Source organism: Candidatus Cloacimonadota bacterium, from assembly GCA_012516855.1.
In the GTDB taxonomy this organism is placed as follows: domain Bacteria; phylum Cloacimonadota; class Cloacimonadia; order Cloacimonadales; family Cloacimonadaceae; genus Syntrophosphaera.
The window spans coordinates 1-46,997 of sequence record JAAYWB010000046.1; the positions used below are offsets into that span (position 1 = coordinate 1).

The window sequence follows — 46,997 nt, forward strand, 5'->3', positions numbered from 1 at the left end:
AAGGTGATGGTCTCTTTTTCCATGTTTGGCTCCTGTGTTATATGGAACCAAAATGAATTGCATAGTTATTTTGTCAAGAAGTTATTACACCTACTTTATGTCCACTTTTGCGTGCAACGGTCTTATATATTATGGATGCGACATCCTGGTGCCTTGAACAAGCGAAAAGACATAGTATGGCCGTTAACGCCCTATCTTTGGTCACGGATATGCCTCCCGCCTGATGTCCGCATTTGATGCGAGTATCCTACGGGAGGCATGAAAGAGAGATGGACACGAGCGCTCAGGGCGTGACTGGCAGGATTCCGCGGTGGCTAAGCAGTTATGACGTTCAAATGAAGTGGTTGAGGAATTCTGGCTCTCTTTCTTACCTGCTGGAGAGACGGTCTATCGATTTGATGGAATACATGTCCAGGCTCGCCAGTGACCGTGATGGTCGAGGTGAGAAGCGGAACGGCCTGGCTCCGGAGCCAAAACAGCTGGAGGCTGCGCAGGAACACTAATTGGCCTGGCGAAGAGGCGAGGGGAAGGCCGGCAATCAAAAAAGGCCGGGGTGAACCGGCCTTGCAAGACTTTATGGTTGAATGGATTATTTGATGCCTTGGGTCATCGCTTCGCCGAGGCTGAAGATGGGCAGGTAAACCACCACGATGATGCCGCCAACCACAGCGGCCATGATAATGATAAGGAAGGGCTCGATGAGCGAAGTGAGGCGCTCGATCACGGCATCGACCAGTTTTTCGTAGAACTGGGCGGCTTTGCCCAGCAGCTTGTCCATGTCGCCAGTTTCTTCTCCGGTGCCGATCATCTGCAGGAGGGTGGGTGGAAACAATCCGGTGCGGCGAAAGGCGTTGGCCACGCCATAGCCTTCTTTCACCATCACCCGCGCGCGGCGGATGCCGCCTTCGATCACGGCGTTCTGCACCACATTCTCGGTTAGCTCCATGGTATCCATGATGGGCACGCCCGCCGCCATGAGGATTGAGAAGGTGCGGGAGAATTTGCTCATGATGGAATTGACGGTAACTCCGCCGAAGACAGGCAGTTTCAGCTTGATGCTATCCCAAACGTAACGCCCCTTGTTGGTGAGATTAACCACCCAGAGGGCGACAATCACGCCGATAACTGCCAGGATGGCCAGGAACACGTTATTGGTGATGAAGTTGCTGATGCCAATGGCGATCTGGGTTGGCACGGGCAGTTCGGCGTCGAAGCCTTCATAGACTTCGGCGAACATGGGTACCACATAGTAGAAGAGAAACCAGACCACCACGGCCAGGAAAATGAGGATGAAGATAGGATAAGCCATAGCGGAGCTCACCTTGCGGCGGGTGTCCTCGATCTTTTCCAGATAGTCGGAAAGCTCATCCAGGATGGTGTGCAGGGTTCCGGAGACCTCACCGGCCTTCACCAGGGCGATATAGAGTGGATTGAAGACACCGGGATGCTGTTCCATGGCTTCTGAAAGCGAATAACCTTTGCGGATATCGTCGGAAAGGCGCCGCAATATCTTGGCGAATTTGGCATTCTTTTCAGCCTTTTCCAGATCCGTGAGGGCTTTTTCGATGGTGAGACCGGCAGAGAACATGGTGGAGAGCTGGCGGGTGAAGAAGACCAGAGTTTTCAGCGAAACTCCCGTGCGCCACTTGTAAATGGAGAGCATGATCTTGTCGGAGAGGGACAACTTGCCCTTGAAAGCGCCTTCCGAGGCGGCTTTCACCGAGATTATGGTGCTTCCTTCCTTGGCCAGTTTGTCCACGGCCTGGTCCAGAGAATCGGCTTTGAGTATGCCTTCGACCCTGGCGCCCTTGACGTCCTTGATGATATAGGCAAAATTCGGCATTGGCTAAACCTTTCGAAGATTATTCCACGATGGTCATCTTGATGACTTCGCGGATGGTTGTGATACCTTTGACCATCTTGGTTATGGCGGCATCGTGCAGGGTGCGCATTCCGGCGCGGAGAGCGGCTTCGCGGATGAGGTCCTGGTTGCCGCCGTCGTAGATAATGCTGCGGATTTCGGGATTGACCGTAAGGAGCTCAAAGATGCCTGTGCGGCCTGCAAATCCGGTGTTGTCGCAGTGTACGCAGCCACGGCCGATCTTAAAGTTGATCTGGGCGGCCTGTTCCGGGCTGAGTCCGCAATCGCTGATCTCCTGGTCGGTTGGCTTGTAATCCATGATGCAGTAAGGACAGATTTTGCGAACCAGGCGCTGGGCCATCACCAGGCTGAGTGAAGAACCCACCAGATAAGGCTTGATGCCGATATCGATGAGACGGGTGACTGTCGAGGGGGCGTCGTTGGCGTGCAGGGTGGAAAAAACCAGATGACCGGTGAGGGAAAACTTAATGGCGATGTCGGCGGTTTCCTCGTCACGGATTTCACCTATTAGCACGATATCCGGGTCTTGGCGCAGCACGGAGCGGAGGGCGGTACCAAAGGTGAGGCCGATCTGTTCCTTGGTCTCAATCTGGGTGACGCCTTCCAGACGGTATTCCACAGGGTCTTCCACGGTGATGATATTGGTTTCCACATCCTCGATCTCTTTGAGGGCGGCGTGGAGGGAAGTGGATTTACCGCTGCCGGTGGGGCCGGAGACGATGATGATGCCATAAGGCCGGCGGATGATGCGGTTGAAGATGTCCATGTCTTCCTGTTCAAAACCGAGGGTGTTGAGTTTGAAGCCAAACTCACCCTTGTCCAGAAGACGCATCACCACTTTTTCACCCAGCACGGTGGGGGTGATGGATACACGCACGTCCACACTCTTGAGTGAGGTTTTGAGAGCAATGTGGCCATCCTGGGGCAGTCTTCGTTCAGCGATGTTCAGCTTGGACATCACCTTGACCAGAGAGATAAGGCCGGGGTGCATGCCAATGGGCGGGGTCATCACTTCACGCAGAGCACCGTCCACACGGTAACGCACCCGGGTGTTTTTAATCAGGGGCTCGATGTGGATGTCGGTGGCGTTGGACTTGATCGCTTCGTTGATGATCAGATTCAAAAGTCTTACGATGGGAGCATCAGCCTCACCGGAAGCAGCAGAAATGGTGATCTCGTTCTCGTCGTCGTCCATAGCCACAAAATCGAAGCCGTCAACCGCGTCTTCCACCTCGGAGGTGGTGCGGATTCTCTTGTAGTGCTTTTCGATGGTGTCGCGCAGCGCGGTATCGGAGATCAGCCTGGGCTTCACGTTCTTGCCCAGGATTTTCTTGAGGCTGTCCAGCACTGTAAGGTTGTCTGGATCTGTCATGGCCACCACCATACCGTCGTCATCTTCGCGCAGAGCGATCACGCGATTCTGGTTGGCATAGGGTTCAGGGATCATTCTGACTACTTCCAGGTCAATTTCCATCAGTTCGCTTTCCTGGGCGATCTCGTAATCAAGCTGCATGTGCAGCACGGAAAGCAGCTGCGCCTCGGTGATATGGCCAAGCTTGACCATGGTCTCACCGATCTTGAGCCCGAAATTGGATTGTTTGGTGAGAGCTTCTTTGACCTGATCTTCGGTGGCATAGCCTTCGTGGACCACGATTTCACCGAAGGGGGCAAATTGCGGGTTATAATTCATTTAAATCATCCTTACATGGTATTTTGGAACCGTTGTGGCAGCCCGCGCCAACATTATAAAGCCGAAGCGGCGGAGACGGCCGGGGCCGCCTCCGCGTATCGGGTGAAGTTTCTTAGAATGGGGGACCAGGTGTCCAGTAGCGGTAGAGGTGGACGCTCGTTTCCGCTGTTACGTTGGTGCCCATGATGCGGGCGAATACAATGCCGCTGGTTTCTCCGGCGGTTTCGGTCATCCCATCGCCGGCTGGACACTCCAACCTGTGATATCGGATCTGTCCCCAGGCCCAGCCAGCTTTTTCCCCGGTGCCCCAACTCCCGTCATCGGTGTAGATCTGCCAGGGCGGATCAGTCGGATAGTTATTGTTGTAGCCTGGTATGGCCACAAACTGTCCCTTGGTGGAGAGCAGCATGATGGGAGCGTTGCCCACGGCCGATCCCTGGCCGTCGGTGAGCACGGCAAATATATCGGCTGATTTCCAATCCGGACTGGTGGCGCCAAAGACCAGCGAGGCTGGGATGGCTTGGATCTCGAACTCGGGATCGTTGAGCGGAAGCTGAACTGTGGCATAGCCAGCCACGCTAGTGCCATGCATTTCTCCTGTACTGGCCCGGATGGTGATCCAATCATAGGTATAGATGCCAGAATAGGTAAGCGTGGTGAAGGCCACTCCGGCAAGGGAGTCTCCGGCCACGTTTGCGTTGCCTGTGTAGGCATCGCCGACTATCTGGCAGTTGGTAACGTTGTTGATGAGCTCAAACAACACAGAGGTTCTATACCCGACCGGGTTGCCATAAATATCTTTGACCACGGCCTGGGCAACGACGCGCCACAGCCCGCCTTCCATGTTTTCACCGGTGTTGAATGCACCAATGGAGGGAATCACCTCATGCGGAGGTCCGGACCTGATCACAATATTGGCCTTGGTGGCATGCACCCATCTGCCGGATTCAGTGGTGCAGGAAGCCCTGATGATCAGGATTCCCGACTGGGTGCCGCTGTTCACAGAGATTTGGGCTTCACCTCCATTGGATACCACCAGCACACTGTCCATCACGGGGTAGCCGTTGAGGTTGGCTCCCGCGGGAGGGGTTGTATTCATAATCCGGAAATAGATATCCTGGGGTCTGTCGATCAGGTTGCCGTTGATGTCTTTAAGCTTCACCCTGAGGATGGCGGTATCGGTGCCACCTGTATTGGCAACATCGAGCACGATTTGTTCATCCTGAGTGAAGGAGATGGAGTGGATGTCGTCAGAAGTGACGTTGAAGATAAGCTGGGTCTGCAGGGTGTCGTTGTTGGCAAAAGCCTTGATGGTGGCTGCCCCAGCTGTGAGGCCAGGCGTAAACCGCACCTGGGCTTCACCCATGTTGTCTGTATTGATGGTAACGGATTGGGTTGTGTTTATGAAAGTGCCCAGGTCCGTTTCAAAGCGCACCGGCTTTATCTGGCAGGGATTTCCGTGGGGATCGTTAAGCGTAGCGCGCATGAAGATACGGTTTTGGCTGGCCACGAAACTGGTGTCCGCCTCTATGAGTTCGCCACCTACCTCTACAAAGGACTGCAGCCCTATGGTGAAGGGGTTTCCAGGCCTGATCAGCACTTCCCGGGTGCTGTTCACATTGCCGATTGTGGCTGTCACAAAGGCGTTTTCCACACCAGGCGTGGTGGTTGCCACCGCTCCGGCATTGTACTTCGCATAGGCGCGGCCATTAATTGTTTTGCCCACAAAGGTAACACCCAGCACGTTGCCGGCGTCGTCAACAAACCTGCCCATGGTGCAGTTAAAGGTGATCAGGGTGTTGTCCGGCACCGGATTGCCCAGAACATTAATGGCCATGGCATTGATTTCGGTGGTCTGCATCACATTCATGGGATAGGGGTTTGCCTGGGAGAGGAAATTCAGGGTGACATTCTCCACTTCGGGAACTTCGTCGATGAAGACCTGCACTTCGGCAGTATCGGCGGAAGCAAGCACATTGGTGTCAGTTGCCGAGTATTTGCGAACCACGGCTGTGATAGTGGCAAGGCCACTTTCGCCGTCATCCCAGAAGGTGGTGGTGGCCACACCGCTGCTGTCTGTGGGAACTGCGGCCAGGATACGTCCCAGATTCGTGCGGAAATTCACTATCTGCGAGGGCACACCGAAACCTTCACCGTTTTTCACGGTAACGCTGATTTCAGAAAACGTGATGTTGTTGTCAGCATAGATGGTATCCGGTGAGGCGGTAATCTTGGTAATGATCCGCATTTCGTTGGGATCAGTGCTTAACCCACCAGTGAGAGGCGGCAAGCGCCTGTCACAGGATGAGAAAACCGCAAGTGTTAGCACCAGCAAGGTCAGAAGGGGTAAAAAGGTTTTAAACTTCTTCATGGTATCTCCCCTTAGTTCTCGTCATTTTCATACTTAATCAGACGACGGGTGAGGCGTTCATCCAAAACCGGTTCGCCCAAGTCTTTGCTATTCTGGATTTCCGGGTCGATGCTGAACTGGTCAGCAGTGACCAATCTAGGCGTGATCTCAATGATCAGATCGGAATTTTCCACTTGTTCCTGACGGTGCTGGAACAGTCTGCCGATGAAGGGCATGTCACCCAGCAGCGGAAGCTTGCTCACTTTCTGGCTGATACTGGAGCTAAGCAGACCGCCCACGATGATCTTATGCTCGTTGGGGACGGTGACTGTTGAGGAAATGCGGCGCACCTTTTTACGGGGTACATAGCCGCCCACCAGTTCGGTGACAGAGCTAACTTCCGGTGCGATGTGAGCGGTGATCTGGCCTTCATCGTTGACCGTGGGCGTAACCGTGAGCATGATGCCCACTTCTTCTCGCTCGACCTGGATCTGTTTGTCGTTGTCGGTAACCACGAAGGGCACCACTTCACCGATATGAATCTGGGCTTCGTTGCCGTTCAGGGCGGTCACCCGGGTATCGGTAAGCAGCTTGGCGGCATTGTTTTCCAGCAGCCAGTCTATGGTGATGTCAAAGGCGGTCAACTGACGGCTGAAATGGCCGATGTCGTTGAAGCCGTTGATCCTCTGGAAATACTGCTGGTCCGGCAGAATTTCGAAATCGGTGGGGTTGCCGTAGGGTAGATATCCCTCCGAATCGCTAAAGTTATAGGGCAGTCCCGTTCCCTCTGCGTTCACAGGATCTTCGGCGAGGACGGTAGTGAGGTGGTTGAGGCGGCTCCAGTCGATGCCAAATTTCTTGGCGTCGGTGAGGCTAATCTCGATCAGGCGTACCCTGATTTCAATCTGCTTCTGAGCGATGTCGATCGTCTGCACCAAATCTCTCACGCTTTCAAAAGTATCTGTGTTGCCATAGACCATGATGGCGTTTTGGCCTTCCAGCGGGACCACGGAGACCTCGGAATTGGCAAGTGCTTCGCTAACCTTGGCGGCATCGAGGTTCTTGAGGTAGATGATATTGCTGCGATGGCCTGAAGACTCGGCGATATTTTGCTGGGTCCCCACGAGGAAGGTGTTGTCACCGTAGATCTTATAGGACAGCCCGGCGGATTTGGCCACCAGTGAGACGGCTGTTTCGACAGGAACGTCCTTGATGCTGACGGTCACCCGTTTCTGTTCCTTTTCAGTGCCGGCAGACTGGTCTGTGGCCAGCACGATATTGGTGCCGCTGAGACGGGCAAGGGTGCTGAGCACGGAGGACAGGGGTTCGTCCACGCTGTTAAGAGTCACGGGTTTTCTAAGAGCGCTCGTTTGTGCACTCAAGGCTGCGATCCCCAGCAGGAAACTCAGAATCAGAGTGCAAATCATAAAGCGTTTGAACACGAAGGCATTCAACATATTTTCTCCAGCTTCGTAGTATTTTTTCATGATTAATAGTTTTGATCGGTGTTTTGCCGCCTGAGTTCCTCTTGCGAGAAATCGGGCATTTGGGGACGCGGCTGTATGCTCAGGGTTTGCGGCCCGCCGTAATAGATACCAACGTTTTGCTCATTGATCCAAGTGATTCGGCGCCCTTCTATCACATCGCCCACACCGCCAGTGTAGATCTTGTCCTGATACTCCACAGTGACCAACCGTTTCCCGGTCTCCTCGTCGATATAGGTTCCCGTGGGGCGGAAAGTGTTGCGCAGGGCGCTTTCAAATTCCTTGGCCAAGTCAAAGCGGTCCTTGATGATATTGCCCTGCCTGAGGGGATCGTGGGCAACCGTAAAGACAGTATTCTTGCGCTCGAGAATCGATTTCTCGATAGACATGATCCTGTTGCGCAGGGTATCGGAGACAGATTCGTTGGTGTATTTGGACTGATCCGGCACCTTGGTTGATTTGGAGTTGTAGGTCACCAGCCGGATGGCAAAAGCCAGCAGGGAGATGAAGAGCAAGGCTATGGCGAGGTCTTTTAAATATCTGAATTGCATGCCTAAACCTCCTTTTTAACCTTCAAAATCGACATTTCCATGGTGATCCGGTAGATGTTGGCGGAGCCGTCAGTTGCCTGGCTTTTCTCAGTAGTCTGCAGCGGAGATACATCAAGATACTGGATCTTGATGATGTGGTTTTGGGCTTCGAGCTCAGAGATGAATTGCCCCATCTGACGGAAAGTGCCTTGAAGTTCAATCGTGTATGTGGTTTCGAGCATCCCGACCTGAGTGAACTTGTTGGAATCTGAGATTTTGATCAGCTTCAACTGGTTTTGGTCGCGCAGCATTTCGATCCCACGCTGGAAGTTGTTGAGCTCATCAACCGAGAACTTTTTTTCAGTGGTAAGGCTGTTGTCAAGGATCTCACGGAACTGGCTGAGCTGCTGGTCCATGATCATGGCGCTGTTCAGTTTTTCCAAGGTGGTCTTGATCTTCTTGTCATAGTTTTCGATCTCGCCGAGATTCTTTCTCAGGGAATTACCGGCCAGCATGAAAAACAGTACAGAGATCAGGACCATTCCCAAGATGAAGACAGTATATTTTTCTTTCATTATTGCACCGCCTTCCGGCTCAGTTCCGAGGAATTGCGGCTGTAACATTCGATGAGGAATTCCAAAATCTCGGTGTCCTTGGCAATCTGGCGATTTTTAGAGCCGGATTTGATCTCGGGAAAGTCGTTGCTGATCTCAGGGTTGGCCTTCAGGCGCTGGACGAAATCGAATGTAACATCGCCTTCCTGAATGCGCTTGTCCACTTCGATAATCCCGTTTAGGGTGAGCACACCGTTGCTGAACTGGAACTTACGCACAGCCAGTTGCTTGTCGATCTCCTGGCTGAGGGCTTCCAGCTTCTTGGTCCAGAAAATGCGGTCGTTGAAGGTTTCAGCCAATCTGGTGACATCATTCACCGAGAGGTACTCACCGCTGGTCTCATACTCGCTTAGTTGGGAATCGATCTTGGTATAGTAGGCCTTGCGGTTTTTAACTTTCCTTTTGAGGTTGTTATTCAGATAAAGGAGCCCGGCGAACATGACCAGCGCACCCAGCAGAAAGCCAATGACGGCATTGCGGAAGGCTTTGTTTTCCCGCTCGGTCTGGAGCTTGATCTCGCCGTATTTGTTCAGGTTGATCTTGAAGAAAAAGTTTGGTGTCATACTCACGTACCTATTCCTGCCGCATAGCCAGGCCTATGGCCAGGGCCAGCTGCGGATCCTTTTTATCTGCGAATTTCTCCGGCATTTCCACATTGATGAAGGGCATGAAAATGTCCGTGGGAACGCTCACTCTTTCCTCAATGTATTCGCGGAGGCCTTTAAGCTTGGCTGTTCCGCCCATAAGGTAAAGCTTGCGAAAGTCGCTGTTGCCTGCTTCCTTGACGTAGAAACGGAGCGAACGGCGCAGTTCTTCCACGATCACGTCTTCGGTAGATTTTTCCGATATGTCCAGCATGCTGATGGTTTGCTTGCTGACCGCGCCGGGATCGTCCATAAGGCCGAATTCCAGCTTGTAGTTCTCGGCCTCCTCCCACTCCATCTGACGCTTGCGCATGATGTCCCGGGTGAAATTATAGCCCCCAAAGGGGATGTCGCGGGCAAACAGCCTGGAATCAGGCCCCCAGATCACCATGTTCGTACGGTGCGCCCCCAGATTCAGCAACACATACACCCCTTCCTCTACAAAGGCGTTGAGGGCAAAGCTGTTGGCCACTGCCAGGGAGTCGATATCCACAATGTTGGGATTCAGGCCGGCTGTGACCAGGGTGTTGGTGTGCTCGTTCAGCAGTTCCTTGGAGGTGGCGGCCAGGAGGATGTTCATGTTGTTCGTTTTCTCCTCAACATCGATCACCTGGAAATCCAGGACCATGTCCGTGCCGCTGATGGGAATGTGTTTCTTCGCTTCGAAGAACAGGGCGGATTCCAGTTCGTCATCAGGCAGAAAGATGGTCTTGATCTGCTTGATGCTGGTGTTGTCCCCTCCCACAGAGGTAACCAGATGCTGGATCTTTTTGGGATTGATGTGCATGGCTTTCATGATCTCGACGATCACCGGGGCGAAGCGATCGGGGCGAAGATCGCTGGGCACGTATTCCACACCAATCGGGACGGTTGGCCGGATTTCGCAGTTTAGCAGCCTGAAGCCTTCGTGCAGCTTTTTCAGATGCACCGCCTTGACGCTATGGCTGCCTATGTCGATTCCGACCGATTCTTTGATCTTGGTCGTTTTCGCTTTCTTCATCGTTCCTCTTATCTCTGACGTTTAATATATAAGTATCACAGGTATTCCGGCGGGCGCTTGATAACCCAGTTCACCGCGGCAAAAGGAGTCTCGTCTTTGCGGTTGACTTCCGGAAAATCTATCGGCGAAATCCGGTAAAACCTGTTGTCGTAATAATAGTTCTTTTTATAGCCAGTGCCTGTTCCCGAAGCCCCGGGGAAGTTGATGTTCGTGAGGGTAAACCCGAAAACGGGATCGTTGTGCTGCACCGCCATTGGCAAGCTAGTGGGGCCGCAGTAATCGATGGGCTGGTCCCAGTTGTTGTTCGAAGGCCATTCCTCATCGTAATAACTGCGGTGCACGAATCCCCTGCGGCGCTGGGAAATGGAACCGTAAACGTTGATATAGCCTCGTTCCAGGTAGGGTGTGCGCTCAGGCCAGAGGGGATTGTACCAGGGATAGTCGATCCTCAGGTTGCGGTTTCCAGGTCCCGTGGAGGCCCAAAGCTGCCCGGGACGGTGGGGGAAGCGGTAGCGATGCAGGTCGATTCTGGTGTAGGTTACGTTGTTCACCGTAACATCCGGCACGGAGGGATGCGGATGCTGGTACTCAAAGGTAAAAACCCCATCGCCGTGTGAGTTGTCGGGTCCGTCATCACCCAATGCGGCCATGGCCGCGTAGATCCAGATGCCGCCATTACCGGTGTCTGGACCGGAAGTCCCATGCACGCGCGTGGAGTCGATCGGGTCACGGTACCCGTATTTGATCACGATCGATTTCTCGGAGACCAAGCCAACCACATCGGTGCGGTTGCCTATGGGGTCGGTGCCCACAGCCGTGTTCATCAGCGTGATGTCATCCAGCAGAAAGAGGGTGTCGCCACATCCCCAAGTCTGGTATGTACCAAAGTTTCCCTTAATCCAGAGTTTGTTGTTCACCCACTTGGATGTGTTCATGGCTGTGCCGTTGTGGAAAAAAGACCAGACGGTGTCCCGCACGGTATATTGGTTATTATACAAAAATGTGGCAGGGTTTTCAGGAGGATAGGGATTGTACACAGGCGTGATTTGTTGATAGGGTTCCATAACTTCGCCCATATAAGCTGCATAGCCGGCGCCGTCCACATCCACGTACATAATAACGTTTGGATTATTATATTGAGGGCCCACAACGTTGTTTCTGCGGCGGATGCTGGAGGCCTCATCCGGGAAAACGGTGTAGGCATACCCTTCGGAGAGGCCGCCCTGGAAAACCTCTGTTTCAGAATAGGAGCCGGAAAATGAAATAACCTCGCCGTGGGTGGAAACCCAGCCGTAGAAAGTTGGCCAGCCGTTGTTTATGCCTCCGCTGGTTTTTTTGATCCAGATGTTCGTGTTGCTGTGAACTCGGCCGTGGAGGACGTCCGGACCGTGGAAATAGACGTTGGTGGCGTTGGGCGATTCGTCGGTGTCAGTAAAATACATGAATTTGGCAAAGGTCTCGGTTTCCAGGGTATAGATGCCGTATTTGCGGACCATGGAATATTTGGGGTTCAGCATCGCTGTTTGCCCTATCCCTGATTTGGAGCGGACCAACGATTTCACCTGGGTTTGCTGAGCCTGGTCGCCCATAACCACATCATCATCTGTAATAAAACTCAACCCTCCCTTGGTAAGTAGGGACTGGATTTTGAATGTCTTGCGCATCGCCGAGTTTGTGATCTCCACGCTGCGCTCGGAAGTGCGCACGGGGATGAGCACAGTACCCATTTTCTGCGCGATCTTCTGCCCGCGATATGCCTCGCTGCGCAGCAAGATAATGCCTTGGAAACCCTCAAAATCATACTGGAAGGCAACCACATCGCGCATGGCCAGGCTGGACAGGGTGAAACCAGACATCACGCCCACAACCGCCAGAAGCATGGCAATAGCCACGTTGCCGCTGGGTCGCTTGAACATTTTAAACATGGAATCTCCCTTTCAGGGGCTTTTGCTTCCTCATTTCTTAGCCATCTTGGTCGTGAATTTCACAGAACGGTACCTATTAGCTCCGGTCTTCACCCTCGCGTGCAGTTCCACCTGCAAGACGAGCACATCCTGGTCTGGATTGACTTTTGTGAACAGGAATTTGTCCACGATCATCTCGTCCAAGTTTTCCTTTTTAGGAAAGATGTACAGCGGTGAGGCAACCTGCACTCCCCGGTGCACATATCTGCAGCGCACAGCACCATCATACAGATAGAATTGCGCGTAGTCGAGCGTTTCCAGGCCTTTGTCTGTGGGTGGGATGATGCGCAGGTCTGTGCTGGAGTTGGTGGTGGTGTTTAAGAGGCGCATGTTCAGGGCATTTGCCACCCCGTAGTATTCCATGTCCTGGGCATTGCCCACCGGAACTCCGTTTTTAATTAGGTTCAGGCAGTCCAGGGCGTCCTTTTGCAGTTCAGCCCAAGCAGTGAGTTCCCGGTATTTTCTGAAAAAGGTGCCGATTCCCAAGGCTGCCGCAAATATAAGAATAACAGAGATGGCCATCACAACGACCAGTTCGGCCAGGGTGACACCGCGTTGGCGGCCCAAGATGGAGTTTGCGAAGGTTCGTTTGGTATTCATCAGAGGAAATAGTCTTCCCGCATCCGGATATGGCGTTCTTTCTTCGAGCCGGGATCGATCCATCTGAAGGTAGCTTCCAGCTGTATGTAGTTCAGAAGCTGCTCGTTGGACGTCTCCTGGGCGTTGCGCGTCGTGACCGTCATGTTTCCACACAGAACGTGTTCCGGGTTTGTGTCATCGAGGATATACTGCTTGTTCAACTGCAGCTCGAAAGGTTTGCTGCGGGTATGGCGGTAATATTCCATCTCAAGTTCACCGGTTATGAGCAGGGTGGCAACCCGGTCGCGGTAGTTTGTGAGAAGCTGCCGCTCCGCGTAAACCACGCCGATATATATGGCGAGGACAGTCACGACCACCACTGTCATCACCGCCATGGTCTCCAAAATGGTGATGCCGCTTTGTCTGCTTAGCAGGCCAAGCGGCTTCACCTTATTCATCTTATTATATTCATTCATCAGTTAAATCCCGCGCCAGAGGCAAACTGCTTGGGATTGTCAGCGAATTCTTCCGCAATGGTCCTTTCCACAAGGTTGTTCATCACCAGGTTGTATAGAGACTGGTCGCGAGTCTGCATGCCTTCCTTGGTGCTGGCCTGAATAATGGAGGGGATCTGGTAGGTCTTTTCCTCACGGATCAGGTTACGCACCGCAGCGTTGGCCACCATGATCTCCAGGGCGGGAACGCGGCCTTTGCCGTCCTTGGTGGGCAGCAAAGTTTGTGAGAGCACGGCTTCCAGCGATTCGGAGAGCATCGAGCGCACCTGTTGCTGCTGCTCTTTGGGAAACATGTCGATGATGCGGTCGATCGACTTGGTGCAGCTTCCGGTGTGCAGGGTGGCAAAAACCAGGTGGCCGGTTTCTGCGGCTGTCAAAGCCAGGGACACCGTTTCCAAATCGCGCATTTCGCCCACCAGGATCACGTCCGGGTCCTCGCGCAGAGCGCTTCTCAGCGCTGCCGTGAAACTCTTGGTATCGTGTCCCAGCTCGCGCTGGTTGATCAGGCTGTTCTTGCTCTTGTGCACAAATTCGATGGGGTCTTCCACCGTGATGATGTGGCAATAGCGGTTGTCGTTGATCGTGTCGATCATCGTAGCCAGGGTGGTGGATTTGCCGCTGCCGGTGGGGCCGGTCACCAGGATCAGTCCCTTTTCCTTGTGGGTAAGCTTTTTCAGAATGTCAGGAAGATGCAGTTCCTCATAGCTTTTGATTTCGTTTGGGATCACGCGGAAAGCGCATGAGACCCCGTTGATCTGATGGAATGCGTTCACTCGGAAGCGCACGTCGTTGCTCAGTTTGGTGGAAAAGTCGATCTCAAGGTTTTCCTTGAACATCTCTTGCTGGACTTCGTTCATCACACCGAAAACCAGGGTCTTTACCTCTTCCGCTGACAGGATGGGCAGATTCAGCCTTTTCATCCGGCCGTTAACACGCACCATGGGGTGTGCGCCAGCCGCGATGTGGAGGTCCGAAGCTCCCGCTTCCGCCGTGAAGCGTAACAATTCGTGGATAGTCAACTTGTTTCCTCCAGATTAATCGGTGTCGGCTTCCACTCCCTCCGTGTCCGGGTCAGTGAACTGGTCTACGCCATAACCGTGGAATTTGCCTTCTTCAACGTCGAACCACACCTGTTTGTCAGGTCCGCCGGGGAATTCTTCCGTGGAGGTGGCGATGAATTTCTTGGGCGGGTTGCCGGTGACTTCGAATTTCCAATACCGGCTGGTGCTTCCGTCGAGGTTGGTTTCTTTCAGGGCTTTCTCGATGGTATAGTCCTGAGTGCTGCCGTAGGTTTGGCTGTAAATCTTATAAGTGTTGCGGATGGCGCCGATGGCGGTTTGAGCTTCAGCGGAACGGGATTTTTCCACGTGACGCATATAGATCGGAACAGCCAGGGCTGCAAGGATGGCGACAATAATCACCACCACAAGAACTTCGATCAGGGTAAAACCCTTCTGGTTTTTCAGTTTCCTGAGCATTCGTATTTCCTCCTTGCGGAACTTTTTTTCAGGTTCTTTTATGGCTTGCACAATGCGTGCCAATTCTCTGGAAAATTTCATCAATCCAGAGATGCCAATAAATATCTTGACGCATTCTTGTCCAATCTTTTTTTTGCATTTGCCTCAAATTCTCTCAGATTACCTAAGGAGACAAACATGAATATATCACGTTGGCTATCAATCGCCATTATTGTAGCTGTGGGAATGGCAACCTGTTTCGCGGATGAAACCGCTCCCACAGAACTTAAAAACCAGAACCGGCTCAATGACGCTGACGTCCTTGCCGAATGGAACGGAGGTGTCATCACCCGCAAAGACCTGGATACCAAAATCTCCCACCTGCCGGTGAACCAGCAGGGCCGCTACCGTACGGTGGATGGGCAAATCCAGGTGCTGGACATTATGGCCATGGAAGAGGCCTTTATGGCCAAAGCCATCCAGCTTGGGGTGGACAAGGACCCCGATGTCATGAAACTCATCGAAGCCGGAACCCGCCAGTTCTATATCCAGGAATACTACAAACGTAATGTCAGCGATCTCGTGATCGTCACCCAAGCCGATAAACAGAGATACTACGATGACAATAAACAGGCTTTCTACGAATTTCCCAATATAACCCTCAACTACATCCAAACCAAAGATGAGGCCGACGCCCTGGCCGCAATCGCCGAACTTCAGGCAGGGAAAAGCTTCGGGGAGGTTTCGAACGCGTACAACATCAATACCTATGCCAAAGGAATCAAGGGAGTTATCAAAAACATCCGCCTCAACGGCAACATCCCCGGTGTGGGCAACGACTTGGAGCTGGAAAAACACATCGCCGATTCACAGCCCGATCCCACCGCGATAAACGGCCCCTTCAAAACCAACTCCGGCTGGCATCTCTTCCAAACTGTGGATTACAAAGCCGGACGCCAGAAACCTTTTGATGAAGTAATGCCCGAGCTTGAGCAGCGCGCCCGCCCAGGTGTGGAAACCAGGATCCTCAACGACCTGACCGACCGGCTCAAAGCAAAATACGCGGTTGCGGTGGACACCACCAGAGTTGACGAAATCGACCTCAAGGACCGTGCCAAGAACGAAGAGATAATGGACCTCAACCTCATCTCATCCTCAAATCCGGATTTGAACATCACCGTGGCCGTTCTGCTTGACCGCTATGCCCAGCTCTCACCGCAGGAACAGCTCTTCTTCAGCAAGGGCGAAGCCGCCAGGCAACTGCTGGACCAGGAACTCGTCCGCAGCCTGCTTTACGCTGATGCCAAGGCTCAAGACTACAGCCAAAACCTCAAGGAAAATCCAGAATTTGAACAGATGAAGCGCTATTACATCCTGAACAGAGCCTTCCGCCAGCTCGTCGTGGACGCCATCCAGATCACCAGCGAGGAAGCGAGGGCTTATTACGACGAACACATCGACGATTACAGCACCCCTCCCCACCGCAAGATAGAGGTCCTCTGGTTCACCGATGCCGATGAAGCTGAAGCCGCGCGCAGCAAATATGACCTCTACGTCGGGTTCAATGACCAAACCCGCATTGACAAGCTGATCGCCGATAAATCAGTCAAACCCCAGCTCAGGGTGCTGCAAAACATCTACAACAACGGCATCATCACCGGCGTCGGACCCGACAAGGATTTCTGCGACATGGTCTGGGACAACCCCGTCGGCTATATCAGCCCCGTCTTCACAGCCGCCAGCGGCGACATCCTTTTCTTCCGCACCCTGGAGGAAACCCCGACCACCGCGCAGAGCTTCACGGAACTGGAACCCCGCATCTACGGGATGCTCAAGAACCAGCGCCAGAGCACTCAGCAGGAAACGGTTACCCAGCAGCTTTACGAGGAATTCCAGATGGTGAAATATCCGGAAAAGATCAGGCTTGAGCTGAAAGCCGAAGATCTTTTCTCCATGGCCGACAACTCCGCCCGCCAGCGCAATTTCAAAGATGCCATCTCCTTCTACAACCAAATCATCACGAACTTCCCCAACGGCGCAGACGACTACCGCGCCTCCTTTATGAAGGCTTTCCTCATCGCAGAAGAACTCAAGGACGAAGCCCAAGCCCTCCAGCTCTTCAAGGACTTCCTGAAAAAATACCCCAGCGGCGAGCTTAACGAATCGGCCCAGTTCATGATCGATTCTCTGGAAGGCAATGCCGTTTTGGAAATTGAGGAATAACCGTAACCCAATACCTTATTATGAGTTGATTACCCCGCTTCGGCGGGGTTTTTTCATGTCGGATGCCTCTACTGGTTTGATGGAAAAGGGTTGTTCCTTATCCTGTATCCGATATTAACACCACCCTAGCGTACAGCGAACTAAATGAGCATGGACGACAGGAACAATCTGATGGAGTGGAGGATAGGATATGTCGAAGCGTTCATTCTTTGCTGGTGTCGAAGCTCGTTCCTCGCTCGACGCCAGCCCTCACCTAACCCCTGCTTAGCCGTCTGTGATATGCCAATGCCAAGCCTCCAGCATAATGCCCGCATTTGATGCGAGTATCATGCGGGAGGCAGGCAAGGGGCTTATTGGATGGGGCTAAGGACCGAGCGTTAAAGATCCTTGGAATAGAGGCGGAATTTCTTGTAAATTTCCCCGCCTGAGCGCTCCATTTCGGCGCGCATGGGAATATTATCCTCCATTTCATGGTGGCTGTCCATGATCTTGAAGCCTGCGTCGACAGCGGTTTTCATTTGGGCATAGCCCATCAGGATGTCCACGCCCTTGCCGCGGTATTCGGCTTTCACGGCTCCGAGGTAGTTGTCCAATTGGGTGGTTGTTTTAGCGGCGTTCAAGATGTGTATAAAGCCGAAGGGGAAAAGGCGTCCGCGGGCTTTCACAATCCCAGGCGAAAAATTGGGGATGGAGACCATGAAGCCAATAACTTCTTTTTCAGGGGTTTCCACCACCTTGATGAAACGGGGTTCGAGCAGGGGCATATAACGCTTGGCCAGGTGTTCCACATCCTCATCGCTGAGGGGGGAATAACCATAGATGTCCACAAAACATTCGTTCATGAGCCTGATGACGGGCCGGATATAGGCATTGATCTCTTTTTTGGATTTGAATTCCTTCAGTCGGAAGAGACTGCTGCGGCTGGCGCGCTCGAACAACTTTTTATACAGCGGGCTCATGGCCTTTATCATGTCCAGTTTGTAAACGAACCAGTCAATTTCCTTGCCGTATCCCAGTTTCTCCATGTATTCATTTATAATGGGGGTGTTCTGGTAGCAGGCCAGGGTGGGGTTTTCGTGATAGCCCATGAATATGAAGCCCTCTGGATCTTCCTCTGTGAAGCCCATGGGGCCCACAATCCTGGTCATTCCGCGTTCTTTCAGCCATTTTTCCGCGAAGTCCACCAGTGCCTTCACCACTTCGAGGTCATCGATGGCATCAAACCAGCCGAAGCGTCCGGTTTTCACTTTTGCGTAATCGTTGTATTTGTGGTTGATGATGGGAGCCACGCGGCCCACGCATTTGCCATCCTTCCAAGCCAGCATATACACGGTGTCGCAATAGCTTAGGGCAGGGTTTTTCTTGGGGTTGAGCACGGCTTTATCGTCGTCGTAAAGGGGCGGCACCCATCCTGGGCGGCCGGCGTTGATCACTTCAGGCAGGTAAACGAAGCGCTTCATATCACGGCGGGTCTTAACTTCTGTGAGCGTTACTGGCATAGTCTATCCTTTGTGGGTGAGTATTTTAAGTGTCATGTGCACTAAGACGGAGAAGCGCCCTTCCTGTCAAGCGGAAATCCGCGCAAGAAAATCCTTGCCAAAAAGTGGAGACTGAATTTTTTGGCTCTTCTGAGATAAATCTTTAAGGAACAAACCGCTATGGCAACCATGTCCGATATCCGCAACGGGATGATCATAGAATTCAAGGACGACCTCTGGGAAGTGGTCGAATTTTTGCACGTTAAGCCGGGCAAAGGCCCGGCGTTCATGCGCAGCAAGCTTAAAAACGTCCGCACAGGCAAGGTTGTGGACAATACTTGGCGCGACAGCGACAACTTCAACGAAGTGCGCGTGGAACGCCGCAAGATGGAATATCTTTACCGCGACGGCGAATTCTACGTGATGATGGATACCGAAACCTATGAACAGCTTCCCGTTGACGCACATGTGATCGGCGATATGGACAAGCTGGTGATGGAAAACATGGAACTCACCATCCTGTTTGCCCCCGATGGAGAAATCCTGGGTATCGAGCTTCCCGTGACGGTGGTGCAAACCATCGCCGAATGCGAACCAAACGTCAAAGGCAACACCGCCTCTGGCAGTGGAAAGACCGCCTACACCGAAACCGGGCTGAGACTCATCGTTCCCTTCTTTGTAGAAACAGGGGACAAGGTTAAGATCGACACCCGCAGCGGCGAATACTTGGAAAGAGCGAATTAATATTTAGATAAGCGCCAACTGGCGCGAAAGAGGAAATAATGGGAAAAGTAAAAACCTTTGCCGCCAAAGTGGCTCACGAGCTATCCGACGAAGGAAAAACGATCTGCCCGGTCTGCAATACCGAAGTCAAGATGGTCAAGATGATTTTAAACCGCAAAAGAGGCAGCGAGGGCTGGGCCCCGCGTTACGGATTTGCCAAACTCTGCAAATGCAACGAGGCGGATTTTCTGGCTGGTAAAACCTTGTAAGATAACAGCCAAAGGGATGTCGCCACAGTATGGACCCGTCCCGGTCCGGCATCAATGCTCCGGAAAGGCGGGTTTTTTTATTGACAGGCTTTGGCGGGGCGGATTAGTGGGTTTTAGTGTTTTTGTATAGCGCCGAGCGTGGCGAAATGGGTTTATTTATTTAAAAATCTTGCAGTCAGGGAGAGCTTGTTAATGCTTTCAAGATCGAAACTGGCCTTGTGCCTAATCGCAGCGCTCGCGCTGGCGGGTCTGCTGAACGCGATGGTGCCTCCCCATCCGCTCCACGAACATATTCCTTCCGGCTTTGAACCAACCCGGCTGGAAGTTCCCGGTTTAGGCTCTCTAAGGGAAGTGGAAACGCACAGAACACTTCCCAACAACATTCTGGTGCTGAGGGTCCAGTTCAGCGATGTAAAGTTTATCAGCACCCCCCAGTATCCGGACAATTTGGCCCATGACGAAGTGTTTTTTGACCGCTGGATGCTGCATTTGGGAGACTTTTTCGCTGATGCCTCCCACGGCGCCTATCAACTGAGTTACACACTCCATCCCAATGTTTTTACCCTGTCCAAACCGCTAGCCCATTACGGCCATGACGTCGCCGACACCACCGACGCAGGTTTGAAGGATTTCACCCGGGAATTGATCCAGATGGCTGATCCGGAGATCGATTTCAGCCAGTATGGCGGTGTGATAGTGTTCCACGCGGGCGCGGGCCAGGAATCAGACATCAACGGCGAACGGCAGGATGAGATCTGGTCAACCTTCCTCACCCGCAGACGGCTGCAGCTTTGGTTTGACGAGGATAACGATGCTTATCAGGGCTATCCGGTGGACGGGACCTACCTTACCAATATCGTGATCGTTCCGGAACATGAGTATCAGGACTATTTCCCCGGCGAGAACGAAGAAAATGCAGAGGTTTACCTCTTCAGCATCTACGGCGTTCTTGCCCACCAGTTTGGCCACATCCTGGGCCTGCCCAGCCTGTATGACAACGATTCCAGCAACGGAGCTTCGCAGGGCATCGGCAACTGGGGCCTGATGGGAACTGGGATTTGGAACGCCAGCGGCTACGTTCCGGCACAAGTGAGTGCCTGGTGCCGCACTTTTCTTGGTTGGGAAACACCCATCACCGTCACGGAAACAACTGAAAACCTCTCCATATCGCACTTTCTGAACCATATGCCTGTTAACGACCGGGTTTATAAAATCCCCATCTCGGACAGAGAGTATTTCCTGGTGGAAAACCGACAGCAAAATCCCGACGGCAGCCTTAATCCCTACAACAATCTGCCCAGCTATAGCTTCGTTCTCCTACCCCCCGGCGAGCAGGACTACTATGAAAACTTCCCCGAACTGCCTTTCTTCAATTTCATGGAGAACCGCTATAAAGGCAGCGAGTGGGATTTCATGCTGCCCGGTCTGGGCGGGCCCGTCCCTGCCGGAATGCCCGTGCCAGTGGATGGTTCCGGGCTGTTGATCTGGCACATCGACGAAAATGTGATCGCCCAGAACTTCACCGCCAATTTTGACTACAACACCATCAACGCCTACTCCCAACACAAAGGCATCGACCTTGAGGAAGCCGACGGCATCCAGCATCTGGATATATCGGCAGCCGACCAATACAAATACGGCAGCCCTTATGACAGTTTCCGCGCCGGCAACAACGATTATTTCGGGAAGCAATTACACAACGGGATTCTCTCCCTACCCACCGCTGAAAGCTACTATGGCGGCGTCCCTGTGGAAATCCATGACATCAGCGCCAGCGGCAATAATATGACCTTCTCGGTAAGGTTTGGCTGGAGGCTTTCCACCGGGTTCAGCGGAGAGAACAACATCAACGCCTGCGCAGTGGATTTCGACGGCGACGGCAACACAGAACTGGTCTATCCCCAACCTGACGGCCAGATCCACATCTGGAAAGACGAACTGCCCCTGCCAGAATATCCGATCTGCGGTCAGCCAATGGAACACACCTATGTCTGGACCGGCAGCGAATTCTATTTTCCCATGCAGGAGGAAAATCAAGCCCGGCTCTACCGCCTGGACTCTGCTGGCAGCGAATATATTCACACATTTGAGAACATGTCTTGGGCCACCCATCCCCTCAGCACGGGCGAATCGTTGTATATGGCCTTGAACAGCAACCTCCCTGGACAGCGAGGCACGCTGTTCAGCCACGACCCAGAGACAAGCGAAGTTCAGACCCTGCGCGAATTCGAGTATCCAATCCTGGCCAACATGGCCTGGTTCCGCGACCGGCTTTACATCCCCTCCCGTCAGGAAGGAATGTTCTGCGTTTGGAAACTGGACCCGAATAACCCCATGTTTGCGGAATGTCTTCTTCTGGACGTGCCTCTGGATTCCACCCTGGTGGCGGTTTTCGTGGCTCCCCTACGGCCGCAGAATCCTTCCAGCCAGGGCAAGGTGATAGTTCAGTGCCTCAATTCCATCTATGTGTTTGACTCCGACAAAAACATCCTGCCCGGATTTCCCTATGTTCATGACATGCGCTCCACCGCGCCGCTGAGCATAGAGGACTGGGATAAGAACGGCACTCTGGACCTCATCATTTCTTCAGACCGGGGCGTCGCCGTCATCGACTACTCCGGTTCGCGGATGAGTCCGGCTTCACTGAACCTGGCGGCTTCGGATTACCTGGCTTTCAGTTCTGGAGTTCTGGCCGTGGACATTGATCACGACGGAAAAAAGGAACTCCTTGGCTCTTTTGGCTTCAACCAGCTAAATTGCTGGGACAACAGTTTTCGCCCTAAACCCGGTTACCCTGTTTCCTTCGGACAACGCAACCGCAACCTGCCCCTCATCGCCGCTGGTTCAGACGGCCTTGTATATGCCTGGTTGGCTTCCGATAACGGCTTCATCTACCGCCAAGCCCTGCCTGAAGCTGTCATGGCAGACCTCCAATCCGGATGGACCGCTGAATTCGGCTCTCTGCTCCGCCAGGCCAGCCGCGATAGCAATAATTTCCCAAACCAGTACCAAACTACAGAACTCTTCGTGCCCGGAGAATTCTACATCTATCCCAACCCCCTCAAGTCCATCCACGAACAAAAATTAACTCTGAATGTCATGACCAGCCGCGACACCGCCCTGGAAGTGAAAATCTTCGATATCAACGGAAGCCTGATCTTCCGTCAGTCCAGCACCGCCAAAGCCTGGCTGCGCAACCGTGATGTGATCAACCTCCCCGCGGACCGTCTACGCAGCGGTGTTTACATCTGCGTGGTTTCGGGTGACCGGGACTCCCGCAGCATTAAATTCGCGGTGGAAAAGTAACGGAGCAAAAATGATGAAAAAGCTACTCCTGATAATAATTGTGGCGCTGGCCGCTCTATCCGTGCTGCCGGCTGGGATCAATATCCACGCTGGTGAATATGGCTACCAGTTTCTGGACATTAGCAGCAATCCTATAGCCATGAGCCTGGCTGGACGTGGTATCGGCAGCGGAAGCGACCTTGCGGCGTTCCTGCGCCAGCCCTCAGCTTCGGCCCTCAGCAGCCACCGTGCCCTGGGCGCGAGCCATGTGCGCTGGCTGGAAGACACAGCCGCCAACAACATCTACTACTCCGTTTCCGACCGTAAAACCCATTTTGGGCTAGCCCTGCGCACCCTGGATTACGGCGTTCTGGAGATCCGTGATGAAAACGGCGAACTCATCGGCAGTTATTCACCTTTGAATGTTGACCTGATGGGCAACTACGCCTTGCGGGTCACGCCTTCGCTCTACGCTGGGATAAACGCTGGGATCACCTACGAAAAGCTGAACACCGATTCCAGTTATGGCATCCACAGCGACCTTGGCTTCACCTGGCTAACACCCCTGCAGAACACCAAATTCAATCTGGCAGTGCGTAATCTGGGCTTTTCTTCCGCAATGAACGAGGAACGAACCTTATTTCCCATCAGCCTGGAAATGGACCTCAGCAAGAAAATTGAACTGGGTGAAAACTCCCTGGAGTTTGAACTTAGCGGGATCAAGGCCATCGACGAAAACTGGAAAGGAGCAGTTAGCGCAGAGTTCAACCTCTTCGGCCTGGCCCTGCTGCGAGCCGGCTACAAGATCAACCACGACGCTGAAGACCTCACGGCCGGTCTGGGCCTGCGCTGGAAACGGATAGGTATTGATTACGGCTGGGCCTCTTTTTCCAGCCAACTCAGCGATGTACATTCCCTGGGCCTCAGCTACTATTTCTAAACGGACCATATGAATTCCAAACGCCACTTGACCCTGCTGGTACTGCTGCTGTCTGCTATCATGCTGCCAGCCTTGAACATCACGCCCGGACAGCTGATCGTGAAGACCAGCCAGCCCCTGGACCCCAAATCCAACCGCACCGGCCTTACAGAGTTTGATTCCTGGCTGGATGCCCACGGCGCTTTGAGCCTGAAGCCCCTAAAGGGCATGCATCAACCGAAATACTTCCTGGTGGATCTTGCCTCCGAGCCGGACTGGGAAGCCCTGCGAGGAGAAACTCCAACCTTCCCGGGCATCGAATACATACAGCCGAACTATCTTTCCACTTTCCACATCGAACCCAACGACCCACTGTATTCAGAGCAATTCCACACCATGGTGGCGAATCCCCAGGCCTGGAATTACTCCACCGGCAGTTCCCAAGTGGTGGTGGGGATAATCGACTCAGGCTGCCTCATCAACCATCCGGACCTGAGAGCCAACATCTACATCAACCCCGGCGAAGATCCAGCCCTGGGTCTTCACGACAACGGCATCGACGATGACGGCAATGGCTACATCGACGACTGGTGCGGCTGGGACTTTTCCGACGCCCCGGAGCTTTCAGATATCGCCGTGGGTGACTATATTGACCAGGATAATGACGTGGAAGACGAAAACTTCCACGGAACCCACGTGGCAGGAATCGTCGGCGCGGTGGGCAACAACGGCATCGGTATAAGCGGCGTTTGCTGGAACGTGAAGCTGATGCCGATCCGGGCTGGATTCCGCACCACCGCCGGCCAGGGTTACCTGCAGGATGACGACGCAGCAGCCGCAATTATTTACGCCGCTGACAACGGCTGCAACGTGATAAACCTGAGCTGGGGCGATCCAAACTATTCACCCATCATTGGCGATGCCTGCAATTATGCTCATTCCAAGGGTGTAACCATCGTGGCTTCCGCTGGCAACGATCCTGGGCCTGTGCTTAGCTACCCGGCCAAACTTTCAAATGTGATCTCCGTTGGAGCCGTCAACCGCAACCGCAATATCGCCGGCTTCTCCAGCTATGGCCCGGATCTGGACCTGGTGGCCCCTGGTGAAATGGTGCTCAGCACTTATAAAACTGATTTGGGAGAAGAATACTTCCTGCAAAGCGGTACCTCGATGTCCTCACCCTTTGTGGCAGGTGCAGCGGCCTTGCTGCTGTCTTTGCACCCAAACCTTTCTCCGGATGAGGTGCGTGCCCGGTTGCTCACCTCAACCGACGACCTTGGCGCACCTGGTTTTGACATCTATTATGGACACGGGATGCTGAACACCAAAAAACTGCTGGAAAACACCCAACCTCCTTTGGTTTACATCGACCAGCCTCTAGACCACACAGGCATCACAGGCAGCATGGACATCACCGGAACGGTGACCGGTAGCGATTTCTTCCGCTACAGCGTGATGTACACCAATGCCGAGGTGCCCACGATTCTGGACTGGTATGATGTGCAAACCCACCAAAACTATCCTTCCCACCATCAGCAGCAGGTGCAAAACGGCGTTTTGGCACATTTCGACATCCCCGAGGCCTTCGCTGAGGGGAAATACACGCTCCGGGTGCAGTATGAAAGCGTTTCGGGCCAGAAATTCAACTACTTCCGCACCTTCATCTACGACCGCACGCCTCCCATCCTGAGAGAAGAATCCGTGATGGGTTTCAAGCGCTATGACGGCCAAAACCTGCGTTATTATGTGTCTGCCGTGTTCAATGAATATGTGCGCACCGAACTGCTGATAACCGATTCCGCCGGCGGACTATACACCGTTTACGGCGCCTTGCTGGACAGCACCCACGTTTGGGCCATTCCCTCCCAACTGCCGGAAGGCCCCATCGATTTTCAGATCAGAGCCACCAACGTTTGCAACATCGAATACCTTTCCCCCGTCTGGCAGGATGCTCTGGACATCAGATATGAAATCATACCCAGTTACGGTTACAATTGGCAAATAATCGGCGAACCTCGAGTCCCATTGAATCACTTTTATGATTACGACGGAGACGGCTACAAGGAATACCTTGCCATGGACCTGCCCAAAACAGGATACGGCGGGGTCTTCGTCTATCAGCCTCAAGCCGGAGGACATATGCTCAAGCACTCCTTCAACGATTCCTTCTGGCTTCTGAGCGCGGGCAATACCAACGACATCGGCCAGGAAATACTGATGCTCAAGGGCGACACCGCTGTGCTGATGGAAAGCCAGCTCACCAGCACATATCCGAACCTACCGCTCTGGGAGGAAACCTCAGTCACAGGAGGTGTGATCGCAAAGTATTCACGTGACAATGTCGAAGGCCTCCTGCTGGTGAAAATACTGCCTACCAAACGAGTTATCCAAGCTTACAAGCGCTCCGGAAACACCTTCGAGAAAAAAAACCAACTCGAAAACAATTCCGAAACGGACTTCTACAATACCTTCGTTCCCACCATCATTGTAAAGAATTTTGACAATGACAACTATCCTGACATCCTCACAGCCGATACCGATGGCGACGTGATGATCTACGAAATCCGGAACGACAATATGCACGAACTGTCCTGGAGCCACAGAATGCCGGTCGGCAACACCTATAGCATCACCAGCGGCGACTTCGACGGCAACGGCCGTCAGGATTTCTTTATCGGCGGATATTACAAGGACAATCTGGACCCCAACCAGAACTTCTGGTATTTTGAAGGCTTCCGAAACGTTTCCAACAACAACTACACCAGCGTGGGCTCCATCATGTTCAACGAAGTTACATCCCAAAGCGCCATCCTGGCCCACGATCTGGACAACGACGGAAAGGACGAGATCATCCTCGCCATCGCCCCCAACCTTTACACCCTGAAGTATGACGGAGGCAAATTCAAACCCCAGTTTTACGGGAAAAGTTTCCGCAACTATGCGCTCATGGCTTACAAAGACGCCAACAACCGCTCCTATTTCCTGACCAATTACGAGGTGCAACCGGATTCCGTTATCTTTGTGGAATGGACTTCCGAAGACCCTTTCACCGGACCCGGCACACCTGCCAATTTCCAGGCCCAGGCATTGGACGGCAACACTGTCCAGCTCTCTTGGATAGACAACGGGGCGCAGTTTTATCGCCTCTACCGCAGGGATGAGGATGGTCAGACCATTGTTTTGGACGATGTTTCGGATGTTTCTTACATGGACCTGCAAGTGGAGACGGGGACCAGATACAGCTACGCCGTAACCGCCTGTGACCCAGCCTACTCGCCCATGGAGAGCATCCCCACCGTCTGGAAGGACGTTGTACCCTATGAAACGCCCCAGGTGAAAAGCGTCACCATGACCGGTTCGAACACGCTGTTGATCAGCTTTGACCAGCCCATGTCGGGCCAAATCCTAAACCCCAGCCTCTACCACGTGAGCCACAACATGGGCCGTCCATCCTCCGTGAACAGCACCGCCACCCATTATGGCGCCCAGCTTTTCTTCAACAGCCAGTTCCCGGCCATCGAAGAGGATTTCACCCTCACCCTCAGCAACATCATCAGCGCCCAAAACATCCCGCTTGACCAAACCCAATTCACTTTCAGCTGGCAGCAGGATACCGTGGCCCCCGGTGTGGTGGAAGCCCTTGTTCTGGAGGACCAGCAGACCGTGCGGATACAATTCACCGAATCCATCGCCCCGCTGAACCCAAATCCGGAAATCATCGGCAACTACATCCTTCACAACCATTCCAACGACCCCGACAACTCAATCGTGAGCGTTGCCCACGAGGACGACGCGGTGCTGGTTCATCTGGCTCATACAGTGCGGTACGGCTCCTCGGCTTACAAAATCACCGTCAACAACCTCCGCGACCTGGCCGGAAACCTCATCTCACCCCAAAACAACGTCGCCCGCTTCTATCTGGTTAACAACCACGACCTCAAACACTTGGTGGCGTATCCCAATCCCGTCCGCCCAGGCGACAAACAGTGCAGCATCATCAACTTCCCTTCCGGCAAAACCGGCAACCTCCGCATCTACGACAGCTCCGGAAACCTGGTGCGCACCGCCGCCATCGGACCCTTCGATCCTGTGGTGAACAACGTTGACTGGAGTTGGGACCTGAAAAACAACGATGGAAGGAAAGTGGCTTCCGGAGTGTATTTCTATGTGGTGGAGATGGATGGAAAGACCGCGCGCGGTAAAATTGCGATAATCAACTGACCCACTGTAATGTCCTGCCGGTCTCGCCGTTAGCGCTCTAGTTCATCCCACTCCCACGCCTCTCGCAAAATCCTCGCATCAAATGCGGGCATTTGGCGGGAGGCGCTTCAGGGATCTGGAAATGGGCGTTAACGGCCAGACAGCATCGCTTCACTCTTCCGCTGAGTCGCCACCTCCACAATCGTATGCAGCCCTTCGGGTTAACCTACCCAGATTGAAATAGAGCCATTTTTAGCATCTTTCCCACAGAGGTCATTCAGCCCTTTTTCGGCTGGGCAATGGCCTGTCTGGCATGGGCTTAACGGCATCTGATCGTCTTCAAATGAATCCGCGTTCCAACCTGTGGCCGGAACTCGGAAACTGTCTTGGGAAATGGAGTTCAGTTTGCTACATGGCTCAACTGAATTTGGATGTGATATCCTCGAGGCCGGGCAGCTTGAACACTTTGAACTGGTCTGTGCGCATCTCAGGATCGGCCTGTATGTCCATCTGGTCCTTGTATGCGCTGAAGTAGGAACTGTTGGACTTAATGTGTTCCAGCAGTTCCGGATGCACCATGACGCGGAACTTCTTATTGCGGATGAAGTAGTCCGAACGTCTCAGCCAGCGATGTATGCGCATCAGCATTGTATCCTTGGAAACGATGCGCCCGCTGCCGTTACAGGTGGGGCAGGGATCGGAAAGCTTGGCGATGAGGGTTGAGCGCATGCGTTTGCGGGTAACCTCAACCAGGCCAAGTTCGGTGAAGTTGTAGACCTTGTTTTTGGCGCGGTCGCGCTTGAGCCCTTTGCGTAGTGTTTCAAGCACTTCCTGCTTGTTGGCTTCATTCACCATGTCGATGAAATCGATGATGATAACCCCGGAAAGGTCACGCAGTCTGATCTGTCGGGCTGCCTCAGCAGCGGCTTCAATGTTGGTCTTCTTGATTGTTTCCTCATAGTGGGTCTTTCCGGTGAAGCTGCCGGTGTTGATGTCGATGGCCACCAAAGCCTCGGTCTGCTCGATCTTGATGTTTCCGCCGCTGGGCAGGTAAATGCGCGAATGGAAGACAGTCTCGATTTTTTTCTCGATGCCCCAGGCGTCGAAGATGGGCGAATCCTCTTTGTAAATCTCCACGGCGGGGATGAGGTCGGGCGAAAAGTCCTCCAGATGGCGGATGATGCTCTTCGCGAAGGCTTTGTCGTCGATCACCAGACGGTCAACGTTTTGCCCGAAAAGGTCACGAATGAGGTAATTTTCCAGGGCATTTTCCTCAAATACGCAGACGGGGCCTTTGACGTGCTTGATCTGCTTGTCGGTTAGTTTCCAGGTTTTCACCAGGGCGTTGTATTCGTTGCGTAGCTCTTCTTCATCGCAGCCTTCGGCCTCGGTGCGCACGATCAACCCGAAATCCTGGTCCTTGAAGGAACTGAGCAAGTTGCGGATGCGGCCACGCTCATTCTGGTTGTAAATCTTGCGGGAAATGGCGATTTTATGTTTATTGGGAAAAAGCACCAGGTATTTGCCCGGAATTGAGATTTGGCCTGTTAAGCGGGCGCCTTTGCTGCCAATAGGGCCTTTATGGACCTGCACCACGATTTCCTGGCCTGGTTTAAGAAGGTTGCCGATTTGGGATGAATCCTTGCTATTTAAGCGTGGGTGCTGTTTCTCGTTTTCGAAGATGTCGAGAAAATCAAGCACGATGTCTGAATAATGCAGAAACGCGGTGCGTTCCAGCCCGATTTCGATGAAGGCGGCGCCCATGCCTGGCAGCACGTCTTTCACGAATCCCTTGTAGATGTTGCCAACGACGTTTTGCTTATCCTTACGTTCTACAAAGAGTTCCACCAGTTTATTATCCTCGAGCACGGCCACCCGCTTTTCCATGGGGTGGACGTTCACGATTATATCGGTATTGAATTTACCTTTTTTCATATAAAAGTCCTGTGGGTCGGGTTCGGCGGCAGCCTCAGTTCAGTTCAAAAGGGCAGAAATAGAGCCACTGACGTGGTTTGAGGGTATCGCGCAGAGATGCCAGCAAGCGTTCTTCCAGGCTGGAATCGCGTAACCTGAGCAGGGAGTTCACTCTGCGGAACAGGCCGCGGTCGCGCAAAAACTTCCAAACACTGATCCGCCGAGGATATTTGCTCACGCTGTACTTGCTAATGTTGGCCAGGGAAGCGGCTTTCTTCACGGCGTCATCCAAGCCGCCGATGGCGTCGATGAGCCCGTTTTCCAGAGCGTCCGCGGCTATGAAGACCCGGCCTTCGGAAACAGCGTCAATGCCATCCGGGGTGATCTTGCGGCTGTCCATCACACGCTGGCGGAATTCCGCGTAACATCTTTTGGATTCGCGTTTTAGCGAGGCCAGCAGTTCATCGCTGTAGGGTTCAAAAATGCTGCCGACTTCAGCGAATTTGCCGTAGCTCAGGGTCTGGCTGTCGATGCCAAGTTTGTTGCCCAACTCCACAGGTTCAGGCAGGACCATGATCACACCGATCGAGCCGGTGATAGTATGCGGATCGGCGTAAATGTAATCCCCGCCGCAAGCTATGTAATAACCGCCGGAAGCGGCCATACCGCCCATTGAGACCACCACAGGTATCTTCAGCGCTTTCAGCCGCTGATAGATCAGTTCGGATTCCAGAGCTGAACCGCCGGGGCTGTTCACGCGCAGCACCACAGCTTTGATGGAGTTGTCATCCTCAATGTCGTCCAGGATGCGGTCAACCTTGTTCGCGCTGATCATGCTCTCGGCTCTGTAACCATCTGTGGCGGCAATGTTACCGCTCAGGTTGACCACCGCGATTCGGTTGCCGGAAACAGCAGTATCAACTGGAGAGGCGTAGTCGGAAAAGGAAACCCGATTATCATCCCCGATCTTGTATTGGGACAGCATCTCGTCCCAAGTCAGTGTGTCGTCGATGAGGCCGTATGTTTTTGCCTCTTTTCCGTTTATAATGAGGTCTTCGCGGCTTTCATAGATATCCCGCACCAAGGTGGAATCCAGGCCGCGTCGGCGGCTTATGTCGCTGCGCAACAGGTTGTAGCGGCTTTCCAGAGCGCGGCGGAGATTGGCTTCCGTGCCAGGGCTGAGCGAGGTTTGGGTGAAGGGTTCCCCAGCGCCTTTGTAGTCGCCGGATTGCATCACGTGCATCTTGATGCCCAGTTTTTTGAGGGCTTCTCTGTAAAAAAGGATGTTGCTGGATACGCCTTGCAACAACAGGCCGCCGGAAGCTGAGGGGTCCATGTAGATCTTGTCCGCCAGGGTGCAGAGCAGATAGTCGCTCTGATCCAGCGTTTCCCCGTGGGCGATCACGGTTTTGCTGCTTTTCTTAAATTCCTCCATCGCGGCGCTGATCTCGTTCAGGTTGGGATAACTAATCGCCACTCCCGAGGGCTTGATAATGATGCCCTTCACCTTGCTGTCTTTGGCCGCTTTGCGGATCCGGCTGCAGATGTCCTCGGCGCTCAGGGGGCTAAGACCCCAAAACTCTGATCCTTGCAACTCTGAGTAATCCGGAACGCCACCAGAAGGGTCCAAAACCAGCCAAGTGCCGCTGGATATTGTTGTTGAGTGGGTGGCAGACATGAAAGGCCGCCCGATGAAGTAGCCAGCAACGAAAGCGCCGATCAGAATGAGCAGCACAAGTCCGCAACCTAGCATAATGCCAGTTCTTGTTTTCATGGGATAAACTCCTTGTATAAAATTGGTTGTGAAAAGTGGTGATTGTAAAAGTGAGTGGCGGAGATGCTGGGATTCGAACCCAGGATACGCGTTTTGCACATATACACGATTTCCAATCGTGCTCCTTCAGCCAGCTCGGACACATCTCCGCTCGTGTGGAACGTCATCTTTTTAAAGCCTCGTAATCTGTCAAATCAAATATCAGTGCCGAAAGTGGCGGCAACCTGTGAAAACCATGGTCAAGCCCAGTTCGTCGCAGGCAGAGATAACCTCCGGGTCTCCTTTTGAGCCGCCCGGCTGGATTACAGCGCGAACGCCAGCATCATGCAAAGCGTCGATGGAATCGCGGAAAGGGAAAAAGCCGTCGGAGGCGCACACAGCACCGCTAAGGCTGTGGCCGAACTTGCGGGCCTTCATCACCGCCAGTTGCAGTGCGTCGATTCGGCTGGTCTGTCCCGCGCCCAAGCCGAAAACGCGGTCATTCCCGGTGAGAGCGATGGCGTTAGAACGCAGTAGTGCAGCCACTTTCCAGGCAAAACCAAGCGCCTGCATCTCTTCAGCAGAGGGTTCGCGTCGGGTCACGCAGCGCCAAGTGGAGGGATCTTCGTTCACGAGATCGCGTTCTTGCAGCAGCCAGCCCTGCAGCAGCTGTTTCAGTTCCCAGGGATTTTGCCCGGGGTTGAAAACTTCCTCATCCCAGCGGATGAGGCGTCGGTTCTTCTTTTTGCGCAGAAATTCCAGCACCCCGTTCTCATAATCCGGGGCGACGATGATCTCGGTGAATATCTGGTTGATCAGCCTCGCGGTTTCAAGGTCCAGAGCGCGATTGAGGCCAACAATCCCACCGAAGGGGGATTCCGTGTCGGCCGCCAGCGCTTTTTTGTAAGCGTCCTGCAGCCGCTCAGCGCAGCCAATGCCGCAGGGATTGCAGTGTTTGGTTATTACCACTGTGGGCGCTTCGAAAAGCCTCAACGCCCTCAGCGTGGCATCGATGTCCATTTGGTTGTTAAAGGAAAGTTCCAAGCCGTGCAGCAAGCTGAGCCCGTTTTGGCCACTGGCGTATAATGCTGCTCTTTGATGTGGGTTTTCCCCATAGCGCAAATGTGCGGCTCTGGGCATACTAACTTCCAGTTGGTCTGGCAGTTCCGGTTCCGAATCAGCATGTTCCTGGCAGCGTAGCCAGTTCGCGATGGCAGCATCGTAAGCCGCAATGTGTGCGAACGCCTTGCGCGCCAGGTGGATGCGCTTCTCCAGCGGCAGTTCGCCTCCAGCTTGAAGCTCTCTTAATACGCTGCTGTAATCTGCCGGATCACAGAGGACTATAACTCCGGCATGGTTTTTGGCCGCCGCCCGCAATAGCGAGGGGCCGCCAATGTCGATGTTCTCGATGATTTGCTGCCGCGTGGAGCCAATCTTGGACAGGGTTTCGCGGAAGGGATAGAGATTCACGGCCACGAGGTCGATCCGCCGGATGCCAAGCCGGTCCAGGGTTGCCAGGTGCTCCTGATTGGAGCGGTCGGCCAGGATGCCCGCGTGGATGTGAGGATGCAGGGTCTTCACGCGCCCATCCAGGATTTCCGGAAATCCCGTAACATCCTCCACTTCTACAACTTCCAATGCTCTGTCTCGCAGATGACTGGCCGTGCCGGAACTGGACAGGATGCCATAGCCCAGCTCTGCCAGTCCGCTCGCCAGGGTCTCCGCTCCGGATTTATCAGAAACCGAGATCAATGCGTATTTTTTCACCCTTCTTCCTCTTCCTCCGGAGGGTCCAGAATCTCCTTGAGTTCGTTCCGGCTGATGTATCTGTCCAGGTTTCGCCTCATCTTGCCGTCACCGTAAATCTCCAGGGTGAGGCGTATCATTTCTTTGGACCCGTTGGGAGGCTCTTCGCCACGTTTTTTATTCTCAAACACCGCCACCATCACGATTCCGCTAAGCACGATCAGCCAGTTCACATAGATCCAGAGGAGAAAGATGGGCAGGGCTGAGAGGGTGCCGTAAAACTTCTGATAGCTGGTCATTCGCAGGATATAGGTGTCAAATCCGCTTTTCACCACCATCCAGATCAGGGCGGTCCAAAACGCCCCGCGCACCAGTGACATCCGCTGCACCTTAATCGACGGCATCAGCATATAAAGAAACACCAGCAGCAGGAATTGCAGAACGAACGGCACCAAATAGGTGAGCCAGCGCAGCATTGGCATTCTGAGCAGCCGCGATATCAGCGGCAGCGAAGAACTTGAGATCAGCACCACCAGGATGAACACACCCAGGATGATGGTACCCAGAAACTTGATGACCTGGCTGAGGAGGTCCTGTTTGGGGTGATACTCCATCTTCAGGATACGGTCAAAGGAATCGCGGATGGTTCTGAACAGCGAATAGGATGATATGATCATCACGACGAAGTTGATAATGTTGAAGCCGGCACGGCCTTCCAGCATGCCTTCGATCACGTTGTTCACAGCCAGCGCGGATGTGGGCATCAGGTTGTTCGATATGAGGTTAAACACCTTTTCCTGCAGGTTCAGGAAGGGCAGGTCCGGCACTATCAGCAGCAGGAACACCACGAAAGGCACAAAGCCCAGAATGGTGATGTAGGTTAGGGATCCGGCCTCGCGCATCACGCGTTCCCTGATGATAAGGCGGAACCAGCGTTTCAGGAAGTCCCAGAGGTCCGAAAGCACCTGCCGGCGTTTGGCAGGCTCGGTCAGATAGCTTCTGAGTTTCACCAGATCGATCCACACTGCTTTGACGTAAGTCACTATCAATGCCCAGAGATTGGCGAAAAAACCTTTTTTGCCATTGTCATTCATGTTCAATCCTCCCTCAGGGCTTCAACGGGGTCAAGTTTGCTGGCCCGCATCGCCGGCGAAATGCCAAAAATAAGTCCCACCCCCACGGAAACGAGCAGCGCCACCCAGATCATCTGCACCGAGGCGATCACCTGCAGGTCCAGATAGGAACCCACGGCTTTGAGTATGGAAAAGCCAAGAATTATGCCCAGCACCCCGCCCAGCGCGGTGATCAGGATGGTTTGCACCATGAATTGAGCGAAAATGTCCCGCCGCCTGGCCCCTACGGCGATGCGCACCCCGATTTCGCGCGTTCGCTCCTTCACCGAAGCCAGCATGATATTCATGATCACGATGCCCCCAACCAGCAGCGAAATCACCGCTATGAGCACAAAGATGGCGGAAAAGATCATCGAGCTTTGTTTCATCTGGTCCATCTGCTCCTGCGCCGCGCTTACCTCAAAAACCTTCTTGCCCTGCTTGATGTTCAGCACCACGTCCTCCACTTTTTTTCGCAGTTCCTTAGCCGCTTCGGGACTGGCTGCCTGCAGGCTGAGGCTGTTCACTTTCTGGTTGGGGTCGATTTTGCTGAGCAGCGTGGAAAGAGGCACAAAAGCCCGTTGGTTCATGTATTCCAGCGCGTTGTCGGTGAAAGCGCTGCCACCGCCCTGCGCCTTCATATACTTTTCCTCCATCACCCCTACCACCAGCAGTTTCTGGCCGGCGAAGCCCACATACTGACCCAGCGGGTCCCGCGAGGAGAAAAGTTCTTTGGCGGTGGTGCTGCCCAGCACCACCACGTTGTTGTGGTTGTCGATGTCCAACGAGTTGATGAAGCGGCCTTTGGCCACCTGCCAGTCCTCCACCTTTTCCATGTCCGGGAAAACGCCCAGCATACTCACCACGTAGCCCAGTTCCCCGTACAGCATTTCCTGAGGCTGCAACTGGGTTTGTGGATTGAAGGCTTCCACCGGCGGCAAAAGCTCGCGGATTTGCTGGATTTCGCGCAGGCTGAAAGTCGGTTCGCCGCCCCGGCTGAGGTCCCAGTCCCAGTTTTGCCTCACCTCCACCTTGTTCAGGCCTCCGCGCTGTCCCATCCAGTCGAGGGTGGTTTTGTTCATCCCGTTCACGATGGCCAGCACCACCATAATGCTCATCACGCCCAGGATGATACCGATGATGGTCACGATGCTGCGTACCTTGCGGCTAAGGATGTCAGCCAAGCCGAGGGAAAGGGATTCAGCCAGCGAAATCGCCATCTTCGATCTTTCCATCCATGATGCGGATCACGCGGTTGGCGCGGTCCGCCACTGCTCTGTCGTGGGTGACGATGATAACGGTGTTGCCCTGCGCGTGCAGTTTGCTGAAAATCTCCAGAATGTCGCCTCCAGCCTGGGAATCGAGGTTGCCAGTGGGCTCATCTGCCAGCAGGATGGCGGGATCGTTCACGATTGCCCTGGCGATCGCCACGCGCTGCCTCTGACCGCCGGAAAGCTCTGCCGGCTTGTGTTTCAGCCTGTCGCTAAGTCCCACGCTGTCCAGGATTTCCCGAGCCTTGAGGTTCCTCTCTTTGGGTTTGATGCCAGCATACATCAGCGGCAGTTCAACGTTCTTGAGGATATTCAGATGCGGCAGCAGGTTGAAAGATTGGAACACGAAGCCTATCTTGCGGTTGCGGATCATGGCCAGCTCATTTTTGTCCATGTCGCTCACCAGCACGCCATCAAGCTGGTATTCTCCCTCCGTGGGCGAATCCAGGCAGCCAATGATGTGCATCAAGGTGCTCTTTCCGGAGCCCGAAGGACCCATGATGGCCACAAACTCGCCTTCCTCGATGTTCATGTCAATGCCGTTCAGGGCGCGGACCTTCACCTTGCCCAGGCTGTAATCCTTGATGAGGTTTTTCGTGCTAATTATCATATTTTTTCACCCAATAAAGCCAGAAATCCATATCTCTCCAAAATGTCAATCAAAAAACAAGCACCAAGGCCTCGATCCGCCGATACTTGTAAAGGTGTTCCCCGTAACACCTCTTTCCTTGTTCGACTACGGCTTGGATACTTCGAGGCCATATATCTTTGTTGCCATTGATTCCAGTTCCTCGCTCGACGCCAGCGCCTGGCTGAACACCACGCGGAGCAATGAAGCGTTTCTGTCTGGCCGTTAAGGCCCTTTCTTGTGCCCAAGTCGTGCCTCCCGCATGATGCCCGCACTTGATGCGAGGATTTAACGGGAGGCAGGCGAGAGAGATGGAATCGGGCGCTCAGGGTATAAATTCTCACCCAAATTTTCAAATCGATATCACTTGTCACAGAGGTCTTAACTGTTTATAGGGTGGAGAGATAGATAGGACTGGCTTTAGACTGTGTCACAGTGGTCTTTGGACGTTTTTGGACGTTTCGATATCACGATTCCTTCAATTTTGCCCTCAATTTAAGGTATTTTCAGAACATCAAATTTTTTGAAATAGTTTACAATTTTAATAGATCCGTAACTGAAGTGCCAGGGGGCCGATCATCGTTAACCACTGACTCTGATCAGCGTCTATAAACTCGATCCGGTAGTCTTTATTGAGAGGTTGGAGGGCAACTCCCCTGCGGGCCTCATCATACTGTATCCTTTTCAGAGTAATGCCTGTCTCGTATCTGACGGCACAGATTTTCCCGTCCAAACCATCCCAGGTGATCTGCTTTTTGATGAGGACAATATCCCCGTGCAGGATCTGCGGCTCCATGCTTTGTCCATTGATTCGGAAGGCCACGTAGTTATCCGTACCGAAAGGAATGTAGCGAGTGGGAACTTCGACTGATTCCGCCGGCTCCATATCCTCGGGAACTTCCATGGGTGATCCAGCGGATATTTCCGCTACGATCGGGAAGATTGAGGTACGCACGTAAGTGGTATCAAAATCATTCACTAAGACCGGTTTACCATCCACAATCTGGACTTTCTTGGTAGTCCTGATATCATCTCCAAGCTCCCAGGGAGCCAGGATGAACATACTGCCTTCACCTCTTAACAGCCAGTTCACATTCACTCCGGAATCGATCAATCTGGCCAAGAATTGAGGGTCGGGAAACCGCTCATTGTTCTTGTAACGGTCCAGAGAATTGGCAGAGATGCCAAACTTTTCGGTAAACTGGTACTGCTTCAATTTCATTGCTTTAATCAGCATTCCCAGCCTGCTGCCGATATCGTTAGTGTCCATTATTCCTCCTAAAAGGTCATTTTCTGCTTGACCTTTTGCCGTATGGGTAAGATTATGCATCCGTAGACAAGATAAATTGTCTAATCTTTTTGTCAATGCTTATTTATATAGTTGTGTTTCGGTGGCGGATTTTTCCGCTCGTATCAGATAGTTTTCATAAGTCGCTGGAAAGCGCAGAAAGGACTTCCCAAGTTATTGCGATGCAGTTATATAGCACCCAACAATAACTAAGGGGAGGCGCTTATGAAAGCGACTACTTACAAGCCCGGAGAAACTTGGGTCAAGGATGACCTCTGTGACACACTGACCTCTGTGACACGTGTCACACACCCTTCCAATCGGAGAAAAAAGCCGCCGATGCTGATCAGTAGATATGTTGAACGCTGTGACAGATCGCCAGGACAAAAAAAGGCTACCACTGTGACAGATTATCCGACCTCTGTGACACGCCACCGGAGTGGAAGTGTCACAGTGGTCTTACCGGTACCAGAGAATTATTGGCAGAGGCTGAACATGAGCAAGAACAAGATCAGGTCAGTCTGGCTGACCGTGGAGCGGGCGGCGGAACTGATGAGCTGCTCCACCCGCACCGTATGGCGCTATATCAAGCGCAACCGAATCGAAGTGCACAAGCATCTGGTCGAGCAGGATGGCTACAAGGTTAGGAAGACCTTCCTGCTGACCGAGCCTTCCTTATATATCAAGGAGATGGCAGACTGCCAGGCCAGGAACCTGGTGCCTGCCGGCTTTATTGAGATCACTCTCAAGGTGGATGGCAAAGACCTGCACAGCGCTTTGATCTACAAATACAGCGAGGAGGACAAGCATGAGCATCTATGATGAAATCGATCCCCTGACCTACGCGGAGCTCTATCAGAGCATCTATCCTGATTGGAAGGGTAAGCAGGATTTGCTTAACCAGATTGGGAAAGGCCAGGAGATCAAACCTAAGCCGACTCCCAAGCCAGTTCCGGCTGTCACAGCGACTGATAGCAACATACTTGACGACAGTATCGTTCTGGAAGATGAGCCAAGCGCTCCCAGCGATCCTGAGGAGGAGTACATCGACTTTACTCCTCAAGAGCGGGTACCAGTCAAATGCGATAACGAAGCCAAGCTGCTGGGCTACTTCTGTACCACAGTGCTGGAGCGGCTCCAGCATAGCGAGTCCAAAGGCCGGGAGTGGAAACTGCTCACTAAGGAATACAATAACGGTAGCCTGGCTCCAGAACTCTATGCTTTGAAAGGAAAGCGCACCGAACGGGCCTTACGCCTCTGGCTGGGACGCTATGAACAGAGCAAGCAGGATATGTATGCTCTCCTGCATGGCAACCGCTATCAGAAACGGCAACGCAAGATCACCGAACTGGAAGGCAAGGTGCTGTTGGCGATCCTGCTGCATCCCAACCGGATCAGTATCGGCAGCGCTCTCAAGTTCCTGAAAGCCAAAGCCGAGTCCGGACTGATCGACTCACCCAGTTCGGTACCAACGCTTAGACGCTGGGTCGAAGAGTGGCGGGATGACAATCTGGCAATGTGGGAGCAGGCAAGGCAGGGCAGCAAGTTCGTAGCTGAGCACATCATCAAGACCATCCACCGGGATAGCAGACTATTGAGCGTGGGCGAAGTCTGGGTAGCCGATGGGCACACTCTGGCCTTCGATATCCTCAATCCCAAGACCGGGAAAGCGCAACGCATGACCATGATAATGGTCTTCGACTGGGCATCCCGATACCCGGTGGGTGCCACGCTTGCCTTCACCGAGGACAGTCAGCACATCCAGGCTGCCTTCCGCAATGGCTTCCTCAACTGGGGAGCTCTGCCTCAGTATGTCTATCTCGATAACGGCAAAGCCTTCAAGAGCAAGCTGTTCCACGAACAGTGGGAAGGGCATGACCTGGCCAAGGAATTGGGCGGTATCTTTCCCAAGTTGGGAATCAGAGCTCAGTTCGCCGAAAGCTACAATGCCAAAGCCAAGATCATCGAGCGGTTCTTCCGGACCTTCCAGGAGCAGTTTGAACGCTTCATCAGCAGCTTCCGGGGAGCCAATATAGCCGATAAACCTGCCACTCTGATGCGTAACGAGAAGTGGATCAAGAAGCTCTATACCTGCGAGCCGCCCACCACTGAAGAAGCGATGCAGATGATCGGCTACTATATCAGATATGTATATGGCATCACCCCTCACCGGGGATTGGATAACCGCAAACCCTGGGAGGTGTTCAACTCGGCTCCCAAACCTCAGGACAGGCTGGTCAATCCCTCTCAGCTCAACTTTATGATGTTGAGCGTGGAGCGTAAAGCCATCCGCAACGAGGGCATCGTGCTGAACAAGTTGAAGTACTGGCATCCCGCTCTGGTCTTTCACATGGGTAAACCGGTAATAATCAGATACGATCTGGCTGATGCGAGATGGGTGCTGGTCTATGACGAGGCGGATATCTTCATCTGCCAGGCTTCCCTGCGCCAGGCCCAGCATCCGTTCATCCAGGCCGATCTGCAGAACAGCAAATCGCATAAGGAATACCGCCAGGAATATACCCAGATCAAGAAGCTGCAGCGGCTGACCGAACAGCGGACCCAGAGCTTCGTGCGCAGCAATCAGGAATCGGTGGATAAGCTGCTCAAGAGCTATATGAACGAGATTCCAGCTGATAACAATCCTACCTTCCTGCAAGCACCTATGATCGAAGCTCCCGCCCCGGGCCCGGAAGAGGAGATCGCCAGGCTGGAACAGATAGTAATTGAACAAGAACAGGCAATAACCGCCATCCAACCTGAACAGACCAACAACGATCAAAATCAAGCTGTTGCCGAAGGATCAAGCGAGTTCGATCCCTTCGACGATGAGGAGTTCAAGAAAATGCTCAAGACGATCGGAATCAAATAAGGAGGAATAGATGAAGCAAGGTAAACTTGTCCCGATCCACAATGTCCAGAAAGCCGATGAGTGCATCGACTTCCTGCTTAAGCGTCCCCGCCTGGAGATGGTGGGACTGGGTATGCTGTATGGCAGGCCCGGCCTCGGCAAGACCACCTATGCCAGCCGTGCTGCCTATGCCCGTGGCTACGTGTATATCAGACTGGAAGCCACGACCACTCCCAAAACCTTCGCCAAGGAACTGCTCCAGAATCTATACAGAAGCCTGGGTATGGGTGATTATCTCCCCGTGGGTACTACCAACAACATCTACAAGCAATGTATCCAACTGCTCCTCGATAATGAGGATACCGTCATCATCATTGATGAGATCGACTACGCCTTCCGCTATCCTCAGTTACTCGGATCGGTCAGAGATCTGGTGGATGAGACTTTCGCAGTGGTGATCCTGGTGGGCATGCAGAACGCCATGGATAGGCTTAACCAGATCAATGCTTACTACTTTGACCGCTGTAACTACTTCTACGAGTTCGAAGCGGTAAGCAAGGATGATATTAGAATGTTGGGCACCGAACTGATGAATATTCCCTGCCCGGAGTCCCTGGTCAATTACATCCACTTCAACGCAGCCGGGAACCTTAGGAAAGCCATCAAGATCATGCACATGCTTGAAGTCCGCGGTAAAATCAATCCCATCCAAGCCATGAACCATATTTAGGTGGCATTATGAACGAGCAAAGCATTATAATCGACCGCTTCGTAGACCGCTTCGTCAGCTACTTCAACTTAGATCTGATCTGTGAGTGCACCGGAGTAGACCGGGATGTGGTTCAGGAGCGCCTTAACCAACTCCTTACAGGCAATGTGATCCGCAAGGTATCCAAATACGAGGATATCTATGTAACCAACCGGGGCCGCTATAATATCAATGTAGCAACCATTTACTGCGGCAACTGGGCATTCGACCTTAAAGCCTGCCAGGATATCTGCTTCCTGCTTGATAAGAGCCAAATAAAGAGCATCCGACAGCTGGCTTCCAAGATGCAGCGCAGCCGTCAGTGGGCTTATCTCTACCTGGAGGCACTGATCTCAGTCGATGCGGTGGGTATATGTAAGTCAGGTTATTATACCAAGGACATAAGCATGATCTGCAAAGTCGGCTCGGTGATCAAGAAAGGCATCATTAGCGAGAAGCGGGCCGAGTGCGGCATCCAACCTCAGAGACGCCGTAAGAAAACTACTAAAACTACTAACCACAAGTAAAGAGCGAGGGCATTCTATGACTCAGGAACAACGAGAACGAAAACTACGCCAAGAGATACATGGCCTCCGGGTCAAGAAGTTCCACTGGACCCTAAATGACTTCAAGTTCATCATCAAGGGCTTGGGCTATGGCGAATCACTTAGGGCTTTGCCGGAGGATCGCTTAACTGAATTGAAAGCACTTCTGCTCAAGTACCGTAAGCATGGCAGACCCCAAATCTTTAGCTTCGACCGTCAGGGCAAGTATATGTTCTATCTCATGAAGACTGCGGGCTGGACCGAGTCCCAGCTACGGGCATTTACCATCCAACACTATTCCAAAAGCCACTGGAACCTACTCAACAAGAAGGAACGCAGAGCGGTGATCGCAATGCTGCAGAACTACATCAAACAGAATGAAAAGAAAGCCAAAAATACAACCAAGAAGGAGACATCTAATGGACACACCCAAAACCCCCAAGGCTAAGAAGCCCATTCCCACCAGAGTTGACGCTAACGGACAGAGCATTCCGGTCTCGATCATCAGGCCGGAGATACTCAAGCAGGACTCTATCGTAACCAAGACCATCAACCGGGCGATCAAGCTGCATGACCGCATAGTAGCAGACAAGAACCAGTTCTTTGAAGATGTGGAACTCTATCTCCAGCAGGTAGCCGAGAAGAACGGACTCGATTGGAAGGGCAATGCCGTCCTCAACAGTTTTGACGGCAAATATAGAGTTGAAATCAGATTCAAGGAACGCATCCAGTTCGGCATCGAACTCCAACTTGCCAAGCAGAAGATCGATGAGTGCATCAAAGCCTGGTCAGCCGACTCTAACGTTAACCTCCGAGCCATCATCAGCGAGGCATTTCAGGTCGATAAGAAAGGCGAAATCGCCAAATATCGTATCCTGCGTCTGCGCCGCTACAACATCAAAGATCAAACCTGGAAGGAAGCTATGGAGCTGATCGACCAGGCCATCCAGGTAGTTGCTACCAAGCAGTACATCAACTTCTATGAACGTGACGAGTCAGGCCAGTTCCGCCAGATCGTCCTTAACTTCCCTTCTCTGTAAGAAACAGTGGCAAGGTAATGCATCTCAATTTGATAAAAATACAGGAGAATGAATAATGGCATATATGAATACCAAAACTACGGAGGTTTTAGAGACAATGAGCATCTTCAATGATGAACGCAACTACCGCACGGATGAGATAGCCGATATCCTCCGGGTTGACCGCTCCAGCGTATATCGCTGGATACGGGACATAGAGAACCCTCTGCCTGCTTTCCGTACTAAAGAGAATGGTCAACTGCGCTGCAAGGGCAAAGACCTTAACGCCTACTTAGATAAATACAAGGTACGCCCTGAGTATGAGTAACAGCCGTGAGTTCCGCATCAAGCGGGACAACTGCAAAGAAGCTTATCTGAACGGCAAGACCGATCCCACTGAGCTGGCGGTGATCTTCGGAGTCTCCGACATCACTGTCCGTAAGTGGGTCAAGAGCGGCAAGTGGGACGAGCTCTTCAAAGAAGAGAACCAACTCGACCACGAGATCGCCATCGCCCGCAAGAAGGCACTCATTCAAGCGCTCCGGGAATATGCCAAGAATCCTGCCGACACAGCCATCCAAAGCCTGGTGAGCATGATGAAGCAGGATCAGAAGGATCGGCAGCCCTCCAAAGAACTGAACGACTACATCGTCAAGTTCCTGGATCAGGTTACCGACTTTATGATCGAGAAAGGACATGAGACCTTACTTAAACAGTTCCAGAGCATTCTGCACGATTTGGCAGATTACCTGAGAGTGAGAAATGGTTAGCCTTCCTGCATCCTATATAAGGCCTCCCCAGCCTAAGCCTACAGACCAACCTCCCTACCCTGCATACCCTCCAAGCCAACAGCCCGACAAGGCCGTTCCTCCGACCTCCGGGTCCCCGATGCCCGTCCCCCTGGGCGTCGGGGGGTTACCCGGTTATGCCTAAGAAGTTCATTCAGCGGCATAACAAAGCACTGGCAGAGATCGCATCTAAAACGATCTCCGTCTTGCCTTTTATAGACGATAATCCTGAAGCCAAGTCCGAGAGGATAAGACGAACTACCGGAACAGGTTGGGATGCTTTCTCGTTCTTCTGCCATACCTATTTCCCGCATATTTTCCCACTACCTTTTTGCCCAGCGCACGAGACCATGTTCGATGAGACTGATAATGACTCAGGCATCATCGCCATTACCGGTTTTCGGGGGCTGGGCAAAACGGTACTCATGGGAGTTGTCTATCCCATCTGGATGATCATCAAAGGTGAACGCTACGTGATCCATACCGCCGCAGACATAGATCTGGCTCAGGAGAGGACAGCGTTTACACTTCACGAGCTGCAGAACAATAAGCGGCTCACCATTGATTATCCGGAGCTGCAGCCAGTGGATGCCTTTGACCTGGACTTCTATCTCAAGAACAAAGCCAGGATACGAGCCAGGAGTATCAAGCAGTCTCATCGGGGTACTATCAATCCCAAGACTGCCAAGCGGCCCGGTTTGATCGTTTGTGATGATATCGACAAAGAAGAGAACATGGGTAACCAGTCCATCGGTAAACGAAGGATGGAGAAGATCACCCAGGAGCTTGCCGGAGCACTCTCACCTGAGGGAAATGGCAAGATCGTCTGGCTCGGTAACCTGGTACATCCCAATTACTCCATCTGTCAGTTTCAGGAGCTCATATTAGGCGATTTACGGGCAGATAATCCAGAATTAGACGTTACCTACCAGATTGCATTAAAGACCCACCAAAAGGCGATATTGCGCTTCTCTCTCGAAGATATGCATGGCAAGTCAACTTGGGAGGCTCAATACCCCACAGCCACTCTGCCAAATCTGCGAGCCAAGTTCGGGCATACCGGTTATCAGCGAGAGATACTTGGACAGCCGGTTATCGAAGGGAACATCTTCAAGAACCACTGGTTCACCAAGTATAGGAACCTACCGGAGCCATCCCAGATGAAGCGGGTCTGGCTCTATGCCGATCCAGCCTGGGGGGAGAAAGGCTGCTTCAAGGCCATTATCTCCATAGGCTATGATGGTAATCGCTTCTATGTGATCCATGTCTGGATACGCCAGACTGAGAACACCAAGTTCTTCAGATACTACTATGATACCTATCAGGAGCTTGATCGAATCTATAGAGTGAAAGCCAGAGCAGCTTGTGAAACTACCTATGGTCAGGCACGTATCCTTGCCGATTTTGATCGGTGGGCAACTGACAATCATCTGCCTCCGATATCTCACAGAATAAAGCGGATAGACAACAAAGATAATAAGAACCTGCGTATAGAACGCACCGAGACCATTATCGAGACGGCTAAGGTACTCTTTCCTGAAGGTCAAGACACACCAACACTGATCAGTCAGTTCCTTACATATCCTGATGGCTATATCGATGGCTGTGATGCCTTGGCTGGCTGTCTGGAACGCTTCTCCGAATACGATATTGGCAGGAACAGAGTCAAGGTCCGAAGGTTCAGCTTCTAATGAACTACTATGATCAGCTAATGCTTGAGTACTATAGGGTCTTGAATAATGCCTGGAAAACCGAGATCAGAGATGCGACCCGACTCGCCATCCAAATGCTGAGTGACATGCCACGTGCTGAGAAGATCAACAAGAACGCCATAGATAAGCTTATGGGCATCATCAATACCCAGTTGGGAGACGACTTCGCAGCTATGGTCAATGAGCCCACCAAGGCGATAATAGACCGCTGTATGCGGCTCGGACTCAAGGACACCCAGGTACAGGCTCCCACCAAGACTAGTATCGGGCTTTGGGGCATCGAAGATCAGCATCTCTCATCCACCATTCAGAAACAGCAGTTGTTCTGGATCGGGAACCACTTTGAAGCAGACGTACGTCAGAACTTCGCAGATACTCTCACTAAAGCTATCGAACAGGGCTATACCAAAGAGATGTTGGCTGATACCCTTAAAGACCAGTTCAATGACCTTGCCAATCGCTCATCCCATTACTGGCAGGGACTGGCAGAACATACTGCACTCAGAATCCGAGAGTTCGGAAGACTGCAAGGTTATAAGAAAGCGAAAGCCAGATACTATAAACTTGTAGTGATACTCGATGACCGCACCAGTGACATCTGCCGGGCTCTGGCTGCCCAGGACAAGGTCTATCCCCTAAACGATGCCCTTGAAGTAATGGATAACCTCATGGCTCTGGATACCAAGTCCAGCAGCCTGGATGATGCCCGGGAGTATATCAAAGCCCTTGCACCTTGGATCAAGGATGACCAGATCGAATACGACTCAGAGATGAACCCAGTCGGGGTCTCCGGAGCGCATACTCCATTTCCGCCGTTTCATTGGAAGTGCAGGACAATGACAGCCATCTTATAGTTAACAATCATCTAGGCCTTAACAGAAATATCTGGCATTTCAGTAGTTACTTCAGTGTCAACAAATGACCTTTGCTCCCGAATGATCTTTCTCTTCTCGATAGCTGGAGCAAGACAGAATAAATCGAATTCCTCTTTATCAATCTCCGAGGCATTAGAAACATGAGGGAAAAGCAGCTTAAGGTACGCTGTCGCTAACTTGATTATCGCCTTAACGTCTCTTGTATCTGAATTTTGTGGGATTTGAATTAGATCTGAGACGATTTGACTATAATGGGAACAATTCCTCAGCTTGTGTAATATCTCGCTAAAATACTCTACATTAAGAGTGTATCCGTTTACTATAAGACCCTGATTAAGCCTGATAAGTTTCCAGCCCTCAATGAATCCATGAATTCTATCCATGAGTGCAGAAGATTGAAAGAAACTGGGCAATGATACAAAGTATCTATTTGATAATGGACGCCAGTCCGGTGATAAAGAAATGTTCCCCAACATCATAAGTCCCGCTTCAGATGATCCGCTATAATTAGCAACCGTAAAACGACCACTTTCTAGGTAGTTTTTCAACGCTCCTAATAACTCATCTTCATTAGCGAACTTTATCGTCTCTATCTCATCAAAAGTCACGAAATCGTAGTTTTCAATTATACCAGGAGTTCTTCTGCCAATATCGTACAAGAGTTTTGCCCTTGATACCACTCCTCCGCTAAACATCCACGTATATTTACTTAGATTGCCAAATACATATGATTTTCCTGTGCCCTTAGGGGCAAGTTCTATCAAGTTGAGGTTAGGCTCAACAAAAATCAATAACCGAGATAGAAAAAGTAGTTTTCGGTCGATTGAGCTAAAACCTGTTTGTGTATCTTTATTATCAGGATTATACTCCATCGATCTTATAAGTAAGTCAATCCATTCGTACACGGTGAAATTTTTCCTTGCTGATTTGAAGTATTCTAG

The 46,997-nt window shown here is 52.5% G+C and carries 38 protein-coding genes and 1 tRNA gene; 16 read left to right on the plus strand and 23 right to left on the minus strand.

Annotated elements, in window-relative coordinates; all coding sequences use genetic code 11:
* Positions 1-589: 589 nt before the first annotated feature.
* The 13 genes from GX466_04380 to GX466_04440 form a co-directional block, all read right to left on the minus strand.
* The gene (locus GX466_04380) at positions 590-1,843 is read right to left on the minus strand and encodes a type II secretion system F family protein (GenBank protein NLH93439.1); all 1,254 of its coding nucleotides are present in this window, start codon (positions 1,841-1,843) and stop codon (positions 590-592) included.
* Positions 1,844-1,862: 19 nt separating this feature from the next.
* Positions 1,863-3,572 (minus strand): Flp pilus assembly complex ATPase component TadA, encoded by a 1,710-nt coding sequence (gene tadA / locus GX466_04385; protein ID NLH93440.1) that lies wholly within the window; start codon positions 3,570-3,572, stop codon positions 1,863-1,865.
* A 112-nt stretch (positions 3,573-3,684) separates the two neighbouring features.
* Positions 3,685-5,943, minus strand: coding sequence for a hypothetical protein (locus tag GX466_04390; protein ID NLH93441.1), 2,259 nt, complete (start codon positions 5,941-5,943; stop codon positions 3,685-3,687).
* Positions 5,944-5,954: 11 nt separating this feature from the next.
* Positions 5,955-7,379: a hypothetical protein gene (locus tag GX466_04395; GenBank protein ID NLH93442.1), complete on the minus strand. Its 1,425-nt coding sequence runs from the start codon at positions 7,377-7,379 to the stop codon at positions 5,955-5,957.
* Between the two features lie 32 nt (positions 7,380-7,411).
* A complete protein-coding gene (locus GX466_04400; GenBank protein NLH93443.1) occupies positions 7,412-7,957 on the minus strand; it encodes a hypothetical protein in 546 nt (181 codons plus the stop codon).
* A 2-nt stretch (positions 7,958-7,959) separates the two neighbouring features.
* A complete protein-coding gene (pilO, locus tag GX466_04405; protein ID NLH93444.1) occupies positions 7,960-8,511 on the minus strand; it encodes a type 4a pilus biogenesis protein PilO in 552 nt (183 codons plus the stop codon).
* Entirely contained in the window at positions 8,511-9,113 is a 603-nt protein-coding gene (locus GX466_04410; GenBank protein ID NLH93445.1) for a hypothetical protein, read from the minus strand. The genes pilO and GX466_04410 overlap by 1 nt, the downstream gene beginning before the upstream one ends.
* Positions 9,114-9,123: 10 nt before the next feature.
* A complete protein-coding gene (pilM, locus tag GX466_04415) occupies positions 9,124-10,194 on the minus strand; it encodes a type IV pilus assembly protein PilM (protein NLH93446.1) in 1,071 nt (356 codons plus the stop codon).
* A 35-nt stretch (positions 10,195-10,229) separates the two neighbouring features.
* A complete protein-coding gene (locus tag GX466_04420; GenBank protein ID NLH93447.1) occupies positions 10,230-12,110 on the minus strand; it encodes a hypothetical protein in 1,881 nt (626 codons plus the stop codon).
* Positions 12,111-12,149: 39 nt separating this feature from the next.
* On the minus strand, positions 12,150-12,758 hold the full coding sequence (locus GX466_04425) for a prepilin-type N-terminal cleavage/methylation domain-containing protein (GenBank protein ID NLH93448.1): 609 nt from the start codon (positions 12,756-12,758) through the stop codon (positions 12,150-12,152).
* Positions 12,758-13,213: a hypothetical protein gene (locus GX466_04430; protein NLH93449.1), complete on the minus strand. Its 456-nt coding sequence runs from the start codon at positions 13,211-13,213 to the stop codon at positions 12,758-12,760. The genes GX466_04425 and GX466_04430 overlap by 1 nt, the downstream gene beginning before the upstream one ends.
* On the minus strand, positions 13,213-14,271 hold the full coding sequence (locus tag GX466_04435) for a type IV pilus twitching motility protein PilT (GenBank protein NLH93450.1): 1,059 nt from the start codon (positions 14,269-14,271) through the stop codon (positions 13,213-13,215). The genes GX466_04430 and GX466_04435 overlap by 1 nt, the downstream gene beginning before the upstream one ends.
* A gap of 15 nt (positions 14,272-14,286) precedes the next feature.
* Positions 14,287-14,730 carry a prepilin-type N-terminal cleavage/methylation domain-containing protein gene (locus tag GX466_04440; protein ID NLH93451.1) on the minus strand — a complete coding sequence of 148 codons (444 nt, stop codon included), beginning with the start codon at positions 14,728-14,730 and terminating at the stop codon, positions 14,287-14,289.
* Positions 14,731-14,907: 177 nt separating this feature from the next.
* Between GX466_04440 and GX466_04445 the strand changes: the two genes are divergently transcribed.
* Positions 14,908-16,932 carry a hypothetical protein gene (locus GX466_04445; protein NLH93452.1) on the plus strand — a complete coding sequence of 675 codons (2,025 nt, stop codon included), beginning with the start codon at positions 14,908-14,910 and terminating at the stop codon, positions 16,930-16,932.
* 377 nt (positions 16,933-17,309) lie between these two features.
* On the opposite strand, the gene GX466_04450 is transcribed toward GX466_04445, so the two are convergent.
* Positions 17,310-18,431, minus strand: a complete 1,122-nt coding sequence (locus GX466_04450; protein ID NLH93453.1) for a hypothetical protein — start codon at positions 18,429-18,431, stop codon at positions 17,310-17,312.
* Between the two features lie 159 nt (positions 18,432-18,590).
* On the opposite strand from GX466_04450, the gene efp reads away from it, so the two are divergent.
* The 5 genes from efp (at position 18,591) to GX466_04475 (ending at position 27,827) form a co-directional block, all read left to right on the plus strand.
* Complete coding sequence (gene efp, locus GX466_04455; GenBank protein NLH93454.1) at positions 18,591-19,154, plus strand: elongation factor P; 564 nt, start codon at positions 18,591-18,593, stop codon at positions 19,152-19,154.
* A gap of 38 nt (positions 19,155-19,192) precedes the next feature.
* Positions 19,193-19,402 carry a hypothetical protein gene (locus GX466_04460; protein NLH93455.1) on the plus strand — a complete coding sequence of 70 codons (210 nt, stop codon included), beginning with the start codon at positions 19,193-19,195 and terminating at the stop codon, positions 19,400-19,402.
* A 192-nt stretch (positions 19,403-19,594) separates the two neighbouring features.
* Complete coding sequence (locus GX466_04465) at positions 19,595-22,708, plus strand: M6 family metalloprotease domain-containing protein (GenBank protein ID NLH93456.1); 3,114 nt, start codon at positions 19,595-19,597, stop codon at positions 22,706-22,708.
* 13 nt (positions 22,709-22,721) lie between these two features.
* Positions 22,722-23,627 (plus strand): PorV/PorQ family protein, encoded by a 906-nt coding sequence (locus GX466_04470; GenBank protein NLH93457.1) that lies wholly within the window; start codon positions 22,722-22,724, stop codon positions 23,625-23,627.
* A gap of 9 nt (positions 23,628-23,636) precedes the next feature.
* Complete coding sequence (locus tag GX466_04475; protein ID NLH93458.1) at positions 23,637-27,827, plus strand: S8 family serine peptidase; 4,191 nt, start codon at positions 23,637-23,639, stop codon at positions 27,825-27,827.
* 396 nt (positions 27,828-28,223) lie between these two features.
* Here the strand turns inward: GX466_04475 and GX466_04480 are convergent, their stop codons facing one another.
* The 8 genes from GX466_04480 to GX466_04515 form a co-directional block, all read right to left on the minus strand.
* Complete coding sequence (locus GX466_04480; protein NLH93459.1) at positions 28,224-29,741, minus strand: Rne/Rng family ribonuclease; 1,518 nt, start codon at positions 29,739-29,741, stop codon at positions 28,224-28,226.
* A 34-nt stretch (positions 29,742-29,775) separates the two neighbouring features.
* Complete coding sequence (sppA, locus tag GX466_04485; GenBank protein NLH93460.1) at positions 29,776-31,494, minus strand: signal peptide peptidase SppA; 1,719 nt, start codon at positions 31,492-31,494, stop codon at positions 29,776-29,778.
* Between the two features lie 55 nt (positions 31,495-31,549).
* Positions 31,550-31,643 (minus strand) — tRNA-Ser (locus tag GX466_04490).
* A gap of 52 nt (positions 31,644-31,695) precedes the next feature.
* Positions 31,696-33,240: a bifunctional phosphoribosylaminoimidazolecarboxamide formyltransferase/IMP cyclohydrolase gene (purH, locus tag GX466_04495; protein NLH93461.1), complete on the minus strand. Its 1,545-nt coding sequence runs from the start codon at positions 33,238-33,240 to the stop codon at positions 31,696-31,698.
* The gene (locus tag GX466_04500; protein ID NLH93462.1) at positions 33,237-34,313 is read right to left on the minus strand and encodes a YihY/virulence factor BrkB family protein; all 1,077 of its coding nucleotides are present in this window, start codon (positions 34,311-34,313) and stop codon (positions 33,237-33,239) included. The genes purH and GX466_04500 overlap by 4 nt, the downstream gene beginning before the upstream one ends.
* Before the next feature lie 2 nt (positions 34,314-34,315).
* Positions 34,316-35,551, minus strand: coding sequence for an FtsX-like permease family protein (locus tag GX466_04505; GenBank protein NLH93463.1), 1,236 nt, complete (start codon positions 35,549-35,551; stop codon positions 34,316-34,318).
* On the minus strand, positions 35,532-36,212 hold the full coding sequence (locus GX466_04510) for an ABC transporter ATP-binding protein (GenBank protein NLH93464.1): 681 nt from the start codon (positions 36,210-36,212) through the stop codon (positions 35,532-35,534). The genes GX466_04505 and GX466_04510 overlap by 20 nt, the downstream gene beginning before the upstream one ends.
* A 559-nt stretch (positions 36,213-36,771) precedes the next feature.
* Entirely contained in the window at positions 36,772-37,500 is a 729-nt protein-coding gene (locus GX466_04515) for a hypothetical protein (protein ID NLH93465.1), read from the minus strand.
* A 243-nt stretch (positions 37,501-37,743) separates the two neighbouring features.
* On the opposite strand from GX466_04515, the gene GX466_04520 reads away from it, so the two are divergent.
* The 10 genes from GX466_04520 to GX466_04565 all read left to right on the plus strand — a co-directional run bounded on the left by GX466_04520 (position 37,744) and on the right by GX466_04565 (position 46,035).
* Entirely contained in the window at positions 37,744-38,340 is a 597-nt protein-coding gene (locus GX466_04520) for a helix-turn-helix domain-containing protein (GenBank protein NLH93466.1), read from the plus strand.
* Positions 38,327-40,390: a transposase gene (locus tag GX466_04525; protein ID NLH93467.1), complete on the plus strand. Its 2,064-nt coding sequence runs from the start codon at positions 38,327-38,329 to the stop codon at positions 40,388-40,390. Before GX466_04520 ends, GX466_04525 begins: the two co-directional genes overlap by 14 nt.
* A gap of 10 nt (positions 40,391-40,400) precedes the next feature.
* On the plus strand, positions 40,401-41,099 hold the full coding sequence (locus GX466_04530) for an ATP-binding protein (GenBank protein NLH93468.1): 699 nt from the start codon (positions 40,401-40,403) through the stop codon (positions 41,097-41,099).
* Positions 41,100-41,107: 8 nt separating this feature from the next.
* Positions 41,108-41,644, plus strand: coding sequence for a hypothetical protein (locus GX466_04535; protein NLH93469.1), 537 nt, complete (start codon positions 41,108-41,110; stop codon positions 41,642-41,644).
* A gap of 16 nt (positions 41,645-41,660) precedes the next feature.
* The gene (locus GX466_04540; GenBank protein ID NLH93470.1) at positions 41,661-42,110 is read left to right on the plus strand and encodes a hypothetical protein; all 450 of its coding nucleotides are present in this window, start codon (positions 41,661-41,663) and stop codon (positions 42,108-42,110) included.
* Complete coding sequence (locus GX466_04545; GenBank protein ID NLH93471.1) at positions 42,082-42,702, plus strand: DUF3164 family protein; 621 nt, start codon at positions 42,082-42,084, stop codon at positions 42,700-42,702. Before GX466_04540 ends, GX466_04545 begins: the two co-directional genes overlap by 29 nt.
* A 55-nt stretch (positions 42,703-42,757) precedes the next feature.
* The gene (locus GX466_04550) at positions 42,758-43,009 is read left to right on the plus strand and encodes a helix-turn-helix domain-containing protein (GenBank protein NLH93472.1); all 252 of its coding nucleotides are present in this window, start codon (positions 42,758-42,760) and stop codon (positions 43,007-43,009) included.
* Positions 43,002-43,451 (plus strand): hypothetical protein, encoded by a 450-nt coding sequence (locus GX466_04555; GenBank protein ID NLH93473.1) that lies wholly within the window; start codon positions 43,002-43,004, stop codon positions 43,449-43,451. Before GX466_04550 ends, GX466_04555 begins: the two co-directional genes overlap by 8 nt.
* A 155-nt stretch (positions 43,452-43,606) precedes the next feature.
* Positions 43,607-45,160, plus strand: a complete 1,554-nt coding sequence (locus GX466_04560; GenBank protein NLH93474.1) for a hypothetical protein — start codon at positions 43,607-43,609, stop codon at positions 45,158-45,160.
* Entirely contained in the window at positions 45,160-46,035 is an 876-nt protein-coding gene (locus tag GX466_04565; GenBank protein NLH93475.1) for a hypothetical protein, read from the plus strand. The genes GX466_04560 and GX466_04565 overlap by 1 nt, the downstream gene beginning before the upstream one ends.
* A gap of 11 nt (positions 46,036-46,046) precedes the next feature.
* Here GX466_04565 and brxL read toward each other — a convergent pair.
* Positions 46,047-46,997: BREX system Lon protease-like protein BrxL (gene brxL, locus GX466_04570; GenBank protein ID NLH93476.1), on the minus strand; the 951-nt coding region annotated here is incomplete at its 5' end.

Coding starts and splice junctions, on each gene's coding strand:
- GX466_04380 (NLH93439.1), bottom strand. CDS start 1,843: ATGCCGAATTTTGCCTATATCATCAAGGACGTCAAGGGCGCCAGGGTC.
- tadA (NLH93440.1), bottom strand. CDS start 3,572: ATGAATTATAACCCGCAATTTGCCCCCTTCGGTGAAATCGTGGTCCAC.
- GX466_04390 (NLH93441.1), bottom strand. CDS start 5,943: ATGAAGAAGTTTAAAACCTTTTTACCCCTTCTGACCTTGCTGGTGCTA.
- GX466_04395 (NLH93442.1), bottom strand. CDS start 7,379: ATGTTGAATGCCTTCGTGTTCAAACGCTTTATGATTTGCACTCTGATT.
- GX466_04400 (NLH93443.1), bottom strand. CDS start 7,957: ATGCAATTCAGATATTTAAAAGACCTCGCCATAGCCTTGCTCTTCATC.
- pilO (NLH93444.1), bottom strand. CDS start 8,511: ATGAAAGAAAAATATACTGTCTTCATCTTGGGAATGGTCCTGATCTCT.
- GX466_04410 (NLH93445.1), bottom strand. CDS start 9,113: ATGACACCAAACTTTTTCTTCAAGATCAACCTGAACAAATACGGCGAG.
- pilM (NLH93446.1), bottom strand. CDS start 10,194: ATGAAGAAAGCGAAAACGACCAAGATCAAAGAATCGGTCGGAATCGAC.
- GX466_04420 (NLH93447.1), bottom strand. CDS start 12,110: ATGTTCAAGCGACCCAGCGGCAACGTGGCTATTGCCATGCTTCTGGCG.
- GX466_04425 (NLH93448.1), bottom strand. CDS start 12,758: ATGAATACCAAACGAACCTTCGCAAACTCCATCTTGGGCCGCCAACGC.
- GX466_04430 (NLH93449.1), bottom strand. CDS start 13,213: ATGAATGAATATAATAAGATGAATAAGGTGAAGCCGCTTGGCCTGCTA.
- GX466_04440 (NLH93451.1), bottom strand. CDS start 14,730: ATGCTCAGGAAACTGAAAAACCAGAAGGGTTTTACCCTGATCGAAGTT.
- GX466_04445 (NLH93452.1), top strand. CDS start 14,908: ATGAATATATCACGTTGGCTATCAATCGCCATTATTGTAGCTGTGGGA.
- GX466_04450 (NLH93453.1), bottom strand. CDS start 18,431: ATGCCAGTAACGCTCACAGAAGTTAAGACCCGCCGTGATATGAAGCGC.
- efp (NLH93454.1), top strand. CDS start 18,591: ATGGCAACCATGTCCGATATCCGCAACGGGATGATCATAGAATTCAAG.
- GX466_04460 (NLH93455.1), top strand. CDS start 19,193: ATGGGAAAAGTAAAAACCTTTGCCGCCAAAGTGGCTCACGAGCTATCC.
- GX466_04465 (NLH93456.1), top strand. CDS start 19,595: ATGCTTTCAAGATCGAAACTGGCCTTGTGCCTAATCGCAGCGCTCGCG.
- GX466_04470 (NLH93457.1), top strand. CDS start 22,722: ATGAAAAAGCTACTCCTGATAATAATTGTGGCGCTGGCCGCTCTATCC.
- GX466_04475 (NLH93458.1), top strand. CDS start 23,637: ATGAATTCCAAACGCCACTTGACCCTGCTGGTACTGCTGCTGTCTGCT.
- GX466_04480 (NLH93459.1), bottom strand. CDS start 29,741: ATGAAAAAAGGTAAATTCAATACCGATATAATCGTGAACGTCCACCCC.
- sppA (NLH93460.1), bottom strand. CDS start 31,494: ATGAAAACAAGAACTGGCATTATGCTAGGTTGCGGACTTGTGCTGCTC.
- GX466_04500 (NLH93462.1), bottom strand. CDS start 34,313: ATGAATGACAATGGCAAAAAAGGTTTTTTCGCCAATCTCTGGGCATTG.
- GX466_04505 (NLH93463.1), bottom strand. CDS start 35,551: ATGGCGATTTCGCTGGCTGAATCCCTTTCCCTCGGCTTGGCTGACATC.
- GX466_04510 (NLH93464.1), bottom strand. CDS start 36,212: ATGATAATTAGCACGAAAAACCTCATCAAGGATTACAGCCTGGGCAAG.
- GX466_04515 (NLH93465.1), bottom strand. CDS start 37,500: ATGGACACTAACGATATCGGCAGCAGGCTGGGAATGCTGATTAAAGCA.
- GX466_04520 (NLH93466.1), top strand. CDS start 37,744: ATGAAAGCGACTACTTACAAGCCCGGAGAAACTTGGGTCAAGGATGAC.
- GX466_04525 (NLH93467.1), top strand. CDS start 38,327: ATGAGCATCTATGATGAAATCGATCCCCTGACCTACGCGGAGCTCTAT.
- GX466_04530 (NLH93468.1), top strand. CDS start 40,401: ATGAAGCAAGGTAAACTTGTCCCGATCCACAATGTCCAGAAAGCCGAT.
- GX466_04535 (NLH93469.1), top strand. CDS start 41,108: ATGAACGAGCAAAGCATTATAATCGACCGCTTCGTAGACCGCTTCGTC.
- GX466_04540 (NLH93470.1), top strand. CDS start 41,661: ATGACTCAGGAACAACGAGAACGAAAACTACGCCAAGAGATACATGGC.
- GX466_04545 (NLH93471.1), top strand. CDS start 42,082: ATGGACACACCCAAAACCCCCAAGGCTAAGAAGCCCATTCCCACCAGA.
- GX466_04550 (NLH93472.1), top strand. CDS start 42,758: ATGGCATATATGAATACCAAAACTACGGAGGTTTTAGAGACAATGAGC.
- GX466_04555 (NLH93473.1), top strand. CDS start 43,002: ATGAGTAACAGCCGTGAGTTCCGCATCAAGCGGGACAACTGCAAAGAA.
- GX466_04560 (NLH93474.1), top strand. CDS start 43,607: ATGCCTAAGAAGTTCATTCAGCGGCATAACAAAGCACTGGCAGAGATC.
- GX466_04565 (NLH93475.1), top strand. CDS start 45,160: ATGAACTACTATGATCAGCTAATGCTTGAGTACTATAGGGTCTTGAAT.